We start from the raw sequence: 44,007 nt of genomic DNA, 5'->3' as shown, positions 1-44,007 counted from the left end.
CCACCGCACTCTCCACCCCCCAGGTCCCGGCACCGGCCCCGCCCGCCGCCACGGCCGACCCCCGCGTATCCGCCCTCTCGGGCGCCCTGACGTCCGGCGGCGCCGGTCACGCGGCCCCGAACGAACCGGGCCGGCCACCGGCAGCGACCAGTACCTCCCGCCCGCCCGGCGCCTGGACCTCCGCCGCAACCCCCCTGGTGCCCCCGCCCCCGTCTTCTCCGCCCTCCACCGGACCGGACGTCGCCGCCGCCGTCGACGAGGTCAAGAACCTCCTCGACCAGGGCCGGATCACTCACGCCGTGGACATCCTCGGCAACATCCTCCCGGCCGCCGCCGAGCGGCACGGCGCCCACTCCCCGGTCGTCCGCACCCTGCGCAAGCAGTACGCCGCGACCCTCATGGACGACGGGCAGTACCGCCGCGCACTGCCCGAACTCCGGCTGCTGGCCGAGGAGTACGCCAAGGAATCCGGCGCCGGCGCCACCCGCCAGGCCCTCCAGTTCCACTACGAGGCCGCCCAGTGCCTCGAACAGCTCGGCGAGGTCACCCAGGCCCTGGAGGAATTCCGCGCCCTGCTCCCCTACTTCGAGCACTACGCCGACGACCCCCTCCGCCCCCTGGAAATCCGCCGCTCCATCGGCCATCTGCTCCTCGCCCAGGGCGAACGCGGCGCCGCGCAGGAGACCCTCTCCCGCCTCCTCTACGACGCCGAGCGCCTCCACGGCCCCCACCACGCCTTCCCCACCGAACTCCGCCGCACCCTGTACTGGCTGAGCCAGGTGCAGGGTTAGGGGCGCCCGCCGAGACGCTCGTGGTGGCGTGCGCCGTCATGGCGTCCGCTACGGGCATATCCAGCAGTAGAGGTGCTGCCCGCGGCTGACGGCGCGCCGCGCCAGGGCGGCCAGGCCGGTGAGGAAGTGGGCCAGGGAATCCGGGTCGGGCGGGGTGAAGAAGTCGCCGGTGGCGGCCCAGCCCTGGGCGACGTCGGGCAGCAGCGCGGCGTCGAAGGAGGCGAGGGCGTCACGGAACTCGTCGGTGAGGGTGACCGCGACCACCTCGCCCCCGCCGCGCCCGGGTATCAGGCAGCACCGGCGGGGCGAGGTCAGCAGCGTCCTTGCCGCGGTGCCGGTGATGAGGGACTCGCCGGCCGGGCCCGGTGCGGGCTACGGCTTCGGGGCGGCCGCCTCCAGGGCATCGACGGTGCCCGACATGACCGTGCGCAGATGCGCGGTGAGGTGGTCGATCGGCCAGTCCCACCAGGCCAGGTCGACAAGGCGGGCGATGTCCGCGGTGTCGTAGCGGTGGCGGATGACGCGGGCCGGATTGCCGCCGACGATCGCGTAGTCGGGGACGTCGTCGACGACCACGGAGCCGGCCGCGACGACCGCGCCGTGGCCGATCCGGACGCCGGGCATCACCATCGACCGGTGGCCGAACCAGACGTCGTTGCCGACCACCGTGTCACCGCGCCCCGGCAGCCCCGTGATCAGGTCGAAGTGCTCGCTCCAGGAGCCGCCCATGATGGGGAACGGGAACGTCGACGGGCCGTCCATGCGGTGGTTGGCGCCGTTCATCAGGAACCGCACCCCCTCGCCCAGCGCGCAGAACTTCCCGATGACCAGCCTCTCCGGCCCGTAGTGGTAGAGGACGTTGCGGGTCTCGAACGCGGTCGGGTCGTCCGGGTCGTCGTAGTACGTGAAGTCGCCGACCTCGATCAGCGGCGACGTGACCAGCGGCTTCAGCAGGACGACCCGGGGCTGTTCCGGCATCGGGTGGACGACGGTCGGATCGGCGGGCACACCGGCGGGCCCCTCGGGAACAGCGGTCATGGACATCACTCCTCGGACGACTCCTCACGCGACTTCGCGCGCGGGCCATGATCGCTGGCTTCGGTGCCGGGCGCCCGTGAGTTTTCAGAGCCCGGCCGGCTCGCAGGTGACCAGGTAGTCCGCGGTGTCCAGGGGCTGGTCGGTGAAGAACCTGACGACCAGGTCGACCACCGCCTGGGCGCGTTCGAGGGCGACCCAGTGGTCGGACTCGGCGATGGTCAGGAAGCGGCTGTCCTCGATGGTGGCCGCGAACGCCCGCTGCTTCTCGGGCGAGGACACCGTGTCGTGCTCCCCGCAGAAGACCAGCGCGGGCACCCCGGTCAGCCCGCCCGACGGGTTGAGCTCCTCGGTGGCCGAGCGGTCCAGGACCGTGAAGCCGTGCGGGATGTGCGTGACGGCATGCATGATCAGGCGCTTGACGTAGCGGTGCACCAGCTTGCGGTGGCGTACGAAGCGGCTCTCGTCCTGGCACAGCCACAGTTTCAGCGCCAGGTCGACGAACTCCTCCGGCTCACCGGCCGCCATCCGGGCCGCGGCCTGACGCCACAACGCCAACTGCGCATGGGTGATGTGCGCCGGCACCCCGCCGAGCAGCAGCCGCGCGATCCGGTGCGGCCGGCGCTGCGCGAAGGCGAAGGCGATCGCCGAACCGAACGAGTAGCCGAAGAGGTTGACCCGGGCCACGCCGAGGTCGTCGAGGACCTGCTCGACCGCCCGGCACATGGTCGCAAGCCCCTGGTCGGGGCGGAGCGGATCGGCGTTGCCCGAGCCCGGCAGGTCGATGGTGATCAGGCTCGCCAGTGGCGACACCGGCTCGTCGAGGTGCTGCCAGCCGTATTTGTCCTGCAGCGCGCCGCCCAGCACCAGTACCGGTTCGGTCCGGGGCGCCGACTGCCGCACCAGCCGGTAGGAGTAGGACAGCCCGTCCACCCTCAGGGCGTGGACCGCTTCGTTGGTCATGCGTCTCCTTCGCGTGGGTGCCACGCCGGGACCGGCGGGCTCACCCGCGGCTGACGACCAGGGCGGCGTTGTGCCCGCCGAACCCCAGTGAGGTCTTCACCGCGCAGTCCAGCCGCGCCGGCCGGGCTTCCTTGGCCACCACCTCGACGGGGATGTCGGGGTCGGGCGATACGAGGTTCGCCGTCGGCGGCACCAGCTGGTGCTGCACCGCCAGCACGGTGAACGCGGTCTCGATGGCGCCGGCCGCGCCGAGGGTGTGGCCGGTCATGGCTTTGGTCGAGGTGACCAGGGGGTGTTCGCCGAGCACCCGGCGCAGCATGGTGCCCTCGATCCGATCGTTGAGGACCGTCGAGGTGCCGTGCGCGTTGACGTGCCCGATGTCGGCCGGGTCCGCGTCGGCGTCGGCCAGCGCGGCGCGCAGCGCACGTTCGGCGCCGGCACCGTCGGGGTGCGGGGCGACCGGGGCGTACGCGTCGTTGGACGAGCCGTAGCCGGTGATCTCGGCCCTGATCCGGGCGCCGCGGGCCCGGGCGTGCTCGGGCCGCTCCAGGACGAGCAGCCCGGCGCCCTCGCCCAGGACGAAGCCGTCCCGGTCGGCGTCGAACGGGCGGCAGGCCGCGGCCGGGTCGTCCCGCCGGGTGGAGAGGCCCTTCATCTTGCACATGCTCGCCACCAGCAGCCGGGAGCAGGCCGATTCGGCGCCGCCGGCGAGGGCGATGTCGCACATGCCGGCGCGCAGCAGCTGACGGGCCAGGCCGATGGCGTCCGTACCGGAGGCACAGGTGGTGTTCACCGCGAGGCTCGGCCCGCGGGCGGCCAGATCGCGGCAGACGCTCGCCGCGGCGCTGTTGCCCGTGGTGAGCGCGGCCAGCACGGGGGAGACCCGGCGCGGCCCGCGCTCCAGGAGGACGGTGTGCTGCTCGTCGTAGGCGGGGAGCCCGCCGTTGGCGGTCCCGATGAGGACCGCGACCCGGTCGCCGTCCCACTCGGCGGGGTCCAGCCCGGCGTCGGCCACGGCCTCGCGGGCGGCCAGCACCGCCAGTTGGGAGAAACGGTCCATCAGGCGGCGGGAGGCGACGTCCAGGGCCTGGCCGACGTCCAGGCCGTCGACCAGGTACATGAAGTCCGTGGGCAGGTCCTGCAGTTCGGCGGGCCGGCGCACCCCGGACGGTGTGGTGGCGCGGGTGATCTCCCGCCAGCTCGCGCCGGCCCCGGCACCGGCGGCGGTCAGCATGCCCAGACCGGTCACGGCAGCCGCGTACGGCCGCTGCGCGGGGCCGGTCGCGTACCCGCCCGGGACCGGGCGGGACTCCCGGCCCGGGCGGCTCACGCGGCCGCCACGTGCACGGCCGCCAGCAACTGGCCGTAACTGTCCCGGGGCGTCAGCTCGACGTCCTCCAGATCGACCTGGAGACCGTCCTCGATGAGCAGCCGCAGCTCCTCCAGCGCCAGCGAGTCGACCCCCAGCTTCCGCAACGGGACCTCCGGATTCACGGAGAGGGGATCCACCCCGAATTTCGTCGTCAACAGGGTCCGCACCTGTTCCGCGATGTCCACTCCAGCCACCTTTCTCACCGGTTGGGGCCCGCCGGACTATGGGGACAACGCCACAGACGCCGGTTGAGTCACGCCACGCCCGGCGTTCGTGCGGTGCGCCGTGCGGGGCGGGCCGCGGACCGGCCGGATCGGGCGGGCGGCCGGGCGGGTCCGGGTGCGGGACGCAGAAACCGACCCCGGCGCAGATCGTTGGCCGAAGCAGTGGCCTGGGCCACGCCGACTTCATAGCATCGATCACTCAAGGTCGAGACTCCGTCGCACGATCTGCCGGGAGGCCATGTGTTCCGCCGTAGGACAGCGCTCTCCGTATCCACCGCCGCCGCTCTGCTGGCCGCGACGCCGCTGCTCGCCGCCTGCGGGAGCCAGGCGCACCCCGGTGCCGCCGCCGTCGTGGACGGGAAGCGGATCACCGTCGCCCAGCTGCAGGCGAAGGTCCGGGACGTACGGGCCGCGCAGGCCAGGTCCCCGCAGGGCGGCCAGCTGATCACGAACACCGGCCGGCTCAGCCTGGCCACGCTCAACGGCATGATCTTCGACGAGGTGCTGGCGCGCGGCGCCGAGGACGCCGGGGTGACGGTCACCCGCAAGGACGTCCAGACGTGGCGCGGCAAGGCCGAGAAGCAGGCCGGCGGGGCCGAGCGGCTGAAGGCGATGTGGCTGCAGCAGGGCATCGCCCCCGACGACGTCGACGGCACGGTCCGCAACCAGCTGCTGCTCGACGGCATCGCCCGGCACCTCGGCGCGGACCGCGGCAAGCCGCAGGGCCAGCAGAAGCTCGCCCGGTCGCTGGCCCGGACGTCCCGGTCGATGGGGATCGACGTCAATCCGCGCTTCGGCAAGTGGGACGACCAGCAGGTCATCCTCGGCGAGACCAAGGACCCGTGGATCGCCGCCGCCCCGGTGCGGCAGCAGACCTGATCCGGGCGGACGGCGGCGCGGGCGGCGGGACGGCTTGCCGGCCGGACCGGGCGGCAAGCGGGGTCACCGGGCCCGCGGAGGCCACCGGCGGCGGGCGGTGCCGGTGGGGTTGTCGGTGGGGTGCGTTACGTTCGATGGGTGAACGCTGACGCCTCCGCCGCCGACGCCGGCGCCGCCGCCCGCCCCGAGGGCCCCGGCACCGGACGCCTGGTCCTGCTCACCACCAGTCACCGGGTCGCCCCCGGGCTGCTGTCCTGGCCCGCGTGGCAGGTCCTGCGGGCCGCCGAGCGGGTGCTGTGCGCCGATCCGGACCATCCGCAGCTGCCGTATCTGCGCGAGGCCGGCATCGCGGTGGAGACCGCCGCCCCGACCGCCCGCGAGCTGGTCGACTTCTGCGTCCCCGAGGACCGTACGGCCGTCGTGCTGACCTCGGCGGAGGGCGAGAGCGCGCTCACCGACGGCCTGGCCCGGCTGGCCGGCTCCGGCCGCGAGACCATGCCCGACCTCGAGCTGCTGCCCGGCTCCTACGACCTGCCCGGCGCCCGGCTGCTCGACCTCGTCCAGGTCATGGACCAGATCCGCGCGGAGTGCCCCTGGAGCAGCATCCGGACCCACCAGGACCTCGCCAAGTACGGCCTGGAGGAGGCGTACGAGATGGTCGAGGCCATCGAGGCCGGCGACCGGGTCGAGCTGCGCGAGGAGCTGGGGGACGTGCTCCTCCAGGTCGTCTTCCACGCCCGGATCGCACAGGACGACCCGGAGGAGCCGTTCTCCATCGACGACGTGGCGGGCACGATCGTGGAGAAGCTGATCCACCGCCATCCGCATGTCTTCGGGGAGGAGGAGGCGGCGACCCCGGAGGACGTCAAGGCGCACTGGATACGCACCAAGGCCGTCGAGAAGCAGCGCGGATCGGTGACCGAGGGCGTGCCGCTGGCCCAGCCCGGCCTTGCCCTGGCGGCGAAGCTGGCGTCGCGGGCGCGCACGGCGGGCCTGGACGTGCCGCTGCCGGCCGGCCGGGGCATCGGGTACGAGCTCCTGGCCATGGCGCTCCGCGCCGAGGCGGAGGGCACCGACCCGGAGGCGGCGCTCCGCGCGGCGGCCCGCGCCTACCGCGACGCGGTGCTGGCGGCGGAGGGCGGCACCCCTTAGTACCGTTGGTGCAGGGCGTGTTGAGGGGGCGGGCGTGGAAGCGGAGTTGGCGGCGCTGGCGGGCGCGGGGGCGAGCGCGGTGGTGCAGGCCATGGCGACGGACACCTGGGCCGACGTCCGGCTGAGGGTCTCGGAGCTCTTCCGGCGGGCGGCGGCCGACGCTCCCGCCGAGGCAGCGGCCCAAACCCCCACCGAGGCGGCGGACGCGGCAATGACGGCCGCCCCGCCGCGGCCGGCGGAAGAGCCGTCTCCCGCTGCGCCGCCGGAGTCGTCGGACGAGGTGACCGCGCGCTGGCAGGCCAGTCTGCGCGGCCTGCTGGAGCAGCACCCCGAGGCCGCGGTCGAACTCCGGGCGCTCTGCGAGGAGTTGACCGGCGAGACGGCCGGGGAGGTGGCGGGCGAGCGGTCCGGGGAAGTGGCCGACGGGTCGGCCGCCGGGCCGGGCGACAGTCACCCCGTCCCACCGGTGCACAACTCCGTCACCGGCGGCCTTCAGGGCCACGTCGTCCAGGCCTCCTCCATCAACTCGCTGACGTTCCAGACGGGTTCGCTTCAAGGCGCGCTGCCCGACCCCGACGGCTGGCCGCGGGCCGAGGACGTCGACCCGGTCGCCCTGGGCGTGCGCCCCACGCACCGGATCCCGGCCCTCCCGGCGCTGCCGCCGTACGTCCTCCGGGACCGCGACGACACCCTCATCGCGGCGGTCACCCGGGCCCGGGAGGCCGGCGGTCTGGTGCTGGTGCTCGGGGAGCCGTTCTCCGGCAAGTCGCGTACCGCGCTGGAGGTGATGGCCCAGGCGCTCGCCGGATTCCGGGTGTTCGCGCCCGCGCGCGGCGCCGACCTGCGTGGTCTGCCCGCCCTGTTACAGGGGCGCCCGGGCCGGTACGTCCTCTGGCTGGACGACCTCGACGGGTATCTCGGGGACGCGGCAGGCGGGGGCGGGGGCGGCGGCCTGGAGCCGAGACTGCTGGCCCAGCTGACCGCGCTGGGCGTGACCGTCCTCGCCACGATGCGCGAGGACGCCTACGACGAGCACCGGCACACCCCGCACGGCCGGGTGCTGGACCTGGCGACCGTCATCGAGCTGGCCCGCGAGTGGAGCCCGGGCGAGCAGGCCGGTCTGGCACAGCAGGCCGGGCTGGCACAGCAGGACGGGCGGACCGGCGACCCGCGGCTGGTCGACGCGCTCTTTTCCAGCGGCCAGGAAGGCGCGGCAGCCTATCTGACGCTCGGGCCGCTGCTCTGGGAGGAGTGGTGGCGGGCCCGCCGCGCCGACCGCCACCCGCGCGGCCACGCCCTGGTCCGGGCCGCCCTCGACCTGGCCCGCTGCGGGCTGCGCCGCCCGCTGCCGATGGACCTGCTGGTCAAGGTGCACGAGGGCTATGCGGACGTCACCGGGATGGACCGGGAGCCGCTGGCGGACGCCTGGGCGTGGGCGACGGAGCGGCGCCACGGCCTGCTGCGGCTCCTGGTCCGGGGTACCGGCGACACCTGGCGTGTCGCGCCCGTCCTCCGGCACGCGGCCGAGTGGCACGACACCCTGCCGCCGGTGGACGGCCGGATCTGGCGCTTCGCCCTGGCTGTGGCGCGGACGGACGAGGCATACGACTACCCGGCGATCGCGGCCGCCGCCCGTAAGGCATTCCGGCGGGCCGCCGAGGCCGGGGACGACACGGCGTTGCACAACCTCGGGTTGCTGGCCGAGTCACTGGGGGAGCGGGCGGAGGCCGAGGAGTGGTACCGGCGCGCGGCGGACGCGGGGCGGACGGAGGCCGCGGGGCGGCTGGGCCGGATGCTGGCCGACCGGGGCGAGGGCAAGGCCGCCGAACCGTATCTGGAGCTCGCCGCGGAGGCGGGCGACGCGGAGGCGGCGACGCTACTGGGGAAGCTGCTGCGGGAGCGGGCGGAGCGCTGGCTGGGCGTCGGGAAGGAGGGCGGGAGCGTGGAGGCGACGTACCTGTGGGGCGATCTGCGGCTGGCCGCCGGGGACGACACCGACGCCTTCGACAGCTACCACGACGCGACCCTCGCCGGCTGCGCCGATGCCGCGGGGCGCTACGGCAGCCTGATCCTGCTGTGGAACGACCGCACGATGGCCGAGGTGTGGTTGCGGCGCGCCGCCGACGCCGGTGACAAGCAGGCGGCGGAGCGGGTGTACGACAACTTCGAGGCGCCGCCGTCGATAGACACGATCGAATCCGAACTCCAGGAGCATGCCGCCGGGGGCAGGCCCCTCGCCGCCGCCAACTACGGCGTCTTCCTTGAGCTCCAGGACCGTCCGGACGAGGCCCGCCCCTGGTACGAGAAGGCCTACGAATCCGGCGACCCGCACGGCGCCTTCCGCCTCGCCGAGCTGCACAAGAAGGCCGATGAGCCCGCCGAGGCCCGGGCCTGGTACCGCAAGGCCGCCGCCCTGGGCCACCCCGGTGCCGAGCGGGTCCTCGGCGAGGAGTCGGGCGAGGGCGGGGCCCCGGACGGGGACATCGTCAGCGCGTGACCGCCACCGTCGCCGCGGCCGGCTCCTGCTCCTGCGCCGCCCCGTCCCGCCGGGCGCGGCGGCGCGCCAGCCGGTCCAGCAGCCACACCGCCACCGCGGCCGCCGCCAGCCCGGCCCCCATGGCGCACACCCAGGACCAGCCCCCGGCGGACCACACCACCGAGGTCAGTGCCGAGCCGACCGCGCCGCCCGCGAAGTAGCTGGTCATGTAGGCGGAGTTGAGGCGGTTACGGGCCTCGGGGCGGACGCCGTAGATCAGGTTCTGGTTGCTGACGTGCATGCCCTGGGCGGCGAGGTCCAGCACGATCACCCCGGCCAGCAGCGCCGCCAGCGACCAGGTGCCGCCCGACCCGCCCAGCGCGAGCAGCCCCCAGGAGCCGAGCAGCAGGAAGGCCGCGGCGCCGGCGACATGGTGGACCAGTCCGCGGTCCGCCAGCCGGCCGGCGGCGGAGGCGGAGAGCGAACCGGCCGCGCCGACCAGCCCCAGCAGACCGATGGCGGACTCCTGCCAGCCGTAGGCCGGCCCCGACATCAGGAACGCCAGCGCCGTCCACAGCGCGCTGAAGCCCGCGAAGGTCAGCGCGCCCAGCACCGCCCGCCACCGCAGCACCGGCTCATGGGCGAACAGCGCGAGGGTGGAGCGCAGCAGCGCCGGGTAGCGCAGTCCGGCCGTGGTGCGCAGGGCCGGCAGCCGGAGCCGCAGCAGGACGGCCATCAGCGCCATCAGCCCGGCGTTGACCCAGTACGCGGTGCGCCAGCCGCCCAGCTCGGCGAGGGTTCCGGAGGCCGTACGGGCGAGCAGGATGCCGAGCAGCAGACCGGTCATGAGGGTGCCGACGGTCCGGCCGCGCTCCTCGGGGGCGGCGAGGGTGGCCGCGTACGGCATGACGACCTGCGCCGCGACCGAGGCCAGGCCGGTCAGCGCGGTGCCGGTCAGCAGCAGGGCGGCGCTGGTCGCGCTCGCCGTCACGGTGAGGAAGACGGCGGTCGCCGCGCACAGCGTAACGGCCAGCCGCCGCCGCTCCACCAGGTCCCCGAGCGGGACGAGCAGCAGCAGCCCGAGGCCGTAGCCGATCTGTGCGACGGTCACCACCAGCGCGGCGGTGGACGCCGAAAGCCCCAGGTCATGGCCGATGACGTCGAGCAGCGGCTGGGCGAAGTAGTTGCCCGCGACGGACAGACCGGTGGCGACGGACATCAGCAGCAGCGTGCCGCGGCCCAGCCGTCCCGGTCGGCCCTGCGCGGACCGGTGTGCGTCCTCGGCTGTCATACCTGACCTCCCCGTTCGTGCCCGCGACCACCGTGGCGGCGGGCACCACCCAGCGTCGGGCAGCCGGCACTGATGAGTCCAACACATCGTTTTCATCGGACCCATCTCGAATCACGATTGATCTCGGATGGCGATCGATGCTCCCGCCGGTGGCAGGATCGGTGGGCATGGAGCTCCAGCAGATGCGCTACGTCGTGGCGGTGGCCGAAACGGGCGGGTTCACCCGGGCCGCCGAGCGGTGCCACGTGGTGCAGTCGGCCCTCAGCCACCAGATCGCCCGGCTGGAGAAGGAGCTCGGGGCGCGGCTCTTCGACCGGACCAGCCGCAGCGTCCGGCTGACCGCCGCCGGCGAGGCGTTCGTCCCCGTGGCGCGGCAGGCGCTGGCGGCGGCCGAGCGGGCCCGGGCCGAGGTGGCGGCGGCGACCGGGGAGGTGCGCGGCCGGCTGGCGGTGGGCGCCATCTCGACCGTGGCGGCCGTCGATCTCGCCCGTGAGCTGGGCGATTTCCGCACTCGCTATCCGCGGGTGCGGGTCGGCCTGCAGATGGAGATGAGCGATCCGCTCATCGAGAAGGTGCGGGAGGGGACGCTGGACGTCGCCTTCGTCGGGCTGGTGCCGGACGCCCGCCCGTCCGGCGTACGGGAGCGGGTGCTGGCCCGCGGCGAGCTGGTGGCCGTCGTGCCGCCGGGGCATGCGCTGGCGGGGCGGGAGTGGACGACGCTGGCGCGGCTGGCGCGGGAGACCTTCGTGGACTTCACGGCCGGGTCGGCGGCCCGGCGCCAGCGCGACGAGGCGTTCCGGGCGGCCGGGCTGTCGTCGGAGGTGTCCTTCGAGGTGACCACGGTGGAGTTCCTGGCGAAGCTGGTGCGGGCCGGGCTGGGCATCGGCATGGTCCCGGAGGCCATCGCCGCCGAGCTGTCCGGGCTGCACATCGTGCGGGCGCGGCCGGCGCCGGAGCGTACGGAGCGGGTGGTGTGGAGCGCCCTGGGGCCGTCACCGGCGGCGGTGGCCTTTCTGGAGGGGCTGGGGGTGGATCCGGGCGCCTCCTGAGGGGGCCAGCGGGTGCCCCGGGGCGGGGCCGCCGTCCGTGCGCCGGGCGTCTTCCGGGGCGGTTACGGTCAGAGGGTGCACGACAAGCCCCACCCCACCCCTGCGGCCCCCCCGCCCGCCGACAGCGCTCCGGACCGCCCCGCGGGCTGCCCGGCGGACCGGCCGGTCCCGCCCGCGCCCGCGCTGTTCACCTGGGAGTTCGCGTCCGACCCGTACCCGGCGTACGCCTGGCTGCGCGAGTACGCGCCGGTGCACCGCACCGCGCTGCCCAGCGGGGTCGAGGCATGGCTGGTGACCCGCTACACCGAGGCGCGGCAGGCGCTGGCCGACGCCCGGCTCTCCAAGAACCCGGTGCACCACAGCGAGTCCGCGCACGGCAAGGGCAAGGTCGGCATCCCGGGGGAGCGCAGCGCCAACCTGATGACGCATCTGCTCAACATCGACCCGCCGGACCACACCCGGCTGCGCCGGCTGGTCAGCAAGGCGTTCACACCCCGTCGGGTCGCCGAGTTCGCGCCCCGCGTGCAGGAGCTGACCGATCACCTCATCGACGGGTTCGCCGGCCGCGGCGAGGCCGATCTCATCCACGAGTTCGCCTTCCCACTGCCGATCTACGCGATCTGTGACCTGCTGGGCGTCCCGCGCGAGGACCAGGACGACTTCCGGGACTGGGCGGGGATGATGATCCGGCACGGCGGAGGGCCGCGCGGCGGGGTCGCGCGGTCGGTGAAGAAGATGCGCGGCTATCTCGCCGAGCTGATCCACCGCAAGCGGGAGGCGCTGCCCGACGGGCCGACGCCCGGAGAGGACCTGATCTCCGGGCTGATCCGGGCCTCGGACCACGGTGAGCACCTCACCGAGAACGAGGCCGCCGCGATGGCGTTCATCCTGCTCTTCGCCGGTTTCGAGACCACCGTCAACCTCATCGGCAACGGCCTCCACGCCCTGCTCGGCCACCCCGCCCAGCGCGAGCTGCTGCAGAAGTCGCTGGCGGCGGGCGACACCGGGCTGCTGACCACCGGCGTCGAGGAACTGCTCCGCTTCGACGGCCCCGTGGAGCTCGCGACCTGGCGGTTCGCCACCGAGGAGCTGACCCTCGGCGGCCGGCGGATCGCCGAGGGGGACCCCGTCCTGGTCGTCCTGGCCGCCGCCGACCGCGACCCGGCGCGCTTCCCCGAGCCGGACGTGCTCGACCTGACCCGGCGTGACAATCAGCACCTGGGCTACGGGCACGGCATCCACTACTGCCTGGGCGCCCCGCTCGCCCGGCTCGAAGGCCAGACTGCGCTCGCCACGCTGCTGACCCGGCTTCCGGACATCCGGCTTGCGGTGGAACCGGGCGAATTGCGCTGGCGGGGCGGGCTCATCATGCGCGGACTGCGGTCGCTGCCGGTGGAGTTCGCGCCCGAGCGGCCCTGACCAGCGGCGAAGGCCGGTGGTGACAGAGCGTCAGGACGTGACCTGCGCGTGATCTTTGCTACACCGACTTGTGACTACCCGTGACCCCGGCTACCTTTCGATCCACGATCAACGGCTCCTCGAACACACAGCCGAGGAAACCGCCCGATCGCGACAACTCAACCGCCGCGCGAAAGGCATCCGCATGCGTTCCGGGAACGGCCGACACCGTCGCCCCCGTCAAGCACCGGCCATCTTTGTCACGGCGGGAGTGACCGGCTCGGCACTCGCACTGCCCCTGCTCTCCGCCAGTGGCGCGCACGCCGCCGACACCGCGACCTGGGACCGGGTCGCCCAGTGCGAGAGCGGCGGCATCTGGAGCTCGGACACGGGCAACGGCTTCTACGGCGGCCTCCAGCTCACCCAGGACATGTGGGACCGGCACGGCGGCGGGGCCTATGCCTCGCGGCCCGACCTCGCCAGCCGCGCTCAGCAGATCGCGGTGGCCGAGACGATCCTCGACGACCTCGGCCCGGACGCCTGGCCGAGCTGCGCGGTGAACGCCGGCCTGACGAAGGACGGCCGGGCGCCGCAGGTCGACCCGGGCGGCACCAGCACCCCGATACCCGACCCGTCGGACGACGACGGTTCCACCGGCTCCACCGGGATGCACGACGGGACCGCCGACGACCCCGGTGGCGACACGGGCGACGGGCCGGCCGGTGACGAGCCGTCGCAGTCCACGCCGTCCCCGTCCACTCCCGCCCCCTCGGACTCCGCCGGCACCGGCGAGTCGTCCCCCGGCCCCGAACGGACCTCCGGTTCGTCCGGGCCCTCCGGCGACGCGACGCCGGGCGACCGGGGCGAGGACCCTGGCGAGGACCCGTCCGGCACCCCCGGCCCCTCCCACGACGGCAGCGGCACGGACGACGGCAGCGGCACGGGCTCCGCGGACGGCACGGCCTCCGGCGGGGCGCAGGACGGGTCGCAGGGCGGTACGGGGACGGACGGCCTGCCGGGCGGTTCGGGCCGGCACCGCGGCGACGCGGACCCGGGCGAGGAGGACGGCACCGGCCGGACGACCGGCGGGCGGCACGCCTCGCGCGGTGACGACGCGCACCGCACGCCCCCGGCGGGCGGCGACGGGTACACCGTGCAGCCGGGTGACAGCCTGTCAGCGATCGCCCAGGCGCACCGGCTGCCGGGTGGCTGGCCGGCGCTCTACGACCGCAACGAGGACGTCGTCGGCTCCGACGCGGACCTGATCCAACCAGGTCAGCAGCTCGATCTCGGGCAGTCCGCAGGGTAGTTCGCCGGTTTCGGCCCGCTTTGGCGAAAGTGAGACAAGCGTCTCGTTGTGGGGTGGTGGGCCCCGAAGGGTCCACCGCCGTCGCACCGGTCCCCACCTGCGGGTTTATGACCCCTCCGTGATCAAAAATGGTCAACTCGGGCCAGTTGGGGGGGTTTGAACACCACGGGGATTCCTGATTACGGTCATCACCGCTCGCCAAAGCGGGCCCCTTCGATCACACGCCGAATCCTGCCGGTGGTCGGAGGCAGTTGACGCGCAAGCGCCGTAGGCAGGAGCGGGGGAACCAAGGTAGGCGCCGGCCAGGCCCGTGAAAGCGGGTCAGCCGGCTTGGGGTGAAGCCCGGTGCCCATGGCACCGGCCGGGCGACTCATCAGTCCGAACCCGACAGCTCACCTCGTAGGCGTCGGTGAGGAAACGAACGAACCATGCTGATCATCAAGGGCAAGCACCGTCGTCCCTCCAAGGCCGTCCGCGTCGCCACGCTCGCCGGTGTCGCCGGTGCCGCCGTGGCCGTCCCGCTGATGGGCGCCACCTCCGCTTCCGCCGCCTCCGTCGCCACCTGGGACAAGGTCGCCCAGTGCGAGTCCGGCGGCAACTGGTCGATCAACACCGGTAACGGCTACTACGGTGGCCTGCAGTTCTCCAACTCCAGCTGGGCCGCCGCCGGCGGCACCAAGTACGCGCCGCGCGCGGACCTCGCCACCAAGTCCCAGCAGATCGCCGCCGCCGAGAGGCTCCTCGCCCTCCAGGGCCCGGGCGCCTGGTCCTGCGCCGGCGCCGGCGGCCTGACCTCCGGGGGCCCGTCCCCCGACCTGAACACCAGCGCCCCGGTGACCAAGTCCGCGCCGGCGAAGAGCGACGCGGCCGTCAAGCGCACCCCGGCCGCCCCGAAGCACGAGAGCGCCCCGGCCGCCCCGAAGAAGAACCAGGGCCACGGCAACTACACCGTCAAGGCGGGCGACACCCTCGCCAAGATCGCCAAGGCGCACGGCACCCACTGGAAGGCCGTCTACGCCGCCAACAAGTCCGTCATCGGCGGCAACCCCAACCTGATCTTCCCGGGCCAGAAGCTCAACGTCTGAGCCGTCCCCACACCGGGACACCCCTGCTGAGACCGGCCCCGTCCGGCGCGCCCCTCCCCCCGGCGCGCCGCGGCGGGGCTTCTCCGTATCCCCACCGTCGTCCCCGCCGACATCCCCCCGTCCGCGCCACCGCCGGCCGGACGCTCCGCCGGACTTTCCCCGCTCGGCGAACAATGCGGCAAACCTCCTGTGAGCTGGGCCTTTGTGGTGCTTGTGGGGTTATTCCGTCCCACGGAGCGGGCCAAGGGCAGGCGGACGCTCCCCGGGCCGTTAGGCTCGTGCTGCTGAACTCCAGACACCCATGAAGGAGACAACGTGCCGTCCATCGACGTCGTCGTAGCCCGCGAAATTCTCGACTCGCGAGGTAATCCCACGGTCGAGGTCGAGGTCGGCCTCGACGACGGCAGCACCGGCCGTGCCGCCGTGCCGTCCGGCGCCTCGACCGGCGCCTTCGAGGCCATCGAGCTCCGCGACGGCGACCCCAACCGCTACCTCGGCAAGGGCGTGGAGAAGGCCGTCCTGGCCGTCATCGAGCAGATCGGCCCGGAGCTCGTCGGCTACGACGCGACCGAGCAGCGGCTGATCGACCAGGCCATGTTCGACCTGGACGCCACCGACAACAAGGGCTCGCTCGGCGCCAACGCCATCCTCGGCGTCTCCCTCGCCGTCGCGCACGCCGCCTCCGAGGCCAGCGACCTCCCGCTGTTCCGCTACCTGGGCGGCCCGAACGCGCACGTCCTGCCCGTGCCGATGATGAACATCCTGAACGGCGGCTCGCACGCCGACTCCAACGTGGACATCCAGGAGTTCATGATCGCCCCGATCGGCGCGGAGTCCTTCTCCGAGGCGCTGCGCTGGGGCGCCGAGGTCTACCACACCCTCAAGAAGGTCCTGAAGGAGCGCGGTCTGTCGACCGGCCTGGGCGACGAGGGCGGCTTCGCCCCGAACCTCGGCTCCAACCGCGAGGCCCTCGACCTCATCCTGGAAGCCATCAAGCAGGCCGGCTACGCCCCCGGCCAGGACATCGCGCTCGCCCTGGACGTCGCCGCCTCCGAGTTCTACAAGGACGGCTCGTACCAGTTCGAGGGCCAGTCCCGCTCGGCCGCCCAGATGACCGAGTACTACGAGGAGCTCGTCGACGCCTACCCGCTGGTCTCCATCGAGGACCCGCTGTTCGAGGACGACTGGGCCGGCTGGAAGGTCATCACCGACAAGCTCGGCGCCAAGGTCCAGCTGGTCGGCGACGACCTGTTCGTCACCAACCCCGAGCGCCTGGCCCGCGGCATCGAGGAGGGCTCCGCCAACGCCCTCCTGGTCAAGGTCAACCAGATCGGCTCGCTGACCGAGACCCTGGACGCCGTCGAGCTGGCCCAGCGCAACGGCTTCAAGTGCATGATGTCGCACCGCTCCGGCGAGACCGAGGACGTCACCATCGCCGACCTCGCCGTCGCCACCAACTGCGGCCAGATCAAGACCGGTGCCCCGGCCCGCTCCGAGCGCGTCGCCAAGTACAACCAGCTGCTGCGCATCGAGGAGATCCTCGACGACGCCGCGGTGTACGCCGGCCGCAGCGCGTTCCCCCGCTTCAAGGGCTGACGCCCCGGAAGGCGACGTCCCGCGGTTCCGCCAGGGCGGCCCGGCCCGAGGCCCGAAAGGGCTGATCGGGCGAGCCGACCGCCCAGCGCCCCGTACGTCCCCGGCGACGGTCCCGTACCGTTGCCGGGGACGTACCTGCTTGAAGCAGACCGGCGTCCGTCAGTGAAGGGGAGACGACGTGCCCGCGGACCGGTTCTCGACCGCGACCCGACTCAAGGCGCTCGGCGAGCAGGCCGCCGCCCGCGTCTACCGCGCCCGGCCGGCCCGCCGCAACCGCCTCACCGGCCGCGCCGCCCTGCTGGCCCTGGTGATGTGCTCGCTGGTGGTCGCGCTCGCGTACCCGATAAGGCAGTACGTCTCCCAGCGCTCCGACATCGCCGACCAGCGCCGCAAGGCCCGCGACGCGGGCGCCGAGCTGGACCGGCTGCGCGAGCAGAAGGCCCGCTGGCAGGACCCCGAGTACGTCCGCCAGCAGGCCCGCCGGCACCTGCACTACGTCATGCCGGGCGAGACCGGGTACATCGTCCAGGACGGCTCCGGCACCGCCGCCGCCCCGAAGGGGACGCGGGCCGCGCTGCGCCCCTGGTACGACAACCTGTGGCACGCGGTCGACGCGGCCGACAAGCGGTAGCGCCGGCTCCGGCCGGGCCGCCGGTGTGCCCGGCCCGTACCGCCGGCGCGCGCGGCCCCGTACTGTCGACAGGGACGGCGCGCACCGCCGTACCGCTGTTCCGCCGTCCCGCCGTTCCACCCACCACCTCACCGAAAGCGCACATGGAAACCCCTCCGCCCCAGACCGAGCCCACCGAGCCCACCGCCGCGGACATCGCCGCCTTCAAGGAGCAGCTCGGCCGCCCGCCGCGCGGCCTGCGCGCCATCGCGCACCGCTGCCCGTGCGGCCAGCCGGACGTCGTCGAGACGGCGCCGCGCCTGGAGGACGGCACGCCCTTCCCCACGCTGTACTACCTCACCTGCCCGCGCGCGGCCTCCGCGATCGGCACGCTGGAGGCCAACGGCGTGATGAAGGAGATGACCGAGCGGCTGGCGACCGACCCGGAGCTCGCCGCCGCCTACCGCGCGGCCCACGAGGACTACATCCGGCGGCGGGACGCCATCGAGGTGCTGGCGGGCTTCCCCAGCGCGGGCGGCATGCCCGACCGGGTCAAGTGCCTGCACGTCCTCGTCGGCCACTCGCTGGCGGCCGGGCCGGGCGTCAACCCGCTCGGTGACGAGGCGATCGCCATGCTGCCGGAGTGGTGGAAGAAGGGCCCCTGCGTGAGCCCGTGCAGCGAGCACACCAGCGGCAACGAACCCGAGAACGACCGCGCGACCGACGAGGGAGAGTCCGAGTGAAGCGCGTCGCCGCCGTCGACTGCGGTACGAACTCCATCCGCCTGCTGGTCGCGGACGTCGACCCCGCCACCGGCGCGCTGAAGGAGCTCGACCGCCGGATGCAGATCGTCCGGCTGGGCCAGGACGTGGACCGCACCGGGCGGCTGGCGCCGGAGGCGCTGGAGCGGACCTTCGCGGCCTGCCGGGAGTACGCCGCGGTCATCAAGGGCCTGGGTGCCGAGCGGGTCCGTTTCGTGGCGACCTCGGCCTCCCGGGACGCGGAGAACCGCGCGGACTTCGTGCGCGGCGTGGTGGACATCCTGGGCGTGGAGCCCGAGGTGATCACCGGCGACCAGGAGGCGGAGTTCTCCTTCAACGGCGCCACCAAGGAGCTCACCGGCCGCCCCGATCTCCCCAGGCCTTTCCTGGTGGTGGACATCGGCGGCGGCTCGACCGAGTTCGTCCTCGGCGACGGTTCCGTCCGGGCCGCCCGCTCGGTCGACGTCGGCTGCGTCCGGATGACCGAACGGCACCTGGTGCACAACGGCGGGATCAGCGACCCGCCGAGCGCCGCCCAGATCGCCGCCATCAAGGCGGACATCGCCAAGGCCCTGGACCATGCGGAGGAGGCCGTCCCGCTGGCCGAGGCCGCCACCCTGGTGGGCCTGGCCGGCTCGGTGACCACCGTCGCCGCGATCGCCCTGGGCCTTGGCCACTATGACTCCGAGGCCATCCACCACTCCCGCATCCCGCTGGCGAAGGTCCGCGAGATCACCGACCGGCTGCTGACCGCGACCCACGCCGAGCGCGCGGCCATCCCGGTCATGCACCCGGGCCGGGTCGACGTGATCGGCGCGGGCGCCCTCGTCCTGCTGGCGATCATGGAACGCACCGGCGCCGAGGAGGTCGTGGTCAGCGAGCACGACATCCTGGACGGCATCGCCTGGAGCATCGCGGACTGAGGTCCGGACGGGCGGTACGGACGGGACGGCAGGGGTCGGCAACGGCCTCTGCCGTGTGGTGTTTTGAGCGGGTGGCTCGCCGTCCGAGCGGGATTCGGGGGCGCTCAGGGGGCTCCTCGGGCGCCCCGTGAAAGAAAGTTCGTGAAATCCTTCACATGAAAAACCCTCCTGTCGGGCGAACAATCTGACCGTGCGACGCTCATTCGAAGGCTCCAGGGCCCTTCGACCCGGCGATTGCGCGGGTTCCGGCGGCTCGGTCGGGTGCGCCCGCAGGGTGTGGTGGGTCACCCGGATGGCCTACAAGGCCTGATCAACGGGGGTCTCCAACGCCTCGCGTACTACGGTGGTTCCGGCCCGCGCTATGGCGTCCGTCACGAAGCCGGCGGAGTGTAGCAGATGCCCCTCGGGTCCTTGTGAAGGGGCTCACGAGCGACCCCCCATCTGGGGGTGGATACTCGATTGCATGAGCACCACGGAGCGTCCCAGGATCCTCGTAGTAGGCGGTGGGTACGTAGGCCTGTACGCAGCTCGGCGCATTCTCAAGAAGATGCGCTACGGCGAGGCGACCGTCACGGTCGTCGACCCGCGGTCGTACATGACCTATCAGCCCTTCCTCCCCGAAGCCGCCGCCGGCAGCATCTCCCCCCGGCACGTCGTCGTCCCGCTGCGACGCGTGCTGCCGAAGGCGGAGGTCCTCACCGGCCGGGTCACCACCATCGATCAGGACCGCAAGGTCGCTACGATCGCCCCGCTGGTCGGCGAGGCGTACGAGCTGCCCTTCGACTACCTGGTGATCGCGCTCGGCGCGGTCTCCCGCACCTTCCCGATCCCCGGCCTCGCCGAGAACGGCATCGGCATGAAGGGCATCGAGGAGGCCATCGGGCTGCGCAACCACGTCCTGGAGCAGCTGGACAAGGCCGACTCCACGACCGACGAAGAGGTCCGCCGCAAGGCGCTGACCTTCGTCTTCGTCGGCGGTGGCTTCGCCGGTGCGGAGACCGTCGGTGAGGTCGAGGACATGGCCCGCGACGCCGCGAAGTACTACAACAACGTGAAGCGCGAGGACATGCGCTTCCTGCTGGTCGACGTTGCCGACAAGATCCTCCCCGAGGTCGGCCCCAAGCTCGGTGCCTACGGCAAGGAGCACCTGGAGTCCCGCGGCGTCGAGGTCTACCTCAAGACCGGCATGGACTCCTGCGTCGACGGCCACGTGAAGCTCAACAACGGCCTTGAGGTCGACTCCAACACCATCGTGTGGACCGCGGGCGTCAAGCCCAACCCGGCGCTGGCCCGCTTCGGCCTGCCGCTCGGCCCGCGCGGTCACGTCGACACCGCCCCGACCCTCCAGGTGCAGGGCACCGACCACATCTGGGCCGCCGGCGACAACGCCCAGGTCCCGGACCTGGTCGGCCGCAAGAACGGCAACGAGAACGCCTGGTGCCCGCCGAACGCGCAGCACGCGCTGCGGCAGGCCAAGGTCCTCGGCGACAACGTGGTCTCCGGCATGCGGGGCTTCCCGCAGAAGGAGTACAGCCACGCCAACAAGGGTGCGGTCGCCGGTCTCGGCCTGCACAAGGGCGTCGCGATGATCGTCATGGGCAAGATGAAGATCAAGCTCAAGGGCCGTCTCGCCTGGTACATGCACCGCGCGTACCACGGCATGGCGATGCCGACGTTCAACCGCAAGATCCGGGTCTTCGCCGACTGGACGCTGGCGATGTTCCTCAAGCGCGAGGTGGTCTCGCTCGGCGCCATGGAGAACCCCCGCGAGGAGTTCTACGAGGCGGCCAAGCCGGCCCCCGCACCGGCCGCGGCCGGCTCCGGCGACAAGCCGAAGGCCAAGGCAAGCTGATTCACCGGTCGGGTACGGGAGTACTCCGACCAGCCCGAAGGGCGTCCGCCATCCGTGGGGCGGACGCCCTTCGGCATGTCCGCAAACGTGTCCGCTCTGGCGAAAACCGTCCCGGGTGAGGTTCGCTTACCAGCGAACGGGACTAACGGGACGCCCCGTTGGCGTTTACGTGGTGGGTGAAACTTCTTTGCCCGACTCGTCAACACGGAGGTGTGCGACATGGCCGACGCCGCTGGACGGCTCACCAAGCTCGCCGAGGAGGTGCTGGGAACCCCGCTCCCGGTGCGCATCCGCGCCTGGGACCGCAGCGAGTCCGGCCCGCCGGGGGCACCCACACTCGTCTTCCGCAACCGCCGTGCACTGCGCCGGCTGCTGTTCAAGCCCGGCGAACTCGGCCTGGCCCGGGCCTGGGTGGCCGGCGACATCGACGTCGACGGGGACCTCTACGACGCACTCGACCTCCTCGCCGGGCTCGTCTGGGAGCGCGGCACCGACGCCCCCAAGCCGCAGCGGGCCGCGGTCCTGCGCGCCCTGGCCCGCCCGGAGGTCCGCAGGGCCGTCCGGGAACTGCCGACCCTGGTCGGCGCGCCGGTCCCGCCCGCACCACCCGCCGAGGAGGCCCGGCGGCGCCGCGGACCGCTGCACACCCTGCTGCGCGACAAGGAAGCCATCAGCCACCACTACGACGTCGGCAACGACTTCTACGAGCTGGTGCTCGGCCCGTCCATGGTCTACTCCTGCGCCTACTGGCCAACGCCGGACGCGACGCTGGAGGACGCCCAGCGGGACAAGCTCGACCTGATCTGCCGCAAGCTGGCCCTGAAGGAGGACCAGCGGCTGCTGGACGTGGGCTGCGGCTGGGGCTCGATGGTGCTGCACGCGGCCCGCGAGTACGGCGTCCGGGCGGTCGGCATCACCCTCTCCGAGGAGCAGGCCACCTACGCGCGCAAGCGGATCGCCGAGGCCGGGCTCGCCGACCGGGTCGAGATCCGGGTGCAGGACTACCGCGAGATCAAGGACGAGCCGTTCGACGCGATCTCCTCGGTCGGGATGGCCGAGCACGTCGGCCGCACCCGGTACGCGGAGTACGCGGACGCGCTGTTCGCCCTGCTGCGGCCCGGCGGTCGGCTGCTCAACCACCAGATCGCCCGGCGGCCGCTGGCCGACGAGGAGGCGTACCGCGTCGACGACTTCATCGACCGGTACGTCTTCCCGGACGGCGAGCTGGCGCCGGTCGGCCGGACCGTGGCCCAGCTGGAGGAGGCCGGGTTCGAGGTGCGGGACGTGGAGGCGATCCGCGAGCACTACGCGCTGACGCTGCGTTCGTGGGTCGCCAACCTGGAGCGGCACTGGGACGCGGCGGTGCGGCTCACCTCACCAGGACGGGCGAGGGTGTGGCGGCTCTACATGGCCGCCTCGGCGCTGTCGTTCGAGCGCAACCGGATAGGAGTCAACCAGGTGCTGGCCGTACGGACCCCGGAACCCGGCGCCTCCGGGATGCCGCTGCGGGCGCGGACCTGGGCGGGCTGACCCGCCGGGCCGGCAGCGCGTGTGCCGGGTTTCCGTGCGGGACCCGGCACACGCGTTTTCTCCGCGGCTACTCCGCCTTGATCGACGCCAGCATGTTCAGCCGGGCCGCGCGCCGCGCCGGCCAGAGCGCGGCCAGGACACCGACGAGGGCGGCCATCGCGAGGAAGAGCCCCATCCGGCCCCAGGGCAGGACCAGTTCGTACGTCGCCAGAGAGCCGGAGATCAGCTCGCCGGCCGCCCAGCCGAAGAAGACGCCCAGGCCGATGCCGAGCACCCCGCCGAAGAGCGAGATCACCAGCGACTCCAGGCGCACCATGCGCTTGACGCCGCGGCGGTCCAGGCCGATGGCCCGCAGCATGCCGATCTCCTGGGAGCGTTCGAAGACCGACATCGCCAGGGTGTTGATGACCCCGAGCACCGCGACGATCACGGCCATGGCCAGCAGCCCGTAGAGCATGTTCAGCATCAGGTTGAACATCTTGGCGATGCCGTCGGAGACGTCCTGCTTGTCGGAGACGGAGATCGCCGGGTTCTTGCCGAGCGCCGCGACCAGCGCGTCCTTGGTGGCGTCGGTGGCGCCGTCCGCCGTCTTGACCATCACCTGCATGTCGGTGATCTGCTTCTGGTGCGGGGCCAGCGTGGCGTTGTCCACCAGGACGCCGCCCAGCATCTCGTTGCCCTGGTAGACGCCCGAGACGGTCAGCGTGCCCTTCTTGCCGTCCTCGTAGGTCACCGGGAAGCGGGAGCCGGGCTTCCAGCCCTTCTCCTTGGCGGTGGCGTCGTCCACGACCACCTTGTCGCCGCGCAGGTCGCCGAGCGCCCCCTGGGTGAAGTCGAGCCGGGTGAGCTTGCCGAAGTCCGGGCCGTTCACGCCGGTCAGGTACGCGATGCCGCCGCCGATCCGGGCCGGGGAGTTGCGCAGCGGACTGACCGCGGTGACCTCGTGGAGGCCGCTCAGCTTCTTCTCGACGTCGGGGGAGAGCGGCGTGCGGCTGGCCATGGAGACGACGTAGTCGGCCTTCAGCGCGTCGGTGGCCATCTTGTCGATGCCCTTCTGCACGCTGCCGGCGATCACCGTCATACCGGTGATCAGGGTCAGCCCGACCATCAGCGCGGACGCCGTGGCGGCCGTACGGCGCGGGTTGCGGACCGCGTTCTGCCGGGCCAGGGAGCCGGAGATCCCGAAGGCGCGCAGCACGGGCGCGGCCAGCGCGATCAACGGGCGGGACAGCAGCGGCGTCAGGACGAACACGCCGATCAGCAGCAGCACCGCACCGCCGGCCATGACGATCTTGCCGTCGGACATCCCGGTCGCGACCAGCACCGCGGCCGCACCGGCGCCCGCGAACAGCGCACCGAGGGTGTTGCGGACCACCAGCGACTTGGTGGTGGCGGTGGCGTGCACGCTGTTCATCGCGGCGACCGGCGGGATCTTCGCGGCCCGCCGGCCGGGCAGCCAGGCGGCCAGGACGGTGATGACGACGCCGACCAGCAGCGAGGTCCCCACCGTCGTCGGCGAAACCACCAGGGGCCCGTCGGGGACGGTGGCGCCGGTGCTGCTCATCAGGGCGCGCAGGCCGGTGCCGATGCCGATACCGGCGGCCAGACCGGTGACCGCGGCGACCGCGCCGACCACGAACGCCTCGATCAGCACCGAGCGGGTGACCTGGCGTCGGCTGGCGCCGACCGCCCGCAGCAGGGCCAGTTCCTTGGTGCGCTGGGCGACCAGCATGGTGAAGGTGTTGGCGATGATGAAGACACCGACGAAGAGGGCGATCCCGGCGAACACCAGCAGGCCGGTCTTCATGCCGTCCATGCGCTGGGCGATCATCTTCGCCTGCTCGTCGGCGAGTTGACGGCCGGTGGTGGCCTCCGCGCCGTCCTTCGGCAGCACCTTGTCGACCGCGGCCTTCAGGGCCGTCTGGGAGGTGCCGGGTGCGGCGGTGACGTCGATCTCGCTGAACGTGCCGGGGGCGGCGAACAGCTTCTGGGCGGTCGGGGTGTCGAACAGCGCCAGGCTGCCGCCGGCCGCCACGGTCCCGTCGTCGGTGGTGAAGACGCCGGTCAGCTTCTGCTCACGGACCGGTCCGTCGACGGAGATCCGGACGGTGTCCCCGACCTTGTAGCCGGCCTTGTCCGCGGTGTGCGCGTCCAGGGCGAACTCGTGCGGGCCCTTGGGGGCGGTGCCGTCGCGCAGCGGGTAGCGGGCGTCGGTGCCGTCCTTGCCGGGGAAGTAGTTGCCGCCGAGGGTGGAGAAGCCGTCCCCGACCAGCTGGCCCTTCTTGTCGGCGATGGCGGTGAAGCCGGAGACGGTGCCGGTGGCGGAGGCCGCACCGGGCACTCGGGCGGCCGCGTCGAGCAGCTTCCGGTCGAGCCGCGGGACCCGGCCGGGCGCGCCTTGGTGGTCGCCCGCGGACCGCGGCCGGACGGCGACGTCGACGCGGTCGAAGCCCTTCTGGGAGCTGGCCTGGAACGCGTCGGAGATGGTCGAGGTGAAGACCAGGGTGCCGGAGACGAAGGCCACGCCGAGCATCACGGCGAGGACGGTCATCAGCAGCCGGGCCTTGTGCGCAAGCACGTTGCGCAAGGCGGTACGGAACATGAGTGGGTCAGTCCTGGAGGAGAGGCCCGGGAGGTCCGGGGTGCGGGTGGCGGCTGCTGCGGATCAGCTCGTGCGGCCCTTGGCGTCGAAGCCCTTCAGGCGTTCCAGCACCAGGTCGGCGGTCGGGTCGGGCATGTCGTCGACGATCCGGCCGTCGGCGAGGAAGACCACGCGGTCCGCGTAGGAGGCGGCGACCGGGTCGTGGGTGACCATCACCACGGTCTGGCCCAGCTCCCGCACGGAGTTGCGCAGGAAGCCCAGCACCTCGGCGCCGGAGCGCGAGTCCAGGTTCCCGGTGGGCTCGTCGGCGAAGATGATCTCGGGCCGGGAGGCGAGCGCGCGGGCGACCGCGACCCGCTGCTGCTGGCCGCCGGAGAGCTGGCTGGGGCGGTGCTTGAGGCGGCCGGCCAGGCCGACGGTCTCCACCACGCGGTCCAGCCAGGCGCGGTCCGGCTTACGGCCCGCGATGTCCATGGGCAGGGTGATGTTCTCCAGTGCGTTCAGGGTCGGCAGCAGGTTGAACGCCTGGAACACGAAGCCGATCTTGTCGCGCCGCAGCTGGGTGAGCTTCTTGTCCTTGAGGCCGGTCAGTTCGACGTCGCCTATCCGGGCGGAGCCGCCGGAGATCGAGTCCAGGCCGGCCATGCAGTGCATCAGGGTCGACTTGCCGGACCCCGAGGGGCCCATGATCGCGGTGAACTGCGCCTGCCGGAAGTCGACGGAGACCGCGTCCAGGGCGACCACCTGGGTCTCGCCCTGGCCGTAGACCTTGGTCAGATCCGTGGCGCGGGCGGCCACCGCGGTGGTGCGGCCGGCGGTCGGGACACCGGAGTGGGTGGTGGTCACGGGAACGAGCTCCTGTCGGGACGAGGGACCATCGGGGCCGCGCGCGGCCGGGAGGCACGCACCGCGGACGTCATGCGGACGCTTTCCATCGTGGGTCAGCGCAAGGGGAGAGGACGTCAACCCCTGTGACCGTCCTTGACCACCCCTGGGCAGTACCCGCCCTCCGTCCGGTCATCCCGAAGGAGGAGACGAACCCTGAGGCGGGGGCGGCGTACCGGGCGGCGCGAGGGGGGTCCCCGGCCGGGTGACGGGGGTGGCGGGCAGGCGTCGAGTTTCCGTCAATTCGGGTACTGATTTGCGCCGCGGCGGGGTGTGGCAAAGGGAGGTGCCAGGCATGTGCCTACGGCCTGTACCCAGCGCTGATGCACCCTCAGTTGCCAATAAAATAAGACAACCTCGGGATGAGCGGCCGATCTGCGTCGTGCGCTGCGGGCTACGCTCGTGCTGCCCTCTTTGGGGTGGCATGGGGGATCCCCAAGCCCGGATGGTGGAATGCAGACACGGCGAGCTTAAACCTCGCTGGCCTACGGGCCGTGCCGGTTCAAGTCCGGCTCCGGGCACTCCGCACGTGACCAAGGCGGGGTTCGAAGTCGGGTGCTTACCTGAATTTTCAACGAGAAGGGCCGCCGGCGCAAACCGGCGGCCCTCGTGCTTTGTTCGGCGGCTCAGCGCTCCAGGAGAGCGAAGAGGTCCTCCCAGCGCCCGACAATCTCGTCGGTGGAGAACCGCTGGATGTTCTCCCGGGCGACTTCGCCCATCGTGTCCCGGAGCTCCTTGTCGGACATCAGGGTGTCGAGATGCCGGGCGAATTCGGTGATATTGCCCGGGGGGGCGAGGAAACCGTCCTCGCCGTCCGTGATGATCTCGCGGACGCCCGGCGCCACGTCGAACGCCACACACGGCACGGCCGTCGCCATCGCCTCCATCGGTGCCAGCGGAAAGCCCTCACCCCGCGAGCTGAGCGCGAACACCGCACTCTCCCGCAGCGCCCCCGGAACGTCGGAGGTACGCCCCATCCACTCGACGGACGAGGCCACCCCCAACTCCGCCGCCAGCTTGCGCAGCGCCTCGGCCTCCTCACCGGACCCGTAGATCCGCAGCGTCCAGTCCGGATGCTCCGGGGCGACCTGCGCCCACGCCTCCAGCAGCAGGTCGACGCCCTTCTCCTCGTGCAGCCGGCCGATGCTGACCACGCACTTGCGGGAGCGGTCCGACGGGACGTCGGGGAAGAACGGCAGCGGGTTGGGCATGAAGCCGACGTTGTCCATCCGCTGGCGGATCCAGCGGTCGGCGTCCTCACGGGTGAGCGTCAGCATTCGGTCGACGTCCGCGTAAAACCGCTTGACCCGGCCGAAGCGGGACGACTTGCGGCAGGTCTCGAACGACTCGTGGCTCATTCCGACCACCGTCAGCCCGGCGGTGTCGGCCAGCGCGACCCACTCCATCGCCCACACCTGGGTGACGATCACCACCCCGCCCGGCTTCGCCGCCCGGAACAGCGCGCTCATCCTCGCCGCCTGCTCCCGCATCCCGGCCTCCCGGGCGGCCCGGCGGCGCTGCTCGGCGACGTTCAGCCGGTCCTTCAGCCCGCGCACCGGGCGGACCGCCGGCGGGTGGTCGCGGTACAGCGTGGTGGCCTTGAACGGCACGTCGTCGGCCAGCTCATGGGCGCGTCCCTCGGGCGCCGGCACGATACCGATGAGGTGCACCCGGTGGCCCCGCTCGCTGAACAGGCGCGCCATCTGGTGCGACCAACTGGTGATGCCGCCCATCTCGTTGACGCTGTTGGAGACGAAGAAGATGTCCCGCGGACCGGCTGCGTACGACTTGGTCATCAACGGCTCCACTGCGCAAAGAACTGATCGACAATGCTCCGGGCGGCGTCGCCCCGGTCGTATTCCCCGAACTTGGCGACGAATTCCGCGCGCTTGCGGGCGTATTCCAGAGACTGCGTCTCGAACGACTTGATCGTCTCGTGGAAATCGTCCTCGGTACGGACCACCGGGCCCGGCGCGTGCGCCAGCAGATCGAAGTAGGTCCCCCGGCCCTCGTGGACGTATTCGTCGTAGTCGTAGGTGAAGAACACCAACGGCCGGTCCAGCAGCGCGTAGTCGAACATCACCGACGAATAGTCGGTGATCAGCCCGTCGGCCAGCGCCAGCAGCGGCGTCACGTCATGACGCGCCGACACGTCGATGACCCGGCCCTGCACCGTCGGGGGCAGCACCACGTGATTGAGATAGTGCGAGCGCACCAGCAGGACGTAGCGGTCGCCGAACTGCTCCGCGAACCGCTCGACGTCGAAGGGCAATTCGAAGCGCCCGTGCCGGCCGCCCGCCTTGCGGAACGTCGGCGCGTACAGCAGCACGGTCTTGTCCTCGGGGATTCCCAACTCCGCGGCCAGCGGCCCGCGTTCCCGCCGACCCAGCTCCTCCTCGCGCTGCCGGGCGCGCACCAGCGCGTCGTTGCGCGGGTACCCGACCCGCAGCAGCGTCTTCTCCTTGAGCCGGAACGCCCTGGCCAGGGTGTGCACATCGTGCTCGGAACGGACCAGGAAGCGGTCGAAGCGGTCCAGCGAACTCTGCTGCTCCTCCTGCTGCTGCCGGGTCTGCGCCTTGAGCGCGGGCTGGTCGAAGCCCATCTTCTTCAGCGCCGAGCCGTGCCAGGTCTGGAGGTACGTGGTCTCGGGGCGCTTGGTGAGCTTGAGCGGGTAGCTCTGGTTGTCCACCCAGAACTCCGCCTGCGCCAGCGCCTTGAGGTACGGCAGCGACCAGCGCTTGACCAGCGTGACGCCCTTCGGGAAGTCCTTCGGCGAGCCGGCGTACGACCAGATCGCCTCGAACTCCAGGCCCTGCCGGCGCATCTCCTCGTAGATCGCGCGCGGACTGTCGCTGTACTGCTTGCCCAGGTGGCTCTCGAAGACCACCGTGCGCTTCTTGACGGGCAGCCGGCAGAACACCTCGTGGTACACCCGGAGCTTGTTGTCGCCGGAGACGACCTTCCTGCGCAGCTCCTTCGCCTTGCGGTAGCCGGACTTGGCGAGCGTGCCCGGCTTCCCGCGCACCCCGCGGGTGATCAGCTCCTGCATCCGCTCGGCGCTCGCACCCTCGCTGACCAGCCGGAACGCCAGATGCCCCTTGGCCGAGGCATGCGGCTGCAGACGGTCGGCGACCATCCGCGTCAGTCGTGGCCGGACCGGCAGCGACCCGGTCAGCTCGGTGTCGGCGACGGTGAGCCGGGTCGTGGTCCGCACCCCGTCCACGTCCAGCCGCAGCCGTACGTCCCAGATGGAGTCGACGATGCCCAGCGGACGCAGCCCGGCGGTGAGGTCCGCGGTGGCCGCCCAGTGGATCGCGTCACCCTCGTGGCGCAGCTCCCCGACCGGGAAGCGGAAGGACTGCAGGCTGCGCCGCCGGGCGCTGAACTCCAGCTCGCCGGCCAGCCGCGCACCGGGCGGTACCACGCCCAGCGGGTTGGTGATCCGCCCGGCCAGGGAGACGGTCCGGCCGGAGTCCTGGTAACGGGTGAGCTGGTTGCGCAGGAACAGCTGGTTGACCGGCTTCTCGTGGTAGCCGATGTCGGTGACGTCCAGTACGGAGCGGCCGAAGGCGTCGTCGAAGTGGCCCCCGCACCAGTAGATCCGGCCGTCGTGCTCGGCCAGCGGCGAGGAGACCTTGTCGCGGTTGATCAGCGTGTCCACGGCCGGGATCAGGTTGTCCCAGTCACCCCGCTGGAGCAGGTACGCGCAGATGGCCTGGATGGCCGGCACCCGCTCGTACGCCTCGGGGGCGATGCCGGCGAGGTATTCCCGGGAGAGTTCGGCGAACTCGCGGCGGTAGGACTCGTCCCGGAACGGCAGGTCGCGCAGATGCAGCACCAGATCGTGCTTGAGGAATTTGACGTCCTTGGCGAGCTTCATCTCGGTCAGCCCGCGCTCGGCCAGCAATGCGTCGATGCGCCGGTGGATCTCCAGCCGGTGCGCATAGTTCGTCATTTCGTGCCGCCGGTTCGTCACCGATTTCACGGCGGCCCGCTCGAATACGTGCCAGAAATAGACCTGATTGGGAATCAGCGTGATGCGCTTCGCCGCGAGATAGGCATCGGCGATGAACATCAGGTCCTCGTAGAACATGCCCTTCGGGAATCGCAGGTCATGTTCGATCAGGAATTCGCGGCGATAGCACTTGTTGGTGGAGAGGGTGTCCCAGACGAAGAGGTCCGGCAATTCCGTGACCGACTCCAGGGTCCGGGTCGTGGCATACAGCCAGGAATACCATTCGTCCCGCTTCTGATTGCGGGTGTCCTTGTGCAGCCGGACGCACAGACCGGAAACGATGTCCGAGCCGGTTTCCTCGGCGGCCTCCAGCATGTTCCGGCAGGCATTGACCTCCAGGACGTCGTCGCTGTCCAGGAACATGACGTAACGGCCACGGGTGTGCTGGATGCCGGCATTGCGCGGCTCGCCGCCCGCGCCGCTGTTCTCCGGCAGCTGGAAGGCTCTGACTCTCTCCGGGTGCGTGGCGGCGAGCTGCTGCGCCACTTCGAAGGAACGGTCGGTGCTGCAGTCGTCGACGATCACCACCTCGACGTCCCGGAGCGTCTGGTCCAGTACGGACTGGACCGCGGTCGGCAACCGGTCGGCGTCGTTGTAGACGATGACGACTACGGAGACGTCAGGCACAGGGACCTCAACCTCTTTCGCTGCTGTTTGCCGCCAGAATAGCCCCGTCTGTCCCCCCGATTACCACGAATCGCGCCCATGGCACTACGCACAGTGAGCCGCCGGGGCGTGGGGAAGGGGCGCTCCGGCATACGGATCATGACCAGGTGTCATCTCCGCCGATCCGCCCAGCAGGGCACTTCCGGCCGGAAGGAAAGACGGCCGCTCCGGTGAATCGGTTGCCTGCTCGGATGTGACGTCCGTTGCGCCCGGGTGTATGGATCGGGGCGGCCTCCGGGCACGTCCGCGGCCTCCCGGACGTCCTCCTCCTGGAGGACGTGAAGCGCCGGGGACGGGGAAAGATCCTGCCCAAGAACGAGCGACGTGTCTTTGCCAAGCCATTACGCTTGCCGTCAAGGCCGCGCAGGGCGGCCATGGAGGAGTGAGATGAGGAGCAGCAACCCGGTCTTCTCGCGACGGGGGTTCAGCCGCGACACCGGCTACGCGGGCTTCAACGCGCAGGCCGGGGGCCCCACCGCGAACCCGTACGCCGGCACCAACCCCTACGCACAGGGCGGCAACCCCTACGCGCAGGCCCCCACCGACCCGTACGCCCAGGGTCAGCCCGTCACCCAGGCACCGCCGCAGTACGCGCCGCAGACCCGGCCCATGACGATGGACGACGTCGTCACGCGCACGGGCCTGACGCTCGGCACGGTCATCGCCGGTGCCACCGTCGGCTGGCTGTTCCTGACCCAGAACCTCGGCTTCGCCGTCGGCGCGGGTCTGGTCGCGATGGTGCTGGGCTTCGTCCAGTCCTTCAAGCGCCGGCCGTCGCCCGCGCTGATCCTCGCGTACGCGGCACTGGAGGGCGTCTTCCTCGGCGCGCTCAGCGGCTTCCTCAACGACCTGCCGAAGATGGCCGGCGCCCCCATGCAGGCGGTGCTGGGCACGATGGCGGTGTTCGTCACCATGCTGGTCGCCTACAAGACGCGGATCGTCCGGGTCACCGCCCGCTTCACCCGCTTCGTGCTGATCGCGGCGATGGGCTTCGTCCTGCTGTCGCTGGTCAACGTGCTGTTCATGGTCTTCGGCGGCGGGGACGGCCTCGGCTTCCGCAGCGGCGGCCTGGGCATCCTCTTCGGCATCGTCGGCGTGGTGCTCGGTGCGCTGTTCCTCGCCCTGGACTTCAAGCAGGTCGAGGACGGCATCGCCTACGGCGCGCCGCGCGAGGAGTCCTGGCTGGCGGCGTTCGGCCTGACCCTGACGCTGGTCTGGATCTACATGGAGATGCTGCGGCTGATCTCCATCCTCCGGGGCGACTGACCGGACCCCGCGGCACAAACAGCTCCGTAAGCAGCACCATGACGAAGGGCCCGCAGGCAGCAGCCTGCGGGCCCTTCGGGGTTGAGGACGGCGCCTCATCGCGGATCAGAACTTCCGCGCGGCGCGCCTGAGGTCGTGTTCGTGAACGATCGCCTTGGCGTGCCCGTGGGCGAGGTTGTGCTCGCCACGGAGCCAGCTGACCTTTTCGTCGAAGCGGAAGAGAGCGGGGCCTTCGTCAACGGTGCGGAGCCATTCGGAGATTTCCCGTCCCGTGCACTCGGGGATGCGGGAGAGCATGTTCCGGTGGGTCTCTTCGGAGAAGAGCTGAGACATCGGCGCCTCCGGACGCGGTCGATGCTGGTTCTTCAGCACACCGTGCCTGAGGCTTCCGCCGTTGGCAACCACCCGGGAGTGGCGCATAGGCTCACGACGTGCTTGACGTGACCCCTTTGCAGACCGCGGTGGACGCCCTCGCCGACCGCCTCCGAGCGCTGCCGCAGAGCCGGCTCAGCCAGGGCGCGGCGGCCGAGGGGCTCGCCCTGGCACGGGAGTTGGCGACCCGTGCGCAGCTGATCGAACGGCCCGGGGAGCCGCCGCGCCCGTTCCCGGACGCCGGGATGTTCGCGGTCGGCGACCAGCTCGCGGTGGCCGGGCACGACCTCGTCGAGGCACTACGGGCCGCGGCCGCCGGCCCGGCCGGCTCCGGACCCGACCCTGACGCGAAAGTGGCCCCCGCCGAAGAACTGGCGGAGGCCGTGCGCTGCGTACGGGCCACAGCGGAACGCTGCTAGGGGAACGCTGCCAGGGGCGGCTGTCTGCCGTGGAGGCGGAGCTGGGGGGCTTCGGGAGCCTCGGATGTGGGCCCCCCTGCGGGCCCCGGGGCGGACCCTAGGGGGCGGTCGAACGGATCCCCTAGGGGGTGCGTGGGCCCCCTGCGGGGCCACAACGTGGCGGGGGTGGGGGGTATTCCGGACGTGATGCCGCGGGCGGCATTTCGGCCAGACTTCCGGCCACCGGCCCGGGCGGAACGATGATCAGAGCCTCGGGCGGAACGGCGGTCGGGCCCTCGGAGGAACCGCGGTCGGAGCCTCGGGCGGAACGGCCGTCAGAGCGAGGCGATGACGCGGTCGGCGAGGATGTAGACGCTGTCCTCGCGGGTCTCGCCCCAGGAGAAGGTCAGGGCGTACGCGCCGGAGATGCCGGAGCCGCCCAGCAGCACCGGGGTGCGCCCGGCGTGCAGCGCGTCCGCGACCCGGTCCGCGGCCTCGCGCTGGCCGGGGGTCAGGCAGAGCGTGGTGCCGTCGGCGAAGACGTACACGTCCAGGGTGCCCAACGGGCCCGGGCGGACGTCCGCGACCACGGTGGCCTCCCGGGCAAGCTCCTCCAGCCGTGCCACGGTGCGCTCGTAGTCGCTGATCACCGGGGACGGCGAGAAGTCCGGGTGCGAGGGGTGCCGGCGGCGGGCGGCGGCCAGTTCGGCGGACTCGGTGCCCTCGACGGGCTCCAACTCCGGTGCGTCCAGGGCCTCCAGCGCCTCCACGGACTCCAGGGCGTCCATCGCCTCCAGGGCGTCCGGGCCCAGCAGCGGCTCCAGGCCGGCCAGGTCCGCCTGGCGGGGTACGAACGGCTGGAGGTCGAACCGCTCAAACTCCGGCCGCCCGTCGCGGGTCAGCCGGCCCTCGCGGCCGTCCAGCGGGCTCTCGTCGCCGAGGCCGAGCAGGGAGGGGGCGTCCGCGGCGTCCCTGGCCTCCTGCGCGGCCCAGAACGCCCGGGCCTCGGCCAGCTCGCGCTCGCGCTCCTCGGCGAGCGCGTCGGCGACGGCGGCGCGTATGTCCGCGAGCGGGGTCGCCTCGGCCGGGCTGGTGCGGGCGGCGGGGATGGTCGCGGCGGCAGTCGCGGCCGCCTCCGCGCGTGCCGCGGCGTCCCGGCGGGCGGCGACGAGCTCACCGTGCAGCTCGGCGAGCTGGCGGCGCAGCGCACGGGCCGTGCCCAGCGCGACGGCGCCCAGCGCCACGGCGACGGCCGCGGCCACGAGCAGGACGAGGGTGGTGACGCTCATGCGCCGACCTCCACTTCGTTCGGCGGCCCACTTCCCACGGGCCGTGCATCGGTACATGGACTTCCCCCGGCCGTAGGCCGGGGCGACCCCCTTGATGCGCCGCTCACGGAGGTCACCAATGGTGGCGGCTCGCTCACCGGCGTACTCCCGTTAGCAGAATGTTCTCCGACTTCCTACATCAGCCTGCCGGGGGTCGGCGACCGCTCACCGGGCGCTATGTCCCGAAATGCTAGGGGGCATGGGTCTCCTGGGGTGCGGTGACCCCATGCTGACCTGCAACGACGCTTCTCCCCCAGGACGTTCATCACAATCCTGGGGGAGATTGGGTCGCGATCTTGTTAACGAGTGAGGCAGGTCACGCGCCGTCGCCGCCCGTGTCCGCACAACAGCGAAGGGTGTGCGCGGGGCGGGAGTTGGTCTGTTCCGCCGCGCGCACACCCTCAAGGATTCCCGGGGGAGATCCTCGGCTCAGCTCAACCGCTCGTGCCCATGGTCGCGCTGAACTTCGCTTCCGCTTCGCTCCAGCTCAGCTCAGCCGCTCGGGCCCATGGTCGCGCTGAACTTCGCTTCCGCTTCGCTCCAGCTCAGCTCAGCCGCTCGATGACCATCGCCATGCCCTGGCCGCCGCCGACGCACATGGTCTCCAGGCCGAACTGCTTGTCGTGCCACTGGAGGGAGTTGATGAGCGTGGTGGTGATGCGGGCGCCGGTCATGCCGAAGGGGTGGCCGACGGCGATCGCGCCGCCGTTGACGTTCAGCTTGTCCAGCGGGATGTCCAGGTCGCGGTAGGAGGGGATCACCTGGGCGGCGAACGCCTCGTTGATCTCGACCAGGTCGATGTCGGAGATGGTGAGGCCGGCGCGGCGGAGCGCCTGCTTGCTGGCCTCGACCGGGCCGTAGCCCATGATCTCGGGGGACAGGCCCGAGACGCCGGTGGAGACGATCCGGGCGAGCGGAGTCAGGCCCAGCTCGCGGGCCTTGGTGTCGGACATGATGACCAGCGCCGCGGCACCGTCGTTGAGCGGGCAGCAGTTGCCGGCCGTCACCAGGCCGTCGGGGCGGAAGACCGGCTTGAGGCCCTGCACGCCCTCCAGCGTGACGCCGGCGCGCGGGCCGTCGTCCTGCGAGACGACCGTGCCGTCGGGCAGCGTCACCGGGGTGATCTCCCGCTCCCAGAAGCCGTCCTTGATCGCCTTCTCGGCGAGGTTCTGCGACCGTACGCCGAACTCGTCCATGTCCTGGCGGGTGACGCCCTTGAGGCGGGCGAGGTTCTCCGCGGTCTGGCCCATCGAGATGTACGCGTCGGGGATCAGGCCGTCCTCGCGCGGGTCGTGCCAGTCGGCGCCCTCCTGCTCGGCGCGCGCGGCCGTACGGGCCTCGGCGTCGGCGAAGAGCGGGTTGTGGGTGTCGGGCAGCCCGTCGGAGGTGCCCTTCACGCTGCGCGAGACCGTCTCGACACCGGCCGAGATGAAGACGTCGCCCTCACCGGCCTTGATGGCGTGCAGCGCCATCCGCGTCGTCTGGAGCGACGAGGAACAGTAGCGGGTGATGGTGCAGCCCGGGAGGTGGTCCATCCCCATCTGGACGGCCACGATGCGGCCGAGGTTGTGGCCCTGCTCGCCACCGGGGAGGCCACAGCCCAGCATCAGGTCGTCGATGTCCTTGGGGTCCAGCTCGGGGACCTTGGCCAGGGCGGTCTCGATGATCTTCGCGGTCAGGTCGTCCGGGCGCAGGTCCTTCAGCGAGCCCTTGAAGGCGCGGCCGATCGGGGAGCGGGCGGCTGAGACGATCACGGCTTCGGGCATCACGGCTCCAGGAATCAAGGTGGCGCCCTGCGCCTCGTTGAGGGGCGGTGGTCGGGCGACGGGCGGAAGAGATTGCGAGGACTGTGAGGGAAGTTACCTGCACGTACTGCTGAGGTCACGGGCTGCGCGTTGTGATGCGGACCTCTTTTCTAAGCGAGCGCTTATGGAACGGCAAGGGGCCGCCGGATATTCCCCGCGGCCCCTTGCCCGTTCGGCGCACCGCGGGCCCTCAGCGTGGCACCGACGGCCGGTCCGCCGACTCCTCCGCCTCCGGCAGCTGGCGCCGCCGGCGGTGCTTGAGCAGCGCCCAGGGCGCGCGGGAGGCGGTGACCTCCGTACCGCCCTCGGAAGCAGCCTCGGCGGCCGCCTGCTCGACCGGGAGGATGCCCTCGCCCCGGGCGGGCTCCGGCCGCTCCTCGTCCGGCCACAGGCCCAGCGCGGCGCACAGCGTCGGCAGCACGGCCATCGCGGCGGTGGCGTACCCCTCCGCCGACGGGTGGTAGTTGTCCGGCCCGAACAGCTCCCGCGGATGCGCCTCGAACTCGGGCCCCAGCAGGTCGCCCAGCGAGACCGTACGGCCGCCGTTCTCGACCGCCCCGATCGTCTGCGCGGCCGCGAGCTGCCGGGAGAGCCGCCGGGCCACCCACCGCAGCGGCTGGTAGACCGGCTCGATCGTGCCCAGATCGGGGCAGGTGCCCACCACCACCTCACAGCCCGCGGCGCGCAGCCGGCGGACCGCCTCCGAGAGGTGGCGGACGGACTGCGCGGGCGGCATCCGGTGGGTGACGTCGTTCGCCCCGATCATGATCACGCAGACGTCGGGGGTCCGGGTGCCGTCCGCGAGCATCAGCTCCACCTGGCGCGCCAGGTCGTCCGACTGCGCCCCGGGCAGGGCCACGTTGCGGAAGTCGACGGGGAGTTCGGCGACCGCGGCGAGGCCGGAGGCGAGCAGCGCGCCCGGGGTCTGCGAGACGCGGTGCACGCCCTGGCCGGCGGCGGTGGAGTCGCCGAGGAAGCCCAGGCGGAGCGGCGGGCGGTCGGTGCGGTGGCCGAAGGCGGCGCCGTAGCGGCCGTCGGCGCACGGCGGGATGTCGCTGGAGCCGCCGACCGTGCGGCGGGCCAGCCGGACCTCGGTCAGCAGCACACCGACGGTGGCGACGCCGAGCAGCCCGACGCCGCCACCACCGACCGCGGCGGCGGTCGCGATCCGCCGTGCCACCCTCGCCCTGGACATCGTCATCGGCATGGGCCGGGCACCTCCCCGTGCAGTGCGGGGCGCGCCGGACCCGGGGGCCGACGCGCTCTTGAATCGACAAGAACTCCTACAACAGGGTGTTGCCCGTTCCCGCACGGAACGCAACGCGTCCTCCCTCCGCGCCACCCGGGCAATAGGCTGGCGGCACGGGCGCAGGAGAGCGTGCCCCCGACCGCGGAGACCACCGTGCAGTTTTACGATTCGATGATTGAGCTCGTCGGCAACACCCCGCTCGTGCGGCTCAACAACGTGACCAAGGGCATCCAGGCCACCGTCCTGGCCAAGGTCGAGTACTTCAACCCCGGCGGTTCGGTGAAGGACCGGATCGCCGTACGGATGATCGAGGCCGCCGAGCAGTCGGGTGAGCTGCAGCCGGGCGGCACGATCGTCGAGCCGACCTCCGGGAACACCGGGGTGGGCCTGGCGATCGTGGCCCAGCAAAAGGGTTACAAGTGCATCTTCGTCTGCCCGGACAAGGTGTCCACGGACAAGATCAACGTGCTGCGGGCGTACGGCGCCGAGGTCGTGGTCTGCCCGACCGCGGTGGACCCCGAGCACCCGGACTCGTACTACAACGTCTCGGACCGGCTGGTGCGCGAGACGCCGGGCGCCTGGAAGCCCGACCAGTACAGCAACCCGAACAACCCGCGCTCCCACTACGAGACCACCGGTCCGGAGCTGTGGGCCCAGACGGACGGCCGGATCACGCACTTCGTGGCGGGCGTCGGCACCGGCGGAACCATCAGCGGCACCGGCCGCTACCTCAAGGACGCCAGTGAGGGCCGGGTCACGGTCATCGGCGCCGACCCGGAGGGCTCGGTGTACAGCGGCGGCTCCGGGCGCCCGTACCTGATCGAGGGCGTCGGCGAGGACTTCTGGCCGACCGCGTACGACCGCACGGTCGCCGACGAGATCGTGGCGGTGTCCGACAAGGACGCCTTCCAGATGACCCGGCGGCTGGCCAAGGAGGAGGGCCTGCTGGTCGGCGGCTCCTGCGGCATGGCCGTGGTGGCCGCGCTGGAGGTCGCCTCCCGGCTCGGACCGGACGACGTGGTCGTCGTGCTGCTGCCGGACAGCGGCCGCGGCTACCTCTCCAAGATCTTCAACGACGAGTGGATGGCCGACTACGGCTTCCTGGAGGAGGGCGGCACCGCCGCCCGGGTCGTCGACGTCCTGGAGCACAAGGAGGGCGCGCTGCCCTCGCTGGTCCACATGCACCCGGAGGAGACCGTCGGCGAGGCGATCGACGTGCTGCGCGAGTACGGCGTCTCGCAGATGCCGATCGTCAAGCCGGGCGCCGGCCACCCGGACGTGATGGCCGCCGAGGTCGTCGGCTCCGTCGTCGAACGGGAGCTGCTGGACGCGCTGTTCACCCAGCGGGCGTCGCTGACCGACCCGCTGGAGAAGCACATGTGCCCGCCGCTGCCGCAGGTCGGCTCCGGTGAGTCGGTCTCCGACCTGATGGCCGTCCTGGAGAGCGCCGACGCGGCGATCGTCCTCGTGGAGGGCAAGCCGAAGGGCGTGGTGAGCCGGCAGGACCTGCTGGCCTTCCTGGCCCGCGAGGCCGGCAAGTAGCACCGGCCGCGGCGGCCGCCTTGGTGGCGGCCGTCGCGTCACGCCGTACCCGTCGCGGCGTCAAGTCGCCGTCAGGAAACGGTCCGTCGGCGCAAGGTGTACGTATGCGTCATGTGCTGGCAGCACGCGCTTAACACTCGTCCGGCACATTGATGTGCACGGCGATACGGACCTCCGGAGCGGCTCCCGGACCTCCCAAGATCGCCACCGGACGCGACGGCCGGCCCTGACCCGGCTCGTGTCCCTGGCGGGGACCGCCGTCGTCCCGCCCCCGGCCCGTCCGGGGTGCGGCGGTCCCCGCCACAACTCCCTTCCCGGGCTCAGTCCCACTCCCCGTCACGGTGTTCCCCGCGCCCGCCCAGAAACAGCTTCCGCACCCCGACGCTGTGCACGGCGTTGACGCCGACGATGCCGGCCCAGCACGCCAGCAGCCCCGGGATCCCGGCGTTCACCACGCCGATCGCGGTCAGCGGGACGGCCAGCACCAGGGAGAGGGCGGCGACCCCGAACCGCTCCCAGAAGCCGCGTCCGCCGCCCTCGGGGCGCGGCGGGCGGCCGCCGCGCGCCACCTGGACCTGCTGCTCGGCGAGCTGCCGCCGCACCCTGCGGTCGACGGTGTGGTCCAGCTTCTCCAGGAAGGACTCCACCAGCTCCGCCTCGTACTCGGGCCCGAGCTCCTTGCGCGTCTGGAGCGTCGCGTCGAGTTCCTTGCGCAGATCGGGGTCGTGTGTCGCCATGGGTCGAAGCGTACGGACCGCCGGAACGCGGCACGGTAGGGCTAACCCCCCGATCCGGCCGGGCTCTGCCGCCCCTGCTCGCCCGGGGCCGCTTCGGGGTGCGGGACGGCCGCGGCGCCGCGGCGGGCGGCGAGCCCGTACAGGACGGCCGGCACGGCGAGGCCGACGAGCCAGGAGACGTCGGCGCCGCCGAGCGGGGCCACCAGGGGGCCCGTGTAGAACGCCGTGGACAGGAAGGGGAGTTGGGCGAGCACGCCGAGGGCGTAGACGGTCAGCGCCCGGGCGTTCCAGGCGCCGTAACGGCCGGCCGGGTCGCTGAGCGCGGCGATGTCGTAGCGCTCCTTGGAGATCAGGTAGTAGTCGGTGAGGTTGATCGCTGACCAGGGCGTGAAAAAGGTCAGCAGGAACAGCAGGAAGTCCTTGAAGGACGTCAGGAACGAGTCCTTGCCCAGGAGGGCGACGGCCGTCCCGGCCAGCATGATCCCGGCGATGTACCCGGCCCGGCCGCGCGGCGACAGCACCCGCTGCCCCCGGAACCCGCTGACGCTGGTGACCAGCGACATGAAGCCGCCGTAGGTGTTGAGGACGTTGATGGTCAGCTTGCCGAGCGCGATGACGAAGTACAGGAACGAGGCGATCAGCCCGGCGCCGCCCAGCCCGACGACGTAACCCACCTCGTGCCCGACGAACGCGTCCGGCGCCGCGGCGGCGGCCAGCGCGCCGAAGGTCATCGACCACTGCGCGCCGAGCACCGAGCCGGACAGCGTCCACCAGAACGTGGCGCGGGCCGAGGTGTGCCGGGGCAGATAGCGCGAGTAGTCGGCCACGTACGGGCCGAACGCCAGCTGCCAGGAGGCCGAGAGCGAGACGGCGAGCAGGAAGACCGGCAGCCCGAAGCGGTGGTCGTGCAGCAGGGTGCCCAGGTCGGCGCGCTGCAGGAGCCGGATGCCCAGATAGACGAAGGCCAGCGCGCACACCAGGCCGGCGATCCGCCCCAGGGCGTGGATGAGGCGGTAGCCGACGGCCGCGGCGAGCGCGGTGACGGCCGCGAACAGCACGATCCCCGGCGTCTCGCCCAGGTGCGTCAGCTCACCGACCGCCTGCCCGGCCAGCACGCTGCCGCTGGCGAAGAACCCGATGTACATCACGATGACCAGCGCCAGCGGGACCACCGCCCCGCGCACCCCGAACTGCGCCCGCGAGGTGATCATCTGCGGCAGGCCCAGCCGCGGGCCCTGGGCTGAGTGCAGCGCCATCACCGCCCCGCCGAGGAGGTTGCCGAGCAGCAGCCCGATCACCGCCCAAAAGGCGTTGGCCCCGAAGACGACCGCCAGCGCGCCGGTGACCACGGCGGTGATCTGGAGGTTCGCGCCCAGCCAGAGCGTGAACTGACTGACCGGGCTGCCGTGCCGTTCGTCGTCGGGGACCACGTCGATCGAGTGCCGTTCCACCACACCTGCCATGCATCCGCCCCGGGTCGTTGCCTGTATGGATTCATGCAGGATCCGGGTCGATGAATGGCAGGTCAATAGTTGGGAGCGGGAAAGCGCTGAATTCGCGGTAAGGAACCGGTGGGTGCGGTGGGTGGACCGGTCGACGACTCACGCGGCCGGCGGCGCCGCGTCGCCCATCGGCCGCAGCTCGTCCGCGTACGACACCGAGACCCGGCGCATCAGCCCGTCCTCGGTGATGTCGTACTGGCCCAGCCGCCACAACGGCGGCGAATAGGCATGCACCGACACCGCGTCATCGGTCGCCCCGGTGAGCCGGTGGATGTGCTCCGGGCCGAAGCAGAACGACGAGCCGGCGCCGACGGCGAGGGCCACATGCTCCCCGCCGATCCGCGGATTGGACTCGGTCAACACCCCCTGCACCACCCGGACGGCGCCGGAGGAGAGGTCGTGGTCGTGCCAGCCGGTGTCGTTCTGCCGGGTCCAGCACAGCAGCCAGACGTCGACGAACTCGTCGCGGTACAGCGACGCGTAGTGCCGCTCGGTGTCGGAGAACGCGACCTGCCCGCGCCACAGGTCCGGGCGGCCCGCCAACTCGTCGACCAGCGCCAGCAGTTCATGCTTGCCGAGATTGCGCTCGGGCAGTGCGGCGAACGGCTGCCCGGCGTCCACGGCCGGACCGGCGGCAGCGACGGCCAAGGCCTCGGTCCGGGAGGCGGCGTGCGTCATGGTCGGACTCCTTTCGACGGGCCCAGCAGACGGGCCGGATTGGCGGTGCGCAGGGCGTGCACGGCGGCCTCGGCACCGAGGTCGGGGATCACGGGCCGGGCATAGGGGCGGTCGCTGCCGCTGACGACGACGTCGATGCCGACGGCCCGCACCAGCGCGTCCACCGCCCGGGTCCCGTACGAGGACGTCTCGTAGAACGCACCCGGGTCCACCCGGCCCCGCTCCCCGCCCCTGCCCCCGCCCCGCGCCACCAGCCGCTCCCCGTGCAACGGCGCCAGACCCGCCAGCGCCGCGAAGCAGACCCGCAGGCCCGGGTGGCGCGGCCGGCCGAAGGCCCGGAACGCGAACCAGGAGGCGTGCATCTGCTGGACGTACGGGACCAGCGCGGGCCACCAGGCGGGCGCCGCGCCCTCGGCGGGCGGGGCCGCGCCGGGGTGCACGAACAGCGGCCTGTCCAGCGCGGTGAGGACGTCCAGCAGGGGCGCGCAGCGGGCCCAGCCGGCGGCGTCGAGCAGGGCGGTGGCGGGCAGCTGGAGGCCCACACAGCCGCGCCGCAGCTCGCGGCGGAGCCCGTCGGTGTCCGGTTCGGGCACGGCGAGGCAGACCGAGGCCCAGACGCCGAAGGGGGCGGGCAGCGCCAGCGCCCCGTCGTGGAACGCGGCGAGCAGCGGTGCGGCCTCCGCGGGCGGCAGGTATTCGATGCCGAGCGGACTGGAGAGCGAGACCAGCGCCCGGTCCAGCCCGTCCGCGCGGGCGAGCCGGACCCGGGCTGCGACGTCGTGGTCGGCCGGATCGACGGGATACGGCGGCTCACCGGGCAGCTCCAGCGTCCAGCCGTCCAGCCGCGGCGGGACCCCGCGGTCCCGCAGCAGCGCCACGAACGCGGGCGGCCAGAGGTGCTGATGGACATCGGTGGGCACGGCGGCCGGATCCTCCTCAACCGCTTCACTTAACCGGTTAACTGATGCGCTTAAGTGAAGCGCTTAACCAGTCGGAGTGTCAAGGCCCCGCCCTGGAGCCTGCCGGGCCCCCACCGCCCACGCGCGGCCGCGGGGCCGTCCGGGCACCGGGCGGCGGGGCCCGCCCGGGCGTAGGGCGGCAAGGCCCGGCCGACCCGCCCGCCTTGGGTAGGCTTCCGGCATGGCCAGGCCCAACAAACGCACCACCCTCCGCGAGGTGGCCGAGGCCACCGGACTCTCCACCGCAGCCGTCTCCTACGCACTGCGCGGCAAGCACGTCTCCAAGGAGACCGAGGAGCGGGTGCGCAAGGCCGCCGCCGAACTCGGTTACGAGGCCGACCCGATCGCCCGCGCCCTCGCCAGCGGCCGCACGAGCACCGTCGGGGTGCTCGCCGGCGACCTCCAGGACCTCTGGCAGCAGCAGCTGATGGCCGCCATAGGGCGCGAACTGCTGGCCGGCGACCGCTATGCGCTGATCCTCGACGCCGGTGGCGACCCCGAGCGGGAACTGGTCCTCGCCAAGCAACTGCGCGACCAGCGGGTGGACGGTCTGCTGGTCTCGCCGGTCGACCCCTCGGCCGAGGGCTGGGCGGCGATCGCCGAGGGGGTGCCGGTGGTCTCCATCGGCGACGCGCTGAGCCGGGCCCGTACGGCGGGCGAGGTGCTCTTCGACAACCGCGCCGGCATCGACGCGGTCCTGGACTACCTCCGCGGCCTGGGCCACCGCCAGGTCACCGTCCTCACCCCCACCGGCCCCTCGACCCCCGACCGCCCCGCCGACGTCTACGTCCGCGAGGCCGCCGACCGCCTCGGCATCGACGCCCGGGTCCTGCCCTGCCCCCAGGAACTGGGCGAGGCGACCGCGGTGGCCCGGCGGGTGCTCACCAACACCCCCGACGGCCGCCGCCCGGCCGGCGCGCTCCCGCCGCCCGCCGCGGTCTTCTGCTTCTCCGACTCCATCGCCTACGGCGTCTACGCGGCCGCCGCCGAGGCCGGACTGACCGTCGGCCGGGACGTGTCCGTCGTCGGCTTCGACGACCACCCGGTCTCCCGCGTCCTCACCCCGCCGCTGACCACCGTCGACTGGGGCCTCGGCGAAATCGCCAAGGAGGCCGCCCGCCTGGCGGTCGCGGCAATAGAGGGCCGCCGCGTCCGCCGCAAACGCATCCTGTGCGCCCCGCGCCTTGCCGAACGAGGTTCGGCGACTCGGCCCACGTAGTCGTCTGTTCCGCCGCGGGGCTGCTCGCCGTTGCGCGCTTTGCGGCGCCGCGTTCGTTGTCTGCCGTCCCGCCGCGGGGCTCGCTCGCCGTTGCGCCTGGCGGCGGGCGTTTGTGTGTCGGGTGCGGTGACAGCCCTACAGACTTCGTCCTCCGGTCTGTCCCCTCCCGGGAGTGGGGGGGAAGGCCGGTGGGGGTGGGCGTCGTCGTCTTGGGTGTAGCTCGCGTCGTGGGGGTGGGTGTCGGGAATACCTTCCCAACCGGTTGAGTTGAGGCCCTGCAAGGGGCGCTCGTGACCCTTACGGGTTCTGTTCGACCGTCCCGTAGGGGTAGCCAGGCTCCCTTGCATGCCTCAACGCCCGCCCCCACCACCGCATTCCCCTCCCTCCAGCGGGAGGGGACGGGCCGGAGGGGCCGGTTGTGTGGGCTTCGCTTCCAAGGACTCAATAAGGAGCGAAGGCGGAGCGCAGCGGAGCGTAAAGCGTCAGCA

35 protein-coding genes, 1 tRNA gene, 1 pseudogene and 1 riboswitch are annotated in these 44,007 nt (G+C 72.2%); of the genes and pseudogenes, 19 read left to right on the top strand and 18 right to left on the bottom strand.

The genetic code is table 11. From position 1 onward, the window contains the following. Window positions 1–791: pseudogene (locus IG62_RS42485) on the top strand (serine/threonine protein kinase); the annotation flags it as partial. Window positions 792–839: 48 nt separating this feature from the next. On the opposite strand, the gene IG62_RS0130450 reads toward IG62_RS42485, so the two are convergent. The 5 genes from IG62_RS0130450 to IG62_RS0130430 all read right to left on the bottom strand — a co-directional run bounded on the left by IG62_RS0130450 (window position 840) and on the right by IG62_RS0130430 (window position 4,346). Further along, a complete protein-coding gene (locus IG62_RS0130450; RefSeq protein ID WP_051798799.1) occupies window positions 840–1,055 on the bottom strand; it encodes a hypothetical protein in 216 nt (71 codons plus the stop codon). 108 nt (window positions 1,056–1,163) lie between these two features. After that, a complete protein-coding gene (locus IG62_RS0130445) occupies window positions 1,164–1,829 on the bottom strand; it encodes a CatB-related O-acetyltransferase (RefSeq protein ID WP_030810453.1) in 666 nt (221 codons plus the stop codon). Window positions 1,830–1,913: 84 nt separating this feature from the next. Then, window positions 1,914–2,789, bottom strand: a complete 876-nt coding sequence (locus IG62_RS0130440; protein WP_030810450.1) for an alpha/beta fold hydrolase — start codon at window positions 2,787–2,789, stop codon at window positions 1,914–1,916. A gap of 40 nt (window positions 2,790–2,829) precedes the next feature. Beyond that, entirely contained in the window at window positions 2,830–4,038 is a 1,209-nt protein-coding gene (locus IG62_RS0130435) for a beta-ketoacyl-[acyl-carrier-protein] synthase family protein (protein ID WP_030810447.1), read from the bottom strand. 77 nt (window positions 4,039–4,115) lie between these two features. Further along, window positions 4,116–4,346: an acyl carrier protein gene (locus tag IG62_RS0130430; protein ID WP_030414316.1), complete on the bottom strand. Its 231-nt coding sequence runs from the start codon at window positions 4,344–4,346 to the stop codon at window positions 4,116–4,118. Between the two features lie 279 nt (window positions 4,347–4,625). On the opposite strand from IG62_RS0130430, the gene IG62_RS0130425 reads away from it, so the two are divergent. The 3 genes from IG62_RS0130425 to IG62_RS43470 all read left to right on the top strand — a co-directional run bounded on the left by IG62_RS0130425 (window position 4,626) and on the right by IG62_RS43470 (window position 8,913). Next, the gene (locus IG62_RS0130425) at window positions 4,626–5,264 is read left to right on the top strand and encodes a SurA N-terminal domain-containing protein (RefSeq protein ID WP_030810443.1); all 639 of its coding nucleotides are present in this window, start codon (window positions 4,626–4,628) and stop codon (window positions 5,262–5,264) included. 138 nt (window positions 5,265–5,402) lie between these two features. Continuing rightward, window positions 5,403–6,416 (top strand): nucleoside triphosphate pyrophosphohydrolase, encoded by a 1,014-nt coding sequence (locus tag IG62_RS0130420; RefSeq protein WP_030810439.1) that lies wholly within the window; start codon window positions 5,403–5,405, stop codon window positions 6,414–6,416. A gap of 34 nt (window positions 6,417–6,450) precedes the next feature. Next, the gene (locus tag IG62_RS43470) at window positions 6,451–8,913 is read left to right on the top strand and encodes a tetratricopeptide repeat protein (protein WP_051798798.1); all 2,463 of its coding nucleotides are present in this window, start codon (window positions 6,451–6,453) and stop codon (window positions 8,911–8,913) included. Here the strand turns inward: IG62_RS43470 and IG62_RS0130410 are convergent. Beyond that, the gene (locus IG62_RS0130410) at window positions 8,903–10,183 is read right to left on the bottom strand and encodes an MFS transporter (RefSeq protein ID WP_051798796.1); all 1,281 of its coding nucleotides are present in this window, start codon (window positions 10,181–10,183) and stop codon (window positions 8,903–8,905) included. The genes IG62_RS43470 and IG62_RS0130410 overlap by 11 nt on opposite strands. 167 nt (window positions 10,184–10,350) lie before the next feature. Between IG62_RS0130410 and IG62_RS0130405 the strand changes: the two genes are divergently transcribed. The 10 genes from IG62_RS0130405 to IG62_RS0130360 all read left to right on the top strand — a co-directional run bounded on the left by IG62_RS0130405 (window position 10,351) and on the right by IG62_RS0130360 (window position 22,296). Beyond that, window positions 10,351–11,232, top strand: a complete 882-nt coding sequence (locus tag IG62_RS0130405) for a LysR family transcriptional regulator (RefSeq protein WP_030810430.1) — start codon at window positions 10,351–10,353, stop codon at window positions 11,230–11,232. Window positions 11,233–11,307: 75 nt separating this feature from the next. Then, window positions 11,308–12,651: a cytochrome P450 gene (locus IG62_RS0130400; protein ID WP_030810427.1), complete on the top strand. Its 1,344-nt coding sequence runs from the start codon at window positions 11,308–11,310 to the stop codon at window positions 12,649–12,651. A 250-nt stretch (window positions 12,652–12,901) separates the two neighbouring features. Further along, the gene (locus tag IG62_RS0130395; protein WP_324604659.1) at window positions 12,902–13,939 is read left to right on the top strand and encodes a transglycosylase family protein; all 1,038 of its coding nucleotides are present in this window, start codon (window positions 12,902–12,904) and stop codon (window positions 13,937–13,939) included. Window positions 13,940–14,151: 212 nt separating this feature from the next. After that, window positions 14,152–14,360: riboswitch (cyclic di-AMP (ydaO/yuaA leader) on the top strand. Between the two features lie 7 nt (window positions 14,361–14,367). Next, on the top strand, window positions 14,368–15,024 hold the full coding sequence (locus tag IG62_RS0130390) for a transglycosylase family protein (RefSeq protein ID WP_030810420.1): 657 nt from the start codon (window positions 14,368–14,370) through the stop codon (window positions 15,022–15,024). A 315-nt stretch (window positions 15,025–15,339) separates the two neighbouring features. Next, complete coding sequence (gene eno / locus IG62_RS0130385; RefSeq protein ID WP_030414325.1) at window positions 15,340–16,620, top strand: phosphopyruvate hydratase; 1,281 nt, start codon at window positions 15,340–15,342, stop codon at window positions 16,618–16,620. 178 nt (window positions 16,621–16,798) lie between these two features. Further along, the gene (locus IG62_RS0130380) at window positions 16,799–17,251 is read left to right on the top strand and encodes an FtsB family cell division protein (RefSeq protein ID WP_030810418.1); all 453 of its coding nucleotides are present in this window, start codon (window positions 16,799–16,801) and stop codon (window positions 17,249–17,251) included. 143 nt (window positions 17,252–17,394) lie between these two features. Continuing rightward, window positions 17,395–17,973: a DUF501 domain-containing protein gene (locus IG62_RS0130375; protein WP_030810416.1), complete on the top strand. Its 579-nt coding sequence runs from the start codon at window positions 17,395–17,397 to the stop codon at window positions 17,971–17,973. Next, complete coding sequence (locus tag IG62_RS0130370; protein ID WP_030810413.1) at window positions 17,970–18,914, top strand: Ppx/GppA phosphatase family protein; 945 nt, start codon at window positions 17,970–17,972, stop codon at window positions 18,912–18,914. The genes IG62_RS0130375 and IG62_RS0130370 overlap by 4 nt, the downstream gene beginning before the upstream one ends. Window positions 18,915–19,377: 463 nt before the next feature. Further along, entirely contained in the window at window positions 19,378–20,766 is a 1,389-nt protein-coding gene (locus IG62_RS0130365) for an NAD(P)/FAD-dependent oxidoreductase (protein ID WP_078872334.1), read from the top strand. A 219-nt stretch (window positions 20,767–20,985) separates the two neighbouring features. Further along, the gene (locus IG62_RS0130360) at window positions 20,986–22,296 is read left to right on the top strand and encodes an SAM-dependent methyltransferase (RefSeq protein WP_030810409.1); all 1,311 of its coding nucleotides are present in this window, start codon (window positions 20,986–20,988) and stop codon (window positions 22,294–22,296) included. A gap of 67 nt (window positions 22,297–22,363) precedes the next feature. Here the strand turns inward: IG62_RS0130360 and IG62_RS0130355 are convergent, their stop codons facing one another. Then, window positions 22,364–24,898 carry an ABC transporter permease gene (locus tag IG62_RS0130355; RefSeq protein WP_030810407.1) on the bottom strand — a complete coding sequence of 845 codons (2,535 nt, stop codon included), beginning with the start codon at window positions 24,896–24,898 and terminating at the stop codon, window positions 22,364–22,366. Window positions 24,899–24,961: 63 nt separating this feature from the next. Beyond that, window positions 24,962–25,744 (bottom strand): ABC transporter ATP-binding protein, encoded by a 783-nt coding sequence (locus IG62_RS0130350; RefSeq protein ID WP_030810406.1) that lies wholly within the window; start codon window positions 25,742–25,744, stop codon window positions 24,962–24,964. Window positions 25,745–26,222: 478 nt separating this feature from the next. Between IG62_RS0130350 and IG62_RS0130345 the strand changes: the two genes are divergently transcribed. Further along, window positions 26,223–26,304: transfer RNA gene (locus IG62_RS0130345), tRNA-Leu, on the top strand. A gap of 105 nt (window positions 26,305–26,409) precedes the next feature. Here the strand turns inward: IG62_RS0130345 and IG62_RS0130340 are convergent. Further along, window positions 26,410–27,579: a glycosyltransferase family 4 protein gene (locus IG62_RS0130340; RefSeq protein WP_030810404.1), complete on the bottom strand. Its 1,170-nt coding sequence runs from the start codon at window positions 27,577–27,579 to the stop codon at window positions 26,410–26,412. Beyond that, window positions 27,579–30,425 (bottom strand): bifunctional glycosyltransferase/CDP-glycerol:glycerophosphate glycerophosphotransferase, encoded by a 2,847-nt coding sequence (locus tag IG62_RS0130335; protein ID WP_030810401.1) that lies wholly within the window; start codon window positions 30,423–30,425, stop codon window positions 27,579–27,581. Before IG62_RS0130335 ends, IG62_RS0130340 begins: the two co-directional genes overlap by 1 nt. 426 nt (window positions 30,426–30,851) lie before the next feature. Here IG62_RS0130335 and IG62_RS0130330 point away from each other — a divergent pair, with 426 nt between their 5' ends. Continuing rightward, a complete protein-coding gene (locus tag IG62_RS0130330; RefSeq protein WP_030810399.1) occupies window positions 30,852–31,730 on the top strand; it encodes a Bax inhibitor-1/YccA family membrane protein in 879 nt (292 codons plus the stop codon). A gap of 105 nt (window positions 31,731–31,835) precedes the next feature. Here IG62_RS0130330 and IG62_RS0130325 read toward each other — a convergent pair whose 3' ends face one another. Further along, a complete protein-coding gene (locus tag IG62_RS0130325; protein WP_030414336.1) occupies window positions 31,836–32,063 on the bottom strand; it encodes a DUF4287 domain-containing protein in 228 nt (75 codons plus the stop codon). 98 nt (window positions 32,064–32,161) lie between these two features. Between IG62_RS0130325 and IG62_RS0130320 the strand changes: the two genes are divergently transcribed. After that, on the top strand, window positions 32,162–32,521 hold the full coding sequence (locus IG62_RS0130320) for a hypothetical protein (protein WP_030810397.1): 360 nt from the start codon (window positions 32,162–32,164) through the stop codon (window positions 32,519–32,521). A gap of 314 nt (window positions 32,522–32,835) precedes the next feature. Here the strand turns inward: IG62_RS0130320 and IG62_RS0130315 are convergent, their stop codons facing one another. The 3 genes from IG62_RS0130315 to IG62_RS0130305 all read right to left on the bottom strand — a co-directional run bounded on the left by IG62_RS0130315 (window position 32,836) and on the right by IG62_RS0130305 (window position 36,840). Continuing rightward, the gene (locus IG62_RS0130315; RefSeq protein WP_030810395.1) at window positions 32,836–33,789 is read right to left on the bottom strand and encodes a hypothetical protein; all 954 of its coding nucleotides are present in this window, start codon (window positions 33,787–33,789) and stop codon (window positions 32,836–32,838) included. 584 nt (window positions 33,790–34,373) lie between these two features. Beyond that, a complete protein-coding gene (locus IG62_RS0130310) occupies window positions 34,374–35,594 on the bottom strand; it encodes an acetyl-CoA C-acetyltransferase (protein ID WP_030810392.1) in 1,221 nt (406 codons plus the stop codon). A gap of 229 nt (window positions 35,595–35,823) precedes the next feature. Next, window positions 35,824–36,840 (bottom strand): SGNH/GDSL hydrolase family protein, encoded by a 1,017-nt coding sequence (locus IG62_RS0130305; protein ID WP_030810388.1) that lies wholly within the window; start codon window positions 36,838–36,840, stop codon window positions 35,824–35,826. Window positions 36,841–37,035: 195 nt separating this feature from the next. Here IG62_RS0130305 and IG62_RS0130300 point away from each other — a divergent pair, with 195 nt between their 5' ends. Beyond that, window positions 37,036–38,424, top strand: coding sequence for a cystathionine beta-synthase (locus tag IG62_RS0130300; protein WP_030810385.1), 1,389 nt, complete (start codon window positions 37,036–37,038; stop codon window positions 38,422–38,424). Window positions 38,425–38,744: 320 nt separating this feature from the next. On the opposite strand, the gene IG62_RS0130295 is transcribed toward IG62_RS0130300, so the two are convergent. The 4 genes from IG62_RS0130295 to IG62_RS0130280 form a co-directional block, all read right to left on the bottom strand. Further along, on the bottom strand, window positions 38,745–39,161 hold the full coding sequence (locus tag IG62_RS0130295; RefSeq protein WP_030810382.1) for a hypothetical protein: 417 nt from the start codon (window positions 39,159–39,161) through the stop codon (window positions 38,745–38,747). A gap of 41 nt (window positions 39,162–39,202) precedes the next feature. After that, window positions 39,203–40,624, bottom strand: coding sequence for a purine-cytosine permease family protein (locus IG62_RS0130290; protein WP_030810379.1), 1,422 nt, complete (start codon window positions 40,622–40,624; stop codon window positions 39,203–39,205). Window positions 40,625–40,762: 138 nt separating this feature from the next. Continuing rightward, the gene (locus IG62_RS0130285; protein WP_030810375.1) at window positions 40,763–41,341 is read right to left on the bottom strand and encodes a cysteine dioxygenase; all 579 of its coding nucleotides are present in this window, start codon (window positions 41,339–41,341) and stop codon (window positions 40,763–40,765) included. Continuing rightward, window positions 41,338–42,261, bottom strand: a complete 924-nt coding sequence (locus tag IG62_RS0130280) for an amidohydrolase (RefSeq protein WP_030810371.1) — start codon at window positions 42,259–42,261, stop codon at window positions 41,338–41,340. Before IG62_RS0130280 ends, IG62_RS0130285 begins: the two co-directional genes overlap by 4 nt. Before the next feature lie 220 nt (window positions 42,262–42,481). Here IG62_RS0130280 and IG62_RS0130275 point away from each other — a divergent pair, with 220 nt between their 5' ends. Further along, entirely contained in the window at window positions 42,482–43,519 is a 1,038-nt protein-coding gene (locus IG62_RS0130275; RefSeq protein ID WP_030810368.1) for a LacI family DNA-binding transcriptional regulator, read from the top strand. Window positions 43,520–44,007 lie beyond the last annotated feature (488 nt).

Origin of the sequence: Streptomyces sp. NRRL S-337, from assembly GCF_000720175.1 — a bacterium.
In the GTDB taxonomy this organism is placed as follows: Bacteria; Actinomycetota; Actinomycetes; order Streptomycetales; family Streptomycetaceae; genus Streptomyces; species Streptomyces siderophoricus.
Note: the sequence above shows the minus strand (reverse complement) of the source record. Positions and strands in the feature narration are given on the sequence as shown.

Excerpts from the sequence above, each read along its gene's own strand:
- IG62_RS0130365 (WP_078872334.1), top strand. The coding sequence starts at position 19,378 with ATGAGCACCACGGAGCGTCCCAGGATCCTCGTAGTAGGCGGTGGGTAC.
- IG62_RS0130285 (WP_030810375.1), bottom strand. The coding sequence starts at position 41,341 with ATGACGCACGCCGCCTCCCGGACCGAGGCCTTGGCCGTCGCTGCCGCC.
- IG62_RS0130340 (WP_030810404.1), bottom strand. The coding sequence starts at position 27,579 with ATGACCAAGTCGTACGCAGCCGGTCCGCGGGACATCTTCTTCGTCTCC.
- IG62_RS0130295 (WP_030810382.1), bottom strand. The coding sequence starts at position 39,161 with ATGGCGACACACGACCCCGATCTGCGCAAGGAACTCGACGCGACGCTC.
- IG62_RS0130355 (WP_030810407.1), bottom strand. The coding sequence starts at position 24,898 with ATGTTCCGTACCGCCTTGCGCAACGTGCTTGCGCACAAGGCCCGGCTG.
- IG62_RS0130360 (WP_030810409.1), top strand. The coding sequence starts at position 20,986 with ATGGCCGACGCCGCTGGACGGCTCACCAAGCTCGCCGAGGAGGTGCTG.
- IG62_RS0130330 (WP_030810399.1), top strand. The coding sequence starts at position 30,852 with ATGAGGAGCAGCAACCCGGTCTTCTCGCGACGGGGGTTCAGCCGCGAC.
- IG62_RS0130325 (WP_030414336.1), bottom strand. The coding sequence starts at position 32,063 with ATGTCTCAGCTCTTCTCCGAAGAGACCCACCGGAACATGCTCTCCCGC.
- IG62_RS0130375 (WP_030810416.1), top strand. The coding sequence starts at position 17,395 with ATGGAAACCCCTCCGCCCCAGACCGAGCCCACCGAGCCCACCGCCGCG.
- IG62_RS0130405 (WP_030810430.1), top strand. The coding sequence starts at position 10,351 with ATGGAGCTCCAGCAGATGCGCTACGTCGTGGCGGTGGCCGAAACGGGC.
- IG62_RS0130390 (WP_030810420.1), top strand. The coding sequence starts at position 14,368 with ATGCTGATCATCAAGGGCAAGCACCGTCGTCCCTCCAAGGCCGTCCGC.
- IG62_RS0130290 (WP_030810379.1), bottom strand. The coding sequence starts at position 40,624 with ATGGCAGGTGTGGTGGAACGGCACTCGATCGACGTGGTCCCCGACGAC.
- IG62_RS0130315 (WP_030810395.1), bottom strand. The coding sequence starts at position 33,789 with ATGAGCGTCACCACCCTCGTCCTGCTCGTGGCCGCGGCCGTCGCCGTG.
- IG62_RS0130445 (WP_030810453.1), bottom strand. The coding sequence starts at position 1,829 with ATGACCGCTGTTCCCGAGGGGCCCGCCGGTGTGCCCGCCGATCCGACC.
- IG62_RS0130275 (WP_030810368.1), top strand. The coding sequence starts at position 42,482 with ATGGCCAGGCCCAACAAACGCACCACCCTCCGCGAGGTGGCCGAGGCC.
- IG62_RS0130310 (WP_030810392.1), bottom strand. The coding sequence starts at position 35,594 with ATGCCCGAAGCCGTGATCGTCTCAGCCGCCCGCTCCCCGATCGGCCGC.
- IG62_RS0130305 (WP_030810388.1), bottom strand. The coding sequence starts at position 36,840 with ATGCCGATGACGATGTCCAGGGCGAGGGTGGCACGGCGGATCGCGACC.
- IG62_RS0130410 (WP_051798796.1), bottom strand. The coding sequence starts at position 10,183 with ATGACAGCCGAGGACGCACACCGGTCCGCGCAGGGCCGACCGGGACGG.
- IG62_RS0130440 (WP_030810450.1), bottom strand. The coding sequence starts at position 2,789 with ATGACCAACGAAGCGGTCCACGCCCTGAGGGTGGACGGGCTGTCCTAC.